This window comes from Pontibacterium granulatum, assembly GCF_029961155.1.
In the GTDB taxonomy this organism is placed as follows: Bacteria; Pseudomonadota; Gammaproteobacteria; order Pseudomonadales; family Balneatricaceae; genus Pontibacterium; species Pontibacterium granulatum.
Window position 1 is genome coordinate 1 of sequence record NZ_JASBRH010000020.1, and the last position, 57671, is coordinate 57671.

At 56.2% G+C, this 57671-nt stretch carries 53 protein-coding genes and 2 tRNA genes (1 of these 55 running past the window's edge); 30 read left to right on the forward strand and 25 right to left on the reverse strand.

The genetic code is table 11. The features are described from left to right. Positions 1–391: 391 nt before the first annotated feature. On the reverse strand, positions 392–1699 hold the full coding sequence (gene tyrS, locus QKW35_RS15970) for a tyrosine--tRNA ligase (protein WP_282354680.1): 1308 nt from the start codon (positions 1697–1699) through the stop codon (positions 392–394). Positions 1700–1891: 192 nt separating this feature from the next. Between tyrS and QKW35_RS15975 the strand changes: the two genes are divergently transcribed. After that, positions 1892–3310 (forward strand): OapA family protein, encoded by a 1419-nt coding sequence (locus tag QKW35_RS15975; RefSeq protein WP_282354682.1) that lies wholly within the window; start codon positions 1892–1894, stop codon positions 3308–3310. Continuing rightward, complete coding sequence (locus QKW35_RS15980) at positions 3307–4419, forward strand: anhydro-N-acetylmuramic acid kinase (protein WP_282354684.1); 1113 nt, start codon at positions 3307–3309, stop codon at positions 4417–4419. The genes QKW35_RS15975 and QKW35_RS15980 overlap by 4 nt, the downstream gene beginning before the upstream one ends. A 101-nt stretch (positions 4420–4520) precedes the next feature. Here the strand turns inward: QKW35_RS15980 and erpA are convergent, their stop codons facing one another. Next, positions 4521–4877 carry an iron-sulfur cluster insertion protein ErpA gene (gene erpA / locus QKW35_RS15985; protein WP_282354686.1) on the reverse strand — a complete coding sequence of 119 codons (357 nt, stop codon included), beginning with the start codon at positions 4875–4877 and terminating at the stop codon, positions 4521–4523. A gap of 78 nt (positions 4878–4955) precedes the next feature. After that, positions 4956–5990 (reverse strand): N-acetyl-gamma-glutamyl-phosphate reductase, encoded by a 1035-nt coding sequence (gene argC, locus QKW35_RS15990; RefSeq protein ID WP_282354689.1) that lies wholly within the window; start codon positions 5988–5990, stop codon positions 4956–4958. A 94-nt stretch (positions 5991–6084) separates the two neighbouring features. Here argC and QKW35_RS15995 point away from each other — a divergent pair, with 94 nt between their 5' ends. The 6 genes from QKW35_RS15995 to QKW35_RS16020 all read left to right on the forward strand — a co-directional run bounded on the left by QKW35_RS15995 (position 6085) and on the right by QKW35_RS16020 (position 11308). Next, entirely contained in the window at positions 6085–7803 is a 1719-nt protein-coding gene (locus tag QKW35_RS15995; protein WP_282354691.1) for a chloride channel protein, read from the forward strand. Beyond that, a complete protein-coding gene (gene thiE, locus QKW35_RS16000) occupies positions 7800–8438 on the forward strand; it encodes a thiamine phosphate synthase (RefSeq protein ID WP_282354692.1) in 639 nt (212 codons plus the stop codon). Before QKW35_RS15995 ends, thiE begins: the two co-directional genes overlap by 4 nt. Positions 8439–8452: 14 nt before the next feature. Then, positions 8453–9736 carry a glutamate-1-semialdehyde 2,1-aminomutase gene (gene hemL, locus QKW35_RS16005; RefSeq protein WP_282354695.1) on the forward strand — a complete coding sequence of 428 codons (1284 nt, stop codon included), beginning with the start codon at positions 8453–8455 and terminating at the stop codon, positions 9734–9736. Beyond that, positions 9733–10326 (forward strand): hypothetical protein, encoded by a 594-nt coding sequence (locus QKW35_RS16010; protein ID WP_282354696.1) that lies wholly within the window; start codon positions 9733–9735, stop codon positions 10324–10326. The genes hemL and QKW35_RS16010 overlap by 4 nt, the downstream gene beginning before the upstream one ends. 134 nt (positions 10327–10460) lie before the next feature. Beyond that, entirely contained in the window at positions 10461–11063 is a 603-nt protein-coding gene (locus QKW35_RS16015) for a cytochrome c oxidase subunit 3 family protein (protein WP_282354697.1), read from the forward strand. Continuing rightward, positions 11063–11308 (forward strand): cytochrome C oxidase subunit IV family protein, encoded by a 246-nt coding sequence (locus QKW35_RS16020; protein WP_282354698.1) that lies wholly within the window; start codon positions 11063–11065, stop codon positions 11306–11308. Before QKW35_RS16015 ends, QKW35_RS16020 begins: the two co-directional genes overlap by 1 nt. A 6-nt stretch (positions 11309–11314) precedes the next feature. Here the strand turns inward: QKW35_RS16020 and QKW35_RS16025 are convergent, their stop codons facing one another. Next, on the reverse strand, positions 11315–12025 hold the full coding sequence (locus QKW35_RS16025; RefSeq protein ID WP_282354699.1) for a Crp/Fnr family transcriptional regulator: 711 nt from the start codon (positions 12023–12025) through the stop codon (positions 11315–11317). Positions 12026–12235: 210 nt separating this feature from the next. Here QKW35_RS16025 and QKW35_RS16030 point away from each other — a divergent pair, with 210 nt between their 5' ends. The 4 genes from QKW35_RS16030 to QKW35_RS16045 are packed head-to-tail and all read left to right on the forward strand — an operon-like array spanning position 12236 to position 16845. Further along, positions 12236–12670, forward strand: coding sequence for a c-type cytochrome (locus QKW35_RS16030; protein WP_282354701.1), 435 nt, complete (start codon positions 12236–12238; stop codon positions 12668–12670). Between the two features lie 11 nt (positions 12671–12681). Beyond that, positions 12682–14112, forward strand: coding sequence for a cbb3-type cytochrome c oxidase subunit I (locus tag QKW35_RS16035; protein WP_282354703.1), 1431 nt, complete (start codon positions 12682–12684; stop codon positions 14110–14112). Positions 14113–14166: 54 nt separating this feature from the next. Then, positions 14167–14982, forward strand: coding sequence for a CbbQ/NirQ/NorQ/GpvN family protein (locus tag QKW35_RS16040; protein ID WP_282354705.1), 816 nt, complete (start codon positions 14167–14169; stop codon positions 14980–14982). Between the two features lie 21 nt (positions 14983–15003). After that, the gene (locus tag QKW35_RS16045; RefSeq protein ID WP_282354707.1) at positions 15004–16845 is read left to right on the forward strand and encodes a nitric oxide reductase activation protein NorD; all 1842 of its coding nucleotides are present in this window, start codon (positions 15004–15006) and stop codon (positions 16843–16845) included. A gap of 6 nt (positions 16846–16851) precedes the next feature. Here QKW35_RS16045 and QKW35_RS16050 read toward each other — a convergent pair whose 3' ends face one another. Together QKW35_RS16050 and mrcB are read right to left on the reverse strand one after the other, a co-directional pair. After that, entirely contained in the window at positions 16852–17454 is a 603-nt protein-coding gene (locus QKW35_RS16050) for a tetratricopeptide repeat protein (protein ID WP_282354709.1), read from the reverse strand. Between the two features lie 54 nt (positions 17455–17508). Then, on the reverse strand, positions 17509–19848 hold the full coding sequence (mrcB, locus tag QKW35_RS16055) for a penicillin-binding protein 1B (RefSeq protein ID WP_282354711.1): 2340 nt from the start codon (positions 19846–19848) through the stop codon (positions 17509–17511). A gap of 47 nt (positions 19849–19895) precedes the next feature. Here mrcB and QKW35_RS16060 point away from each other — a divergent pair, with 47 nt between their 5' ends. Further along, on the forward strand, positions 19896–21416 hold the full coding sequence (locus QKW35_RS16060) for a bifunctional aminoglycoside phosphotransferase/ATP-binding protein (RefSeq protein WP_282354713.1): 1521 nt from the start codon (positions 19896–19898) through the stop codon (positions 21414–21416). Here QKW35_RS16060 and QKW35_RS16065 read toward each other — a convergent pair. From QKW35_RS16065 to QKW35_RS16075, 3 genes are read right to left on the reverse strand one after another with little or no spacing between them, the layout of a single operon-like run. Then, positions 21390–22166 carry an ATP-binding cassette domain-containing protein gene (locus tag QKW35_RS16065; RefSeq protein WP_282354715.1) on the reverse strand — a complete coding sequence of 259 codons (777 nt, stop codon included), beginning with the start codon at positions 22164–22166 and terminating at the stop codon, positions 21390–21392. The two genes, QKW35_RS16060 and QKW35_RS16065, sit on opposite strands and share 27 nt — an antisense overlap. A gap of 1 nt (position 22167) precedes the next feature. After that, on the reverse strand, positions 22168–23169 hold the full coding sequence (locus QKW35_RS16070) for a FecCD family ABC transporter permease (protein WP_282354717.1): 1002 nt from the start codon (positions 23167–23169) through the stop codon (positions 22168–22170). After that, on the reverse strand, positions 23166–24053 hold the full coding sequence (locus QKW35_RS16075; RefSeq protein ID WP_282354718.1) for an energy transducer TonB: 888 nt from the start codon (positions 24051–24053) through the stop codon (positions 23166–23168). The genes QKW35_RS16070 and QKW35_RS16075 overlap by 4 nt, the downstream gene beginning before the upstream one ends. A 160-nt stretch (positions 24054–24213) precedes the next feature. On the opposite strand from QKW35_RS16075, the gene QKW35_RS16080 reads away from it, so the two are divergent. Continuing rightward, positions 24214–24567: a Rieske (2Fe-2S) protein gene (locus tag QKW35_RS16080; protein ID WP_282354719.1), complete on the forward strand. Its 354-nt coding sequence runs from the start codon at positions 24214–24216 to the stop codon at positions 24565–24567. A 13-nt stretch (positions 24568–24580) separates the two neighbouring features. Here the strand turns inward: QKW35_RS16080 and sfsA are convergent, their stop codons facing one another. Together sfsA and QKW35_RS16090 are read right to left on the reverse strand one after the other, a co-directional pair. Then, positions 24581–25282, reverse strand: a complete 702-nt coding sequence (gene sfsA / locus QKW35_RS16085) for a DNA/RNA nuclease SfsA (RefSeq protein ID WP_282354721.1) — start codon at positions 25280–25282, stop codon at positions 24581–24583. Then, a complete protein-coding gene (locus tag QKW35_RS16090; protein ID WP_282354725.1) occupies positions 25279–26445 on the reverse strand; it encodes a pyridoxal phosphate-dependent aminotransferase in 1167 nt (388 codons plus the stop codon). The genes sfsA and QKW35_RS16090 overlap by 4 nt, the downstream gene beginning before the upstream one ends. 375 nt (positions 26446–26820) lie before the next feature. On the opposite strand from QKW35_RS16090, the gene dksA reads away from it, so the two are divergent. The 13 genes from dksA (at position 26821) to QKW35_RS16155 (ending at position 41344) form a co-directional block, all read left to right on the forward strand. Further along, complete coding sequence (gene dksA, locus QKW35_RS16095; RefSeq protein ID WP_282354727.1) at positions 26821–27252, forward strand: RNA polymerase-binding protein DksA; 432 nt, start codon at positions 26821–26823, stop codon at positions 27250–27252. A 58-nt stretch (positions 27253–27310) separates the two neighbouring features. After that, positions 27311–28192: a tRNA glutamyl-Q(34) synthetase GluQRS gene (gluQRS, locus tag QKW35_RS16100; protein WP_282354729.1), complete on the forward strand. Its 882-nt coding sequence runs from the start codon at positions 27311–27313 to the stop codon at positions 28190–28192. 10 nt (positions 28193–28202) lie between these two features. After that, entirely contained in the window at positions 28203–28376 is a 174-nt protein-coding gene (locus QKW35_RS16105) for a hypothetical protein (protein ID WP_282354732.1), read from the forward strand. Beyond that, a complete protein-coding gene (locus QKW35_RS16110; RefSeq protein ID WP_282354734.1) occupies positions 28369–31320 on the forward strand; it encodes an ATP-binding protein in 2952 nt (983 codons plus the stop codon). The genes QKW35_RS16105 and QKW35_RS16110 overlap by 8 nt, the downstream gene beginning before the upstream one ends. A gap of 11 nt (positions 31321–31331) precedes the next feature. Beyond that, a complete protein-coding gene (locus QKW35_RS16115; RefSeq protein WP_282354737.1) occupies positions 31332–32717 on the forward strand; it encodes a sigma-54-dependent transcriptional regulator in 1386 nt (461 codons plus the stop codon). Positions 32718–33970: 1253 nt separating this feature from the next. After that, positions 33971–35377, forward strand: a complete 1407-nt coding sequence (pcnB, locus tag QKW35_RS16120; protein ID WP_282354740.1) for a polynucleotide adenylyltransferase PcnB — start codon at positions 33971–33973, stop codon at positions 35375–35377. Continuing rightward, on the forward strand, positions 35370–35855 hold the full coding sequence (gene folK, locus QKW35_RS16125) for a 2-amino-4-hydroxy-6-hydroxymethyldihydropteridine diphosphokinase (protein ID WP_282354742.1): 486 nt from the start codon (positions 35370–35372) through the stop codon (positions 35853–35855). Before pcnB ends, folK begins: the two co-directional genes overlap by 8 nt. A 42-nt stretch (positions 35856–35897) precedes the next feature. Beyond that, positions 35898–36692 carry a 3-methyl-2-oxobutanoate hydroxymethyltransferase gene (gene panB, locus QKW35_RS16130; RefSeq protein WP_282354743.1) on the forward strand — a complete coding sequence of 265 codons (795 nt, stop codon included), beginning with the start codon at positions 35898–35900 and terminating at the stop codon, positions 36690–36692. 1 nt (position 36693) lies between these two features. Further along, positions 36694–37542, forward strand: a complete 849-nt coding sequence (panC, locus tag QKW35_RS16135) for a pantoate--beta-alanine ligase (RefSeq protein ID WP_282354747.1) — start codon at positions 36694–36696, stop codon at positions 37540–37542. Positions 37543–37958: 416 nt separating this feature from the next. Next, positions 37959–39140 carry an acetyl-CoA C-acetyltransferase gene (locus QKW35_RS16140; RefSeq protein WP_282354751.1) on the forward strand — a complete coding sequence of 394 codons (1182 nt, stop codon included), beginning with the start codon at positions 37959–37961 and terminating at the stop codon, positions 39138–39140. Between the two features lie 270 nt (positions 39141–39410). After that, a complete protein-coding gene (locus tag QKW35_RS16145; protein ID WP_282354754.1) occupies positions 39411–40262 on the forward strand; it encodes a helix-turn-helix transcriptional regulator in 852 nt (283 codons plus the stop codon). A 45-nt stretch (positions 40263–40307) separates the two neighbouring features. Then, positions 40308–41042 (forward strand): AzlC family ABC transporter permease, encoded by a 735-nt coding sequence (locus QKW35_RS16150; protein WP_282354757.1) that lies wholly within the window; start codon positions 40308–40310, stop codon positions 41040–41042. Further along, positions 41039–41344: an AzlD domain-containing protein gene (locus QKW35_RS16155; protein ID WP_282354760.1), complete on the forward strand. Its 306-nt coding sequence runs from the start codon at positions 41039–41041 to the stop codon at positions 41342–41344. The genes QKW35_RS16150 and QKW35_RS16155 overlap by 4 nt, the downstream gene beginning before the upstream one ends. Positions 41345–41371: 27 nt before the next feature. Here the strand turns inward: QKW35_RS16155 and QKW35_RS16160 are convergent, their stop codons facing one another. Further along, positions 41372–42556, reverse strand: a complete 1185-nt coding sequence (locus tag QKW35_RS16160; protein ID WP_282354763.1) for a MerR family transcriptional regulator — start codon at positions 42554–42556, stop codon at positions 41372–41374. 266 nt (positions 42557–42822) lie between these two features. Beyond that, entirely contained in the window at positions 42823–43659 is an 837-nt protein-coding gene (locus QKW35_RS16165; protein ID WP_282354766.1) for a 6-carboxytetrahydropterin synthase, read from the reverse strand. Between the two features lie 110 nt (positions 43660–43769). Here QKW35_RS16165 and rsuA point away from each other — a divergent pair, with 110 nt between their 5' ends. The 3 genes from rsuA to QKW35_RS16180 all read left to right on the forward strand — a co-directional run bounded on the left by rsuA (position 43770) and on the right by QKW35_RS16180 (position 46730). Next, the gene (rsuA, locus tag QKW35_RS16170; protein WP_282354768.1) at positions 43770–44465 is read left to right on the forward strand and encodes a 16S rRNA pseudouridine(516) synthase RsuA; all 696 of its coding nucleotides are present in this window, start codon (positions 43770–43772) and stop codon (positions 44463–44465) included. Then, positions 44458–45501 carry a class I SAM-dependent methyltransferase gene (locus QKW35_RS16175; protein WP_282354770.1) on the forward strand — a complete coding sequence of 348 codons (1044 nt, stop codon included), beginning with the start codon at positions 44458–44460 and terminating at the stop codon, positions 45499–45501. The genes rsuA and QKW35_RS16175 overlap by 8 nt, the downstream gene beginning before the upstream one ends. A 500-nt stretch (positions 45502–46001) precedes the next feature. Further along, complete coding sequence (locus tag QKW35_RS16180; RefSeq protein ID WP_282354774.1) at positions 46002–46730, forward strand: YciC family protein; 729 nt, start codon at positions 46002–46004, stop codon at positions 46728–46730. A 130-nt stretch (positions 46731–46860) separates the two neighbouring features. Here QKW35_RS16180 and pnp read toward each other — a convergent pair whose 3' ends face one another. The 12 genes from pnp to glmM form a co-directional block, all read right to left on the reverse strand. Beyond that, positions 46861–48963: a polyribonucleotide nucleotidyltransferase gene (gene pnp, locus QKW35_RS16185; protein WP_282354777.1), complete on the reverse strand. Its 2103-nt coding sequence runs from the start codon at positions 48961–48963 to the stop codon at positions 46861–46863. A gap of 258 nt (positions 48964–49221) precedes the next feature. Further along, positions 49222–49491 (reverse strand): 30S ribosomal protein S15, encoded by a 270-nt coding sequence (rpsO, locus tag QKW35_RS16190; protein WP_282354780.1) that lies wholly within the window; start codon positions 49489–49491, stop codon positions 49222–49224. A gap of 147 nt (positions 49492–49638) precedes the next feature. Then, on the reverse strand, positions 49639–50595 hold the full coding sequence (gene truB, locus QKW35_RS16195) for a tRNA pseudouridine(55) synthase TruB (protein WP_282354783.1): 957 nt from the start codon (positions 50593–50595) through the stop codon (positions 49639–49641). Positions 50596–50598: 3 nt separating this feature from the next. Continuing rightward, the gene (gene rbfA / locus QKW35_RS16200; RefSeq protein ID WP_282354785.1) at positions 50599–50991 is read right to left on the reverse strand and encodes a 30S ribosome-binding factor RbfA; all 393 of its coding nucleotides are present in this window, start codon (positions 50989–50991) and stop codon (positions 50599–50601) included. 19 nt (positions 50992–51010) lie between these two features. After that, a complete protein-coding gene (infB, locus tag QKW35_RS16205; RefSeq protein WP_282354787.1) occupies positions 51011–53566 on the reverse strand; it encodes a translation initiation factor IF-2 in 2556 nt (851 codons plus the stop codon). Positions 53567–53594: 28 nt separating this feature from the next. Then, a complete protein-coding gene (gene nusA / locus QKW35_RS16210; protein WP_282354790.1) occupies positions 53595–55085 on the reverse strand; it encodes a transcription termination factor NusA in 1491 nt (496 codons plus the stop codon). A 33-nt stretch (positions 55086–55118) separates the two neighbouring features. Next, complete coding sequence (gene rimP, locus QKW35_RS16215) at positions 55119–55574, reverse strand: ribosome maturation factor RimP (RefSeq protein ID WP_282354793.1); 456 nt, start codon at positions 55572–55574, stop codon at positions 55119–55121. 203 nt (positions 55575–55777) lie between these two features. Beyond that, positions 55778–55854 (reverse strand) — tRNA-Met (locus QKW35_RS16220). Between the two features lie 50 nt (positions 55855–55904). Continuing rightward, positions 55905–55990: transfer RNA gene (locus QKW35_RS16225), tRNA-Leu, on the reverse strand. Between the two features lie 10 nt (positions 55991–56000). Next, positions 56001–56372 (reverse strand): preprotein translocase subunit SecG, encoded by a 372-nt coding sequence (gene secG / locus QKW35_RS16230; RefSeq protein WP_282354796.1) that lies wholly within the window; start codon positions 56370–56372, stop codon positions 56001–56003. A 15-nt stretch (positions 56373–56387) separates the two neighbouring features. Further along, positions 56388–57146, reverse strand: coding sequence for a triose-phosphate isomerase (gene tpiA / locus QKW35_RS16235; protein ID WP_282354798.1), 759 nt, complete (start codon positions 57144–57146; stop codon positions 56388–56390). A 39-nt stretch (positions 57147–57185) separates the two neighbouring features. Continuing rightward, positions 57186–57671 carry the 3' end of a phosphoglucosamine mutase gene (gene glmM, locus QKW35_RS16240; RefSeq protein WP_282354800.1) on the reverse strand. The gene runs 867 nt beyond the window's last position, so the window shows 486 of its 1353 coding nt (coding positions 868–1353); its start codon lies off the right edge, out of view; the stop codon is at positions 57186–57188.

Sequence of the window (57671 nt, forward strand, 5' to 3'; positions counted from 1 at the left end):
GCTGTCTCAAGCGAGGCGCATATTTTACTTCGCACCGTGTCGTTGTCAACCGTTTATTTGCAAGTTTTTCAAAAGTTTTTGAAGCTTGCCGGTGAAAACGACGGTTTAAATAGCCCGCTAATTCATCAAGTAAATCAACTACTTATTTAAACCCATCTCAGCGCTCATGGAGTGCTGCAGTGCAGCGTCGCTGTGATGTGGAGGCGCATTCTACAGACTTCAGAAATGCCGTCAACACCCTTTTTAAAAAAAACGTCAAAAAAGGTAAATAAATGACAAAACGGCTAAAAAACCACCAACTCCGACCCACTACCGGCCATAAAACAACCAACCCTGAACAACAGGCACAAAAAAGGCGCCTGTCGGCGCCTTTTTCAATAAAACTCAAAGATCAGATTGTCAGCAGACAATGCTTCTTCTTACCTACTTTAACCAGGAAGTAGCTGCCGAAACGTGCATTGGCTTCCGCGAAGATCTCTGCCGCCTTCATGTTGTCTTCCGCACCGTATGCCTGACCGTTAATAACCACGGCGTTACGCTGCAACGCATCCTTGATCTGCTTACCGGAGTTCGCCATACCCGCGTCCACCAGCAAAGTAGTCAGTGGTGTCTCAGCCAACGTATCACCATAAGCAGCCTTCACATCAGTAGAAGGCAGACCGTCCTGTGCCAACTGACGGTAGTCATCTTCACTCAGTGCTGCAGTATCACCGGAGAACAGCGCCTGGGTAATACGCTCGGCCGCTGCCAGACCTTCTTCACCGTGAACCAAACGGGTTACTTCACGCGCCAGTACACCCTGTGCTTCCGGACGCCCCTGACGCTGCGCGTCTTCTTCGTCAATACGGTCGATTTCAGCAACCGGCAGGAAGGTGAAGTAACGCAGGAAGCGGTATACGTCCGCATCCGCGGTACTCAGCCAGAATTGGTAGAACGCGTATGGTGAGGTCTTGCTGGAATCCAGCCAGATGGTACCGGACTCAGTTTTACCGAATTTGGTGCCGTCAGACTTGGTGATCAGCGGCAACGTCAAACCAAATACCTGATTACCGTTTTTACGACGGCTCAGTTCGATACCACCCGTGATGTTACCCCACTGGTCGGAACCACCGATCTGTAGGGTTACGCCGTGCTCAGCATTTAACTGCTGGAAATCGTAAGACTGCAGGATCATGTACGTGAACTCGGTAAAGGAGATACCTTCGCCTTCACGGTCGATACGCTGTTTAACGGACTCTTTAGCAATCATCTGGTTAACAGAGAAGTGCTTACCCACATCACGCAGGAATGCCAGGACATCAACGTTCTGGGTCCAGTCCAGGTTATTTACAACTTCAGCACTGTTTTCACCGCTGTCAAAGTTGACGAACTGGCTCACCTGCTTCTTCAGCTTTTCAACCCAACCAGCAACGGTCGCGTCATCGTTCAGCTTACGTTCCTGTGCTTTAAAGCTCGGGTCACCGATCAGACCGGTCGCACCACCTACCAGCGCAAACGGCTTGTGGCCGTATTCCTGGAAGCGCTTCAGGGTCAACAGAGGAACCAGGCTTCCGATGTGCAGGCTGTCAGCAGTAGGGTCGAAGCCACAATAGAGTGACACACTGCCTTCTGCCAGATGTTTTTCCAGTTCCTCTTCGCTGGTCATCTGCGCGACCAGGCCGCGTGCTTGAAGATCTTGTAGCAGAGTCATTTCACTCATGGGGCTTAATTACCTTACTTAACTGTTGTCTATGCCGATTTAGAAAGGCGCTTATTCTACGACAGCCTCGCGCACAAACAAACATTCAGCTGGATTTTGCTCAAGTTTTAAGCAACCGGACCGACATTTTGTAAAGAAACTGGCATAATTGCGCCAATTTGCTTTCTGAATTAGTTAATACTGGAGCCATGCGTGGTTAAAGAACAGCTCAAACGCTTCAAGGGGAAGTTTCCCACGATCCATTTGATAGCTGCCTGTTTGTGCGCTTCGATACTTGGTCTGACCCTGACGCTGCTGCCATCGGAAGAAGTTTCCGCAACGCGCTCCGAGGTGCCGCTTGCTCTTTCGAAGCAACAACGCTTACCCCAACCGCAGCCAGCGACACCTTCTGTCCACATCGCTAAAGCAATCACCAGCGCGCCGGTTGTCACTCAATCCGTACCTGTTAATAAGCAACCCGACACCGTACCGGCCCAGGAACCGGTCCAGCCTTCAATGCCTGAGATAGCGGAAAACTGGGTTGAATATAAGATTGGTTCCGGCGATACCCTCTCTGCCCTGTTTAAGAAAGCAGGCCTGACATCCCGCGACGTGTACCACGTGACCAACGCAGCACGTCACAACAAAGGGCTGTCCCGTATTTATCCAGGTCAGACCATCGCCTTTGTGATTGAAAACAGCGAGCTGAAAAAACTTCGTCTGACCCGATCCAAGCTGGTGAGCACTCTGGTTGAGAAAACCGATAACGGTTATGTTTCCCAGATCATCGAGCGCAAACCGGAGATACAGCACCGCTATGCCAGCGGCGTTATCAATAGCTCATTATTTCTGGATGGCGCTAAAGCGGGCCTCTCCAACCGCATGATCATGGAGCTGGCGGGTATCTTCGGCTGGGATGTGGACTTTGTTCTCGATATCCGCAAGGGCGACAGCTTCAGCCTGATCTACGAAGAGCGCTACCTCGACGGAAAGATGATCGGCGAAGGCGATATTGTTGCCGCGCAGTTTACCAACCAGGGACGCTTGGTAACTGCTCTGCGCTTTACCGACAACAAGGGCAACAGCAGCTACTACACACCAGAAGGCCAAAGTATGCGCAAGGCTTTCCTGCGCACACCGGTGGATTTCGCACGCATCAGCTCACGCTTTAGCCTGTCACGTAAACACCCGGTACTTAACCGTATCCGCGCCCACAAAGGTGTGGACTACGCCGCCCGCACCGGTACACCGATTAAGGCCTCGGGTGACGGCAAGATAATCTGGCGCGGCACCAAGGGAGGCTTCGGTCGAGCGGTTATCATCCAGCATGGCAGCGGTATCACTACACTCTACGCACACATGTCCAAGTACCGCAAAGGCCAGCGCCGTGGTAGTCGTGTAAAACAGGGTGACGTAATCGGTTACGTGGGACAGTCAGGCCTGGCCAGCGGCCCCCACCTTCATTACGAATTCCGCGTCAACGGGGTGCACAAGAATCCGATGAAAGTGAAATTCCCGAACGCTGCGCCAGTACCTAAAGGTGAACGCCAGGCATTCGATACAGTGGCAACCACGCTATTGACTCAGTTGGACAGCTATCGCTCCACCCAACTGGCGGCCCTGCAACAATGAGTGCCGAGGGTATCTATATCGGACTGATGTCCGGCACCAGCCTGGACGGCATCGATGCGGTTGCCGTCCGCTTCTTTCCTGAATTTGAATTGATCTGCAGCCATAGCCGCGAGCTGCCCGAAGAGGTGCGCAGCCAGATCCTTGCGATTTGCACACCGGGCGATAACGAAATCGACCGCATGGGGCTGCTCGACCAGACCCTGGCAATGCTGTTTGCCGATGCGGCCATCGAGCTGATCGAAAGATACAATCTGAATAAACAGCAGATCGTAGCGATCGGCAGCCACGGGCAAACCATACGCCACCGTCCGGAGTCGGCTTTCACGCTGCAGGTCGGCAATCCAAGCCTGATCGCAGAGCACACCGGCATCACCACCATCGCTGATTTCCGACCGCGTGATATGGCCGCAGGCGGTGAAGGCGCGCCGCTGGTGCCCGCATTTCACAAGGCACTTTTTAGCAGTACTGAGAAGCCTCGCATCATTCTGAATATCGGTGGCATGTCCAATATCACCTGGCTGCCCGCAGATCCAAACGAAAAGGTGCTGGGTTACGACACCGGCCCTGGTAATGTGTTGATGGACAGCTGGATTTCACGCCACCTGAACAGAAACTACGATGCCTGCGGCAACTGGGCAGCAACAGGTACGGCAGACGAGCTAATGGTGAGACAGTTGCTTTCCCTGCCCTATTTCGACCAGCCTGCACCCAAAAGCACCGGCCGCGAGCAGTTTAACATGCAGTGGCTGGACGCTGAGATCGCCCGCTGCAACAGCCCCATGTCCCACCAGGATATCCAGGCCACACTGCTTGAGCTGACCGCCCGGTCCATCGCAGATCAGATCCAGCAGTTCAATCGGGATCCATACCCTGAGGTGTATGTGTGCGGCGGCGGCAGCCACAACGACACATTGCTCAGCCGTCTTTGCGCACTGCTGCCAGACAACAGCGTCACCACAACCCAGGCACTGAACCTGCACCCGGATTGGGTTGAAGCCGCGGCATTCGGCTGGCTGGCAAAGCAAACCCTGAATAACCTACCTGGCAATCTGCCCGATGTAACCGGCGCCAAAGGCGAGCGCATCCTGGGCGCAATCTACCCGGCCTAATTCACGCACGACCGTATCGAAAAGAGATATGAGCTTTGGAATTTCACCCGAGGGGTGAAAGAGGAGCGGGACGGTCGACCGACCATCCCGTTATCTGGATATCAGATGGAGAAAGAGGAACCGCAACCACAGGTTGTAGTCGCGTTCGGATTGTTGATCACAAACTGCGATCCCGCCAGACCCTCTTTGTAGTCAACCTCAGCGCCGGCCAGGTACTGGAAGCTCATCGCATCCACGACCATCTCAATACCATCACGCTCAATGGTGGTGTCATCTTCAGCAACAGCTTCGTCAAACGTAAAGCCGTAAGAGAAGCCTGCACAACCACCGCCGGTGATGTACACCCGCAGCTTCAGGTTATTGTTCTCTTCCTCCTCAATCAGTGTACGCACCTTGTTGGCCGCAGCCTGGGTGAACACCATTGGAGCTTCTGCATTTGGATCTACTGTTTCAATCATCTTGCAATAACACCTGCTTAGTCAGGCCGACATTATCCGCTTAACCCAGCATTTCAGTCAAGTATTAAAGATGCCTAATTACGGCATCATACCAACCTGCTCCAGGCCCGCAGTCTCCGGCAGACCGAACATGATATTCATGTTCTGTACTGCCTGACCCGCCGCACCTTTAACCAGGTTGTCGATTACGGACAGCACCACCACCGTATCTTCATTACCCGGACGGTGGATGCTGATACGGCACTGGTTAGCGCCTTTCACGCTGCGTGTTTCCGGATGGCTGCCAGCAGGCATCACATCCACAAACGGCTCATTGGCGTAGCGCTCTTCGAACAGCTTCTGCAGATCGTGATCCACCGGATCCCGCAGGATGCCGTACAGTGTTGCGTGAATACCCCGGATCATCGGCGTCAGGTGCGGCACAAATGTCAGGCCCACCGGACGCTCGGCAGCAGCACTCAGACCCTGTTTGATCTCTGGCAGGTGGCGGTGACCCGGTACGGCGTACGCTTTCATGCTCTCACTGCTCTCACACAGCAGGGACCCCACGTTGGCACCACGGCCTGCACCGCTCACGCCGGACTTACAGTCGGCGATCAAGCGACGGTGGTCGATGAGCTTGTTTTCGATCAGCGGCAGGTAACCCAGCTGCGTTGCGGTTGGGTAACAGCCCGGACATGCGATCAGCTGCGCTTCGCGGATCTGCTCACGGTTTAGTTCCGGCAGACCGTATACTGCCGCAGCTGCAGCTTCCGGTGCGGTGTGCTCCATGCCGTACCACTGGGACCATACGTCCAGATCTTTGATGCGGAAGTCCGCGCCCAGGTCGATTACCTTCACTCCCTTGTCCACCAGCTCCGGCGCCATCTTCATCGCTACGCCGTGCGGGGTTGCAAAGAACACCACGTCACACTTCGCCAGGGTATCCACATCCGGTACGGTGAACTGCAGATCGTAGCGGCCACGCAGGTTCGGATACATGTCAGCGATGCGTACACCCTCTTCAGATCGGGATGTAATCACTTCCACCTTAGCTTCAGGGTGGCTCGCCAAAAGGCGCAACAATTCGACACCGGTATATCCGGTACCGCCTACGATACCTACTTTAACCACAACGACCTCTCATCCATCAGTACCTAAATTTGGGCGTTTATGATACAAAGCGTCAGTCATAATAGCTATAAAACTACGACCATAAGCCCACTCGATGATCAAAGATTTCTTCTCTCTGGAGCATTTTCGCCACCGGTTGGCGCACGTTGACGCCTTGCCACAGCTTGTCATTATCGGCCTGCTATCGGGTATCGCCACCGGATTAATGATCATCCTGTTTCGTTTGACCGTCGATCTGTCGCAGCAGTTTCTGCTGCCTAGCGGATTGCCCGAGGATTTTGAATCCCTGGCACTGAGTGACCGTTTTCTGCTGCCGGCCGCCGGCAGTCTGATTCTGTTTTTTATCCTCTTTGGCCTGAAGCCGGAGCAACGCCGTGTTGGCCCGGTACACGTCCTGGAGCGCATGGGTTACCACCAGGCACACCTGCCACTTTCCAACCTGCTGGTGCAGTTCTTTGCCGGCGCCACCTCGCTGATCAGCGGCCACTCGGTTGGTCGTGAAGGCCCTTCGATTCATCTGGGCGCGGGCTGCAGCAGCCTGCTGGGGCAGTGGCTGAAACTGCCCAACAACTCCCTGCGCATCCTGGTCGGCTGTGGAACCGCCGCCGCGATCGCCGCAGCCTTCAACACACCTCTGGCCGGAGTGGTCTTCGCCATGGAGGTGGTGATGCTCGAGTACACCGTGATCGGCTTTACTCCGGTGGTTGTGGCCGCTGTGGCTGCCGATATCATGGTGCGCTTCACCCTGGGCAGCGAGATCGATCTGTCAGTACCGAGCTTTCAGGTGGAAACCCTGAGCGAACTGCCGTACATCATGTTTGTCGGCTTTTGCATCGGCTGCCTCGCCGCGGTGTTCAACCGCATCATGGTCAAAACCCAGAGCTACGGCAAAAAGCCGCTGGCGTTGCGTCTGATGATCGCCACCCTGCTGATCGGGTGCGTGGCGCAGGTTTTCCCACAGCTGATGGGTGTGGGTTACGACACCCTGACCGCCGCCCTCAATGGTGAACTGGCCCTAGGCCTGCTGATCGGTTTGGCTGTAACCAAACTGGTAGTCACCCCGGTAACATTGGGACTAGGTATCCCTGGTGGCCTGATCGGCCCGAGCTTTATGGTCGGCGCACTGGCGGGAGGTGCCTTGGGCCTTATCGGCGCTCACATCGCCAACGAACCGGTGGCTCATGTGGGTTTCTACGCCATGCTGGGCATGGGCGCGATGATGGGCGCCCTGCTGAATGCTCCACTGGCGGCTTTGATCGCCCTGCTTGAACTGACCGGTAACCCGAACATTATCCTGCCGGGCATGATTGCCATCGTCGTCAGCAACCTGAGCGTGCGTTACCTGTTTGGCTTGCCATCGGTATTTGTCTCTTCGCTGCAAGCGCTGGGACTGGACTACCACTACCAGCCGATTACCCAGGCGATGTCGGGTATCGCGGTCAGTAGCCTGATCACCCGGGACTTCCTGTCGGTACCACAGGTGCTTGACCGGAATACCGCCAAAACCCTGCACCTTGAGGGTAAAAGCTGGCTATTGATTGATGGAGACAAGCGCTTCCTGCTTGATCCATCCGATCTACTGACCTATCTGACGCGTACGCCGAATCAGACCACCATCGACCTCGCCACCATACCGGCACAACACAGGGACCTACTGGAAATCAGCTACCGCTCGACGCTGAACGAAGCGTTGGACCTGATGAATGAAACCGAGCTTGATGCGGTGATTGTCACCGACCTGAATCAACGCGTGTTGGGCATCCTCACCCGCGATCAGATCGAGCAGTCCTACAGGAACAATCTGCGCCCATGAGTAACTTTACCCTTGAGGGCTTGTACGCTATCACCGACAGCGTACTGATGCCCAACGACAATGAACTGCTGGGTCGTATTGAAGCGGCCCTGCGGGGTGGAACCCGCATTGTGCAATACCGCGACAAGTCCGATGATGCGGAGAAACGCCTGCGCCAAGCCAAAGCCCTGATCGACCTGTGCAACCAGTTCGACGTGCCGCTGCTGATTAACGACGATGCGCAACTGGCGAAGATGTCCGACGCCGCCGGTGTCCACCTGGGCCAGAGCGACGGCTTGCTCACGGCAGCCCGCGACCTGCTGGGTCGGGACGCCATTATCGGCATCACCTGCCACGACAGCCTCGCCTTTGCGCTGGCGGGTCAGCACGCCGGTGCGGACTATGTCGCCTACGGCGCCTTCTACGCCTCCAAGACCAAACCCAATGCCAGCCCGGCGCCCCTGAGCCTTTTGGCGGAAAGCAAGGCACAGATCAAGCTGCCAACAGTGGCGATTGGCGGCATTACCGTGGATAATGCAGCCCAAACACTCGCTGCCGGTGCCGATATGCTGGCCGTTGTTCATTCCCTGCTGGCGGCAGAGGATGTTGAACAGCAGGCACGCCGGTTCAGCCAACTATTTTCATCTGATTCATAGAGAGAATTCCCACCATGTCTCGATCTGAACAACTCTTTCAGGACGCTCAGAAACACATCCCGGGCGGTGTAAACTCCCCGGTCCGCGCATTTAAAGGCGTGGGCGGTACGCCGATCTTCTTCAAAAGCGGTAAAGGCGCTTACCTGATCGACGAGGACGGCAAAGAGTACATCGACTACGTGGGTTCCTGGGGGCCGATGATTCTAGGTCACGCGCACGAAGGTGTCCTGAATGCAGTACGCGACTCCCTGGACAACGGCCTGGGCTTCGGCGCACCAACCTCCATCGAGATCGAGATGGCAGACAAAGTCTGCGACATCATGCCATCCATGGAACTGGTACGTATGGTGAGCTCCGGTACCGAGGCGACCATGAGCGCGATCCGTCTGGCACGTGGCTACACCGGTCGTGACAAGATCGTTAAGTTCGAAGGTTGCTACCACGGTCACTCCGACTCCCTGCTGGTAAAAGCGGGTTCCGGTATGCTGACCCTGGGTGAACCAAGCTCTCCGGGTGTACCCGCATCCCTGGCGGAACACACCATCACCCTGAACTACAACGACATCGACAGCGTACGCACCGCATTCGAAGAGGTGGGTGACCAGGTCGCCTGTATCATCGTTGAGCCGGTAGCGGGCAACATGAACTGCATCCCACCGGTACCGGGCTTCCTGGAAGGTTTGCGTGAAGTCTGCGACCAGTACGGTTCGGTGCTGATCCTGGACGAGGTGATGACCGGCTTCCGTGTTGCCCTGGGCGGCGCGCAGTCCGTGTACAACGTAAAACCTGACCTGACCACCCTGGGTAAAGTAATCGGCGGTGGTCTGCCGGTTGGTGCCTTCGGTGGCAAACGCGAGATCATGGAATGCATCGCGCCGCTGGGTGCGGTTTACCAGGCAGGCACCTTGTCCGGCAACCCACTGGCGATGGCAGCAGGTCTGACCATGCTGAACGAAATCTCCAAGCCGGGCTTCTACGAGCAACTGTCAGCCAAAGTCGAATTCCTGACCGAAGGCCTGCAGGCCGCGGCAATGGCCAACGGCGTTCCGTTCACCACCAGCCGTGTGGGCGGTATGTTCGGTCTGTTCTTCACCGAGCAGGAGAAGGTCACCAGCTTTGCGGAGTCCATGAAGTGTGACGCAGAGCGCTTCTCCAAGTTCTTCCACGGCATGCTGGAACAGGGTATCTACTTGGCACCGTCTGCATTCGAGGCGGGCTTCGTTTCTGCTGCACACAGCCAGGCGGACATCGAAGCCACTATCGCTGCCGCTGACCAGGTCTTCGCGTCTCTGAAATGAGCCCGTTGATCATCGGCAATATCGCTCTGCTGATCTGCGCCCTGTACCTTGCCGGGCGCAGCTACCGCTTGGGCAGCGAGCAGTACACGTCAGGCTTCACCATCAGCCTGTCAGCGGCTTTCCTGGCGGCCTCTGCCGTTGCCAGCATCCTGCTGACCGGAAATAACGATCAGGATCAGCAAACCCTGCTTCGCATACTCAATAACCTGGGTTACTACGCTGCGGTGCCGCTGATCGCCAGTGCTATGGTGGCCGATGCAATAGGCCAGAACTGGTCAAAGCCCGCCTGGGGACGTTGGTTGCTGGTGTTGCTGGCCCTGTTTGAGCTAGCCCGCCGCGCCCAGTACGGGCTGGAATACAGCCAGATGGTCGCGGTACTGGTAGCAGCCGCCATGTTGTTTGCGGCAGTCCGTTTCAGCAATGCCCTGGCACGGCTGGCTAGCCTTGTTGCGGCAGCCTCGATTGCTGCCGCTGCGCTGCTGTTCAGCCCGGTAACCCTGGTGCCGGAATACCAGAGCCCCCTGCTCTATCCCCTGGCCCTGGGCTTGATGCTGCTTGCCAGCAGCCAGGTACTGCCCAAGCAGGCGTGACACCAGGGAGGTTATGAACCTCCCTTCTCTCTGACTTCCCATTGTCCCGCATCTCTGGGCAAACTTAGCCAATATCAAGGCGACCATCCTCCGGCCCTCTAAGATCTCAGGTTCCAGCCTTAAGGATCAAACCGATGGAGACGGCTCTAACCGCCCCAGTTACCGCAGACACCAACCCGCATAAGACACCGCTACCGGGTGACCTGGCGATGTGGATGTTTATCGCCGCCGAGCTCTCGGTATTTGCGCTGCTGTTCCTGCTTTTCACCGTCTTGCGTGTCAGCAACGCCGACCTGTTTGCCGCCGGTCAGCAGACACTGCACCCGGAAGCCGGGCTGATCAATACTCTCGCCCTGCTGACCGCCAGCTGGTTCGTAGTGCAGGCAGTTATCCACAACCGGAGGGACAATTCCAAGACCGCGGCCCTGTGGATGTTCGCAGCGATACTTAGCGCCTCGGTGTATGTGGCCGTGAAATGCTGGGAATACTGGCAACTGGGCAGTGCCGGTTACGATCTGGACAGCAACGCGTTTTTCACCGGTTACTTTCTGATTACCGGCTTCCACCTGCTGCATGTATTGCTGGGCATGGTGATTTTGCTGTTTCTGGCGGTGAAATTGCTACAGGGAGGGTACCCGGCGGGGCAACGTGGCGGACTTGAGAGTGGTGCCTGCTACTGGCATATGGTGGATCTGGTCTGGGTCCTGTTGTTTCCACTGATCTATGTGATTCGCTGATGAAAAATCCCCACCTGATCTGGCTTGTGCTCATCATCACCACCCTGGCCAGTTTTGCCCTGGCAGAAGATTCAGCCCAGCCCTGGGTGATCGGCCTTATCCTGGCGCTGACCAGTTTCAAAGGCGCCCTGATTATCGACAGCTTTATGGAGCTGCACGGCGTCCATCATCTGGTGCGCCGCGCTATGCATCTTTATTGCCCGGTATTGGCGGTCATGATCTGGGGTATTTTGCAGTTCCAGTAACAGCCTTCAGTGACCAAACTCGCGTAAGCCCTGCACATCATGCACGTCGATATGTCCACCTTTCACACTGATCAGCCCCTGCTGCTTCATCTCCTTGATCAGGCGGGAGAAGGTTTCCGGCTGCATCGCCAGCTGTGACGCGATCAGCTGCTTGGCCATCGGCAATTCGATCGCGCCTGTGGTGGCCGCCGGATCCGGCAACAGACCAAACAGGTAGTTGGCCAGGCGGTGGCGGGTATTCTGCAGGGTCAGGATCTCGATCTCATTGATGCGACGGTGCAACTTCATCGCCATATTGCCCATCACGCCCAGAGCGCACTCCGGTGTCGCCAGGATCATCTCTTTATAGCGTTGACTCGGGATCGCGATTACCTCAGCTTTACCCATCGCTTCCGCATTGAGTGGGTAGGCTTTCTGCTGCAGGAACATCAAAGCTTCGGCAAAGGCCTCGCCCTGTCGGATCACCTCGATCACCTTGGTCAGACCATCCGGCGAAACCCGGAACAGCTTGATCGTACCGGACAGCACCAGATAAAACTGCTGCGCTTCCGCTCCCTGATGAAACAGCGGCGCTTCATTGTCCAGCCTCACCAGACGGCACATCTGCACCAACTGCTCCAGGTCGTGCTCCGGCAACGAACTGAATAGATGGTGTTTGCGTAATGCACTCTTCATCGGACTGCCACCGACCAATAGGTTGTTATCAACGGTGCTCATTGCATTTGCCTCCAGATCCCCCTGCACTCACTGTCTTTCAGTGTAGGTTTTAATTACCGGCAGGCACATTAGCATGCCCTCACAAAAGATGTATTAAAAATATTTCTTTTTATTCGAAATTGACTTTCCTCAAGTCTCCACCGGCATCTATTCCTGACAATATCCCTCGGTTATTCACTCATCTTGTGAGCCGGGATACGGAGCCAGACCATGAACGAAACTTTTACCAAATCCATGGCCCGAAACATCTTCTATGGAGGCAGTCTGTTCTTCATATTGGTGTTCATTGGCCTGACCTTCCATACGGAACGGGTCCTACCTGAGCGCGACCACCGGGAAAACATCACTCCGGAAGTTGTGCTGGGTAAAAAAGTCTGGGAAGAGAACAACTGCATCGGTTGTCATTCCCTTCTGGGTGAAGGTGCCTACTACGCACCTGAGCTGGGCAATGTCTACAAACGCTTTGGCAACAGCACCGAAGCAATCATCGGCTTTATCAAAAGCCGTCCTGCTGAGGGCATTCCAAACCGCCGCAGCATGCCGCAATTCAACCTTTCGGACGAAGAACTGAAAGCGGTTGCCGAGTTCCTGAAGTGGACCTCTGAAGTTAACACCAGCAACTGGCCGCCTAACATTCAGGGCTAAGGAGACCGATCATGAAATTCCAGTCTCAATCTGTAGCAATGCCCTACTTTATCGCGGCATTGGGTCTCTTCGTAGGCCAGATCATCTTTGGCCTGATCATGGGCCTGCAGTACGTCATGGGCGACTTCCTGTTTCCGGAGATCCCCTTTAATGTGGCGCGTATGGTGCACACCAACCTGCTGATCGTCTGGTTGCTGTTTGGTTTTATGGGGGCCGCCTATTATCTGGTGCCGGAAGAAGCGGAAACCGAGCTGCATAGTCCGAAACTGGCGCTGGCTCTGTTCTGGATCTTCCTGGTTGCCGGTGCCCTGACCATCGTAGGTTATTTGTCCGTGCCGTACGCCCGTCTGGCGGAACTGACCGGCAACGAGCTGCTGCCGACCATGGGTCGTGAGTTCCTCGAACAACCGACGATCACCAAAGCGGGTATTGTGGTCGTCGCACTGGGCTTCCTCTACAACTTAGGCATGACCGTCCTCAAGGGCCGTAAAACCGTCATCAACACCGTGTTGATGATCGGTTTGGTTGGCCTGGCGGTGATGTTCCTGTTCTCCTTCTACAATCCGGATAACCTGGTACGTGACAAGTTCTACTGGTGGTACGTGGTTCATCTCTGGGTAGAGGGTGTGTGGGAACTGATCCTGGGTGCGATCTTGGCCTTTGTGCTGATCAAGACCACCGGTGTCGACCGCGAAGTGATCGAGAAGTGGTTGTACATGATTATCGCCATGGCCCTGATTACCGGCATCCTGGGTACCGGCCACCATTTCTACTGGATCGGCACACCGGAATACTGGCAGTGGCTGGGTTCCATCTTCTCCGCCATGGAACCAGTGCCATTCTTTATGATGACCCTGTTCGCCTTCAACATGGTGAACAAGCGTCGCCGCGAACACCCGAACAAGGCCGCAGTCCTATGGGCGATGGGTACCGGTGTGATGGCGTTCCTCGGCGCCGGCGTATGGGGTTTCCTGCACACCCTGGCCCCCGTGAACTACTACACCCACGGCACCCAGATCACCGCATCCCACGGCCATATGGCGTTCTACGGTGCCTACGCGATGATCGTGATGAGCATCATCTCCTACGCGATGCCCCATTTGCGCGGCCGCGTGGCCAACAGCAACAAGGCACAGGTCACCGAGATGTGGGGCTTCTGGCTGATGACGGTCTCCATGGTGTTTATCACCCTGTTCCTGACCGGCGCCGGTATTCTGCAGGTATGGATGCAGCGCTACACCGATATGCCACTGCCATTTATGGTGGTTCAGGACAAGATCGCCATCTTCTACTGGCTGCGTGAAGTGGCCGGTGTGACCTTCATGGCTGGCCTGGTGGTCTACCTGTGCAGTTTCTTTGTCGGCAACGACCAGAATGCCACCGACGACTTTGCTAAAGCGATGAGCAAACAGCGCGAGCTGGAAACAGCCACCGCCGAGTAATGCCCTACCCACCTACCTCACGGTGGGTGGGTCCTCCCTTGGAGATCGAGCATCATGCAACAGAGCAACACCGTTTCTATCAACCCCGACGAGCAGCTACCGTTTTACGTGCCCCAGCACAAAGAAGTGGAGCTGTTCGAACACGCTTACAGCCACCAGCTACCGGTGCTGATTAAAGGCCCGACCGGCTGTGGCAAAACCCGCTTTGTCAGCCATATGGCCGAGAAACTGGGCTTACCCCTCTACACCGTCGCCTGTCACGACGACCTGACCGCCTCCGATCTGGTGGGGCGCTACCTGATCGGTGATGGCAGCACCCAGTGGCACGACGGCCCTCTCACCCGCGCCGTGCGCGAAGGGGGTATCTGCTACCTGGACGAAGTGGTGGAAGCGCGCAAAGATACCACTGTGGTGATCCACCCGCTGACCGACGACCGACGTATTCTGCCGCTGGACCGCACCGGCGAAGTCCTGCAGGCACCGAAAAACTTCATGTTGGTTGTCTCCTACAACCCGGGTTACCAGAACCTGATGAAAGGCCTGAAACCCAGCACCCGCCAGCGTTTTATCTCCATGAGCTTCAACTACCTGTCGCCGCAGGAGGAGCTGCAGGTGCTGCAGGCAGAAACCGGGCTCGACCCGCTGCTATGCCAGCGCCTGATCCGGCTCGCCAGCGGCCTGCGCAACCTCAAGGATATGGACCTGGAGGAAGGCGCCAGTACCCGTTTGCTGGTCTACACCGCCACCCTGATCAAAGCCGGCTTTGATCCGGTAGAAGCCTGCCGTGCTGGCCTGGTGGAATCCTTGACCGACGACGAAGACACCATCAGCGCATTGATGGAAGTCGTGCGCGCCAACTTCAACAGCTAACGCCAAGCCGGAGAGACACCGATGGAAGAACAGGTTGGCCAGTTCTGGGATCGCCTAATCACCCGCGTTGCCGATCCCCATCATCGCCACGAAGGCGCCAAGTTAAGCGATTTGCGCAAACCGCTGGCGGTGTTCTTCCGCACGTTGGGCGGTGAACCCGGCCTGTCCATCCGCGCCTCCAGCGAGACCCATAACCAGAGCCGTCGCAGCTGGCTGCAGCGGCTGGCCGGCAGCCACCAGCGCATAGCCCTGGCCTGGCGCGACGAGGATACCCTCTGCCTGCCGGAAGCGCTCAATGTTTATCCACAGGCTCAGCTCAACCGCGATCTGTACTACTGGCTCGCCGCCCTGGCCTGTGCTCCCGCATACAGCGAGGCCAACTGGATCCAGCGCAGCCAGCAACAGACCCTGTGGGTGCTGGAGCAGTATCCCGGCCTTAAGAGTCGCTACCTTACGCTGGTCGACGCGCTACTGCCGTTGCGGCCACAACCAAAGGGTAGCGAACGCGCAGCCGAAGCCCTAATCCAACAGGCACTGACCGATCCCGGCACGGTTGCAGATTTGCCAACAAGCCGCGCCGTACCCACTCCGGTACCACTTTGGCTACACCCCTGCCCTCCGGTTACGTCCGAGGCTGGCAACGTCGTCTCCATGCCGGAGGAGGAACAGTCCAACCGCGGCGGGCAGAGTGAAGACAGCAAGCAGCAGAAAAAACGCCGCGCCGAGCGCAGCGAAATGCCGGAGGACAAAGGCGGCCTGCTGGCCCTGCGTTACGAGACCAGCCTCTTCAGCTTGGCGGAAATGGTGAAGGTCAACCGGGAAACCGAGGATGAAGAGGACCTCAGTCAGGCCGATGCCAATGCCGACGACCTGGAAAAGCTGACCATCGCCCGCGACAACCAGACCATCGCCAAGCGCATCCGTTTCGATCTGGACCTGCCGTCCGAGGCGGCGGACGACCTGATTCTCGACGGCCCGATCCTGTTGCCGGAATACGACTACCGTAAGCAACAGCTGATAGACGATTACTGCCAGGTGATTCCGATGCAAACCCAGGACTATGAATCCTGTGAACTGCCGGACCACCTGCGTCACAGTGCACAGCGTCTGCGCCGCCAGTTCCAGTCCCTGCGCCCCCACAGCCAGTGGTTACGCCAGCAACCGGACGGTGCCGAGCTGGATCTGGAGGCCTACAGCCACTACCAGGCCCAGCGTGCGGCCGGACACCTGGTGGCTGAACCAAACTTATACGCAGACCTGCGACAGACCCACCGCGACCTGGCTTGCCTGCTGCTAGCCGACCTGTCGCTGTCAACCGATGCCTGGGTCGCCCAACAGGCGCGGGTGATCGACATCATCCGCGACAGCCTGATGCTGTTTGGCGAAACCCTGCAGCAGACCGGTGACCGGTTCGCCATCTGCGGTTTCTCCTCCCGCTATCGTAACCATGTGCGCTTCCACACCCTGAAGGGTTTTGACCAGACTTACGGTCGTAAGGTACGTGGCCAGCTCAACGCGATTAAACCGGGCTATTACACCCGTATGGGCGCCGCGATACGCAGAGCGACACAGGTACTCAGTGAACAGCCTAACCAGCAGAAACTGCTACTGATCCTGACGGATGGAAAACCCAACGATCTGGATAAGTATGAGGGACGTTACGGTATAGAGGATACGCGGGAAGCGATCCGGGAAGCCCGGCGTGCCGGACTGATCCCGTTCTGCATCACCATCGATAATGAGGGGGAGGATTACCTGCCCTATCTGTTCGGGCGCAGCCATTACACCCTGATCCGCCGCGCCACCGAGCTACCGGGAAAACTGCCCCAGCTCTACGCTCGCCTGACACGGCTTTCTTCATAAAGCGGTTTAGTAACGGCGGGCCTTGATGCGGGCGCGCTGGGCACCGGGCTGGTCACCGGCATCGTCACGGATATCCGCGATCAGCAGCCAGAGCTTATTCAGCATGGCATCAGAACCGGCGGAGAGTTGCACTCCTTTCAGGGCCAAGTGTTCCGCCTGACTCCAATCGCCGGACTTCAACCGTACCCGTGCCATCTCGTAGTAAACTTCAGGCTCGCGCGGTGCAATCCGCTGCGCACGTTCCAGTGTACTGGCTGCCGCACTGTACGAGCCGGAACGGGTCTGCTGCCGGGCATTGTCTAGCAGCGCCACCACCGCCGGGCTAACCTGGTGATCGCGGGTGGCCGCCTGTGCAGTCACCCAGGTTCCACCGCTGCTCTGCCCGGCACTGGCCGGTGCGACTTGCTGGATTGGCTGATCTTCAACCGCCGATACGGTTACCCCGGTATCTACAGGCGCCGTAATCACCGTGCCTGCCGCTGCCGGTTTTGGTTTCACCACCGGCGAACCTGCCGCCTGACTGCGGTCGACAACCGGTGCCACGTTCTGGGTTCCACCGACACACCCGGTCAGGACCAGTGCTGTTGCGAGTAATCCCAGTTTACGCATTTTTTTCACCCTAAACATTCAATTGCTATGGTCAGCGTAGCTAACCTGTTTGTGTTATTCCTGGCGGAACCACTGCTGGAACCAACGCAGGGATCGCTGGATCGGGTCTTTCTGGCCACAATCCACCTCCTGCTTGGGTTCGGTACCGACCAGGAACGGCACTTGCCGGGCACCGGCACAGAGCTCGTCCGACAGGTAGCCGGTCGCCTCGTCGATCCAGTGGTACTCCACCCCTTCTGGGTAGGCGGCCAAAAACGGTTCCGGCTGTTCACGCTTGATAAAGTCGGTCCAGGCCCGCAGTGCACCACCCGATCCGGTGAAAGGCAGCTTGGCATTATCGTCCAGCCCCATCCATACCACCGCCAGGCGGTTGCCGGCAAAGCCTGCGAACCAACTGTCGCGCTGGTCGTTACTGGTCCCGGTCTTGCCCGCCACATTCAGTGAGGCAGGCAACTGACTGTACACATATTTGGCCGTACCCTCACGTACCACTTCCTGCAGTGCGTACTGAATCAGGTGCACCTGGGCAGAGGAAACCTCCTGCTCCACCTCCAGCGGGTAACGGGACAGCTCCTCATTTTCCGCCGTGGTCACCAGACGTATCGCCCTCATCGGCATACGGAAGCCGTTGGAGGCGAGGGTCTGGTAAATTCCGGCCACTTCGAACGGTGTCATCGACTCCGCGCCCAACAGCAGCGAAGGATATAGCGTGGGATCCCGCTCCATCCCCAGGCGCTGCAGCATCTCACCCACGTTGTCCAGCCCGACACTCATACCCAGCTGGGCGGTACTGAGGTTGTAGGAGTTGGACAGTGCCCTGTGCAGCGGCACCTGGCCGTGGCTCTGTTTGTCGAAGTTACGCGGCTCCCAGATCTGGCCATCCGCCATTTCCACCCGGATCGGTGCGTCGTCCAGCAGGGATGACAAAGTATACCCCTGCTCCAGTGCCGCCAGATAAACCGCCGGTTTCACCAGCGAGCCGATCGGCCTGCGCGCATCCAGGGCCCGGTTAAAGCCCTGATAACGGGTATTGCGGCCACCTACCACCGCCAGCACTTCGGCGGTTTGAGGGTCAGTCACCACCATCCCCCCCTGCAGGTTTTCTACCCGCTTACCAAAGCGTTTCTGCAATCGGTTGACCGTTTTTACCAGCGCCTGTTCCGCGCGCTCCTGCACAATCGGGTTCAGGCTGGTAAACACCCGCAGGCCTTCGGAATTGAGCGCCTCTTCCGGGTACTCTTCACGCAACTGGCGTTTCACCAGATCCAGGTAGGCGGGGTATGCCCCCTTGCGCAGGCTCTTCTGCTGCACCACGCCCAGCGCTTGTTTCTGCGCCTGGATCATCTCCGCCTGGGTGATATCCCCCCCATCGGCCATCAACTGCAGGACCAGGTTACGACGTTTTGTAGCGCGTTCCGGGTTACGACGTGGATCATAGTAGGACGGCCCCTTCACCATGCCCACCAGCAGGGCGACCTGATGCAGCTGCAACTCTGAGACCGGACGGGCGAAGTAGTACTGGCTGGCCAGACCAAAGCCATGCACGGCACGGGCACCGGACTGTCCCAGGTACACCTCGTTCAGGTAGGCTTCAAGAATCTCATCCTTGCCGTAGTGCAGTTCCAGCAATACGGCCATCGGCAGCTCCAGCAGCTTACGCGCCAGCGTTCGCTCGGAGGTCAGATAGAAGTTTTTCACCAACTGCTGGGTCAGGGTACTGCCGCCCTGGGCAAACCGGCCACTGCGCAAGTTGACCCACATGGCACGGGCAATCCCCCGCAGGGAAACGCCCGCATGGTTGTAGAAATCACGGTCTTCCACCGCAATCAGAGCCTGCTTCAGGGCTTCCGGCGCCTGATCCAGGCGTATCAGATCCCGATCTTCGTTCTCCTTGGTATAGATCCCCCCGATCAGGATCGGCTCCAGACGGGCCAGCGGCAGGGAGTTACCGTCTCCGCCTTTGATTGAGCTGATCTGCTTACCGTTAAAACTGATCAGCATGCGCCGCTGAGGCTCATCCCCATCGGGAAATACAAAACCACGGGTCGCCACACGGATACGGGTACTGGCGATCTCCATGGTGCCCGGTTCGCTGACGCGCGAAACGGACCGGTAGCCCAACCCCCGCAGCTCGGCTTTCAGATCCTGAATGCTCAGTTGCTGACCCACATAGAGTTCCAGCGGACGGGCGTACACTTTCGCCGGCAACGCCCAGCGTTTGCCCTCGAACTTATCGCGCACCTGCGCATCCAGATAGATGAGTCCGATGCCAGCAATCACGGTCAGCACCAGCATCAGTTTCAGTAGGGTGCCACCAAAGCGGGAGAAGAAGGAGCGCTTACTGATGGGCTTGCCGCGGCGGCGGCGGGAATTAGATACTCTCTTTTTTGTCATCGGCTAAGTATAATGCCTTCCTAAACAAGGTGATACAGACACCCCAAATGACCCTAAGCGATATACTACGTCAGGCCGAAGCCTACCCGCATCCAGTCTCAGAGATTCAGGTGATTGAAACCCATATCTCCTGGCTGTTTCTAACGGGCGACTACGCCTACAAGGTGAAAAAGCCGGTCGATTTCGGGTTTCTGGATTTCACGACACTGGAAAAACGCAAACTCTTCTGTGAAGAGGAGCTGCGCCTTAACCAGCGCCTGGCACCGGACATCTACGAGTCGGTGGTGCCGATCTGCGGTACGCCCGAGCAGCCGGTCATCGACGGCGAAGGTGAACCCTTTGAATATGCGGTACGTATGCGCCAGTTCAACCCAGAGCAGCGCCTTGATCTGCTGCTGCAGGCAAAACGCTTTGAAGCAAGCTGGATCGATACCCTGGCCGAGCAGATCGCTGATTTTCACGAGCGCATTCCACGTGTCGCCCCCGACAGTCCCTGGGGTGAAGCGGAAACTATCTGGGAAGTGGTCTCAGACAACTTCCTGCATATCGGCGATACCCTGGAAGATCTCAGCGACTGGGGTGAACTGCAACACCTCTCCAACCATACGGCGCAGAGTTTCCGCGAACTGACCGACCTGATCAAGCAACGCAAGGCGCAGGGCCATGTACGTGAATGCCACGGTGACCTGCACCTGGCCAACATCACCCTGTACCACGATGAACTGCGCCTGTTCGATTGCATCGAATTTAACCTGCAGTTTCGCTGGATCGATACCATCTGCGATCTGGCATTCCTGCTCATGGACCTCGAAGCCAACGATCAGTTCCGCTGGGCCAACCGCTGCCTGAACCGCTACCTGGAACTCTGCGGCGATTATGACGGCGTGCAGTTGCTGAATTTTTACAAATCCTACCGCGCTATGGTGCGCGCCAAGGTCTCGGTGATCGGCGAACATAAGGACCTCGGCAGCCTGCGTCGCTACCTGGGCCTCACCGGCCACTACGCCCGAACGCCCCATCCGGTGCTTTATCTGATGCACGGTGTATCCGGCACCGGCAAGAGCCACTTCAGCCAGCAACTGCTGGACGAGATCGGCGCCATCCGTATCCGTTCGGATGTGGAGCGTAAGCGTCTCTACCGCGAGTTGTCCCTGAAAGGCGAGCGATTGGAGCTGTACAGTGCCGAGATGAACGCCCGTACCCTCAACCACCTGCAGGACATCACCCGCTCGCTGTTACGCGCCGGTTATTCGGTGATCGTAGACGCCACCCATATCCGCTACCGTACCCGCCAGAGCTACTTCGAAGTCAGCCAGCAGCTGCGCGTACCGATGCGTATTGTATCCTGCCAATGTGAACAGAAGCTGATCGAAGCACGCCTCAAACGTCGCGTACACGAGGGCATCGACGCCTCCGATGCAGACATCCGCGTGATGCGCCAGCAGCTGCAGCACGAGCAGAGGCTCAACGAGGACGAGCTGGATTACACCATCGTGGTGGATACGGACGATGACGACAGCATCAACTACGTGTTGGACCGCTTACGCGCCGAAGAGATTATCGACTGAGGTTTCCAGCCGTGGTTTACCGTTGCTGAGGGAGACCTGCAGCGGCAGATCGTACAGTGCGCTCAGGGTTTGGTTGTTCCAGACCGTCTCCAGACCACCTTCTGCCTGCAGCTGCCCGCCTTTTAACAGAATCAACTGATCTGCATACTGCGCGGCCAGGAGCGGATCGTGCAGCACGGCAACGACCCGTAAACCGTTCTGTGCCAACTTATGCAGGTAGTCTAGGGTCAGGTGCTGATGGCGCAGGTCCATCCCCGTCAGCGGTTCATCCAGCAACAACAGCTGTGATTCATCGCCCAGCTGCGCCAGCACGCGTGCCAGCTGTACCCGCTGCTTTTCGCCACCAGACAGGGTCAGGTAGTTGCGCGCCGCAAATTCCGGCAGCTCCATCACGCCCAGCAGCTCCTGCGCCCGCACTGAAGTTTCATCGTCGCTCAACCCCAATGGATGGCAGCCCATACGTACCACATCCAATACCGGGAACGGGAAATTGAGTGGGTGTTCCTGGGTCAGCATCGCCATCTGGCGTGCCCGCTTGTTCAGATCGATCTCGGTAATCAGATGATTACCCAATACCACCCGGCCCGCATCCGGCACGGCCTGCCCGGAGATCAACTTCAACAACGTAGACTTACCGGCACCGTTGGGGCCAAGAATAACGCTGAAACCACCACCGGCTAACTGAAGCTTGATCCCCTCAAGCAGTGTCCGACCGCTGCGTGTGTAACGCTCAACCTGTACATCCAGCATGTTACACACTCCGCCGACGGTAGATGATCATGGAGAGGAAGAACGGCCCGCCCACCAGTGCAGTCACAACCCCCAGCGGCATCTCGGCCGGGGCGATCAATACCCGCGCCACCACATCTGCCAGGGTCAGGAACAAGGCGCCTAACAGCGCCGCCAGTGGCAGCAGATAGCGATTATCAGGGCCGATCAGCAGACGCACCAGATGGGGCACCACCAGACCAACAAAACCGATCATGCCGCCCACCGCCACAACCGCACCCACACCCAGCGCACTGAGCAGAATCAGGAGTTGGTGACAGCGCTCAACGGACACGCCCAGCAACTGTGCCTGACGCTCCCCCAGCAGCAGGAGATTCAGAATACGCCCCTGACTGAACAGGCCGATCAGCACCGGCACCGCCACCAGCACCAGAGTCCAGACCGCCTGCCAGCCCTGATGCTGCAAGCCACCCATCAGCCAGAACACCACCTGACGCAGGGTAAAGGCATCCGAGAAATACTTCAGGGCGCTGATACCGGATGCGGCAATGGCATTGACAGCGATTCCCACCAGCAACATGGTGGTGACCGATACGCCGTCCAGCCCACGGCCGATACGGAATACCAACGCGGTGGCCAACACCCCACCGATAAAGGCGCTCAGCGGCAACACAACCGCGCCAAACTGTACCACCAGCGAGCCGCCCAATACCAGGGTAGCCACCGCCGCCAGTCCGGCACCCGCCGATACACCAATCAGGCTGGGATCCGCCAGCGGGTTGCGGAACATCGCCTGAATCGCCGCCCCGGTTACCCCCAACAACGCCCCGGCCAGCAGCGTCAGGCAGAGCCTGGGCAGGCGTAACTCCAGAAACACCTGGTGGGCAATGCCGGTTTCGCGCCAGATATCCTTTAACTGCAGCGACAGCTCTCCGGTCTGAAGCGCCAGCCACAGCACCAGCGGACTGGTGAGCAGCAGCATAATCAGCAAGGCGCGGGGGTGCAGCGAACCGGAGGGCATCATCGGGCGTTATCCAATTGAAATTTAACCGGTATCTTCACATAGGAGACCTGTGCCTGACCACCCTGCAATGCAGGCAGAAAGCGCCACGAGCGCACCGCCTTAAGCGCCGCCTTATCGAGAATTTCAAATCCGGAACTGCGATCGATCTCGATCGCCAGTACCCTACCAGAGGTATCCACCTCCACCCGCAACCAAACGGTGCCCTCCTGTCCCCGACGACGCGCCAGCCGCGGATAATTCGGTTTCGATTGCTTGCGCACCTGCGCAGACTGAAAGCTCGCCTGCTGCGTTTGAGCGCTTTCCGTCACGGTATCAGCGTGAGCGGTCTCATCCGTCGGAACGCTATCTGCACTCGAAGATACCGCTTCAAGCTGAGGGGGCTGCTCCTTTTTTACGGGCTCAGGCATACGCTGCACGGGCTTATCCATCTTGGCAACGGGCTGTTCGGGTGCTGCGGAGTCCTCAACCGTGGCGGGTTCCGGTTTTACAGCAGCAAGGTCTGGCTCAGGAACAGGATCCTTCACTTTCTCAGCGCTATGGTCAACCGGTGCAGGTTTGACCGGCACCACAGCCACCTGCGTTTTAGAGTGCTCTGCTGGCTGCACGGGCTGTTCTTTTGACGCCTTATCACCGGGCGTTGAAACGTCCGGGTTCGGCTGTGTGTTGTTCTCAACCGGCTCAGCCAATGCACGCGGGGCCTTGGTGTCTCCTGTTGCCGCCGGTTTCGAGGCCACGGAGACCTGAACCTGTAAACGCTGGCCCGGCAGCTTGGCGATGTCCGCGTCGCTGCTTCCCCACCACAACACGGCAGCATGGGCCAGGATTGACAGACCCAGCGTCAGCAGCAGTATCAGGGAAGATTGGGACAAACCGTTCGGGCGCAACGCGGGGCATCTCAGGTAGCGGAATCAAAGGTGCTGGTATTATAAGCGTGAAGAGCGCCCTGCGGTTGATATGCGTTCAGTTTGATATTAATTCGTTTCACGTTGTGGAACCGTTGCAGTATGGTGGGGCACCTGTCGCACAGCTATGAAGAGGACAACAATGACCGTACTTTGCCATACCGATCAACTGGAGCCGGGCCAGGCCAAGGGGTTTGAGGTCAACGGTATCAAGCTGGTGCTGATCAATCACCGCGACGAATTCTTCCTGTACCACAACAGCTGTCCCCATCGCAGCATTCCGCTGGAATGGATGCCCGACCAGTTCCTCGATTATGAAAAGCAGTATATCCAGTGTGCCACCCACGGCGCTCTGTTCCGAATCGACGACGGCGTCTGTGTGGCGGGCCCATGCGTGGAAGACCGCCTGGACGCGGTGCCGTTTGAAATTATCAACGGTGAGGTGGTGATCGACCTGCCCAAGCAACCCGACGTAATCGCCATCGGACAGGTCTAGATCCTGGAGACTGTTACAGCGAGACGGGCACCGGATGACTGATCCGCACTTCAGACGGAGAGAGACGTGCGCCGTAAGCGAGCACTTCCACACCTGCAGCTGCGGCTTCGCGCAATAGCTGACCGTATTTCGGGTCAATCTGGTCCGCCGGACGGGCCTTTTCGATCCCTTCGTGCGGCACGCAGAACAGCAACACCGCCCGATGCCCCTGCTCGACCATCGCCATCAGTTCCCGCAGATGCTTGGCACCGCGGGTGGTAACCGCGTCGGGAAAACTGCCCCAACCTTCATCTTCCAGCAGGGTCAGATTCTTGATCTCCACATAGGTCAGCGGTTTGCCTTCGCCCTCCAGCAACAGGTCGATACGGCTGTTTTCACCGTACTTCACTTCCGCACGGATACTGTCGTATCCCTGCAGCTCGCTGATCACCCCGTTCTCGATCCCTTCGCGGATCAAGTGGTTGGCACGTCCGGTGTTGATGCAGCACAGATATTGCTGATCCACTTCCACCAGCTCCCAGCCCAGCGGGTACTTGCGCTTTGGATTGCCTGAATCCTGCAGCCAGACGCGACTGCCAGGCTCGGCGCAGTGTTTCATGGAACCGGTATTCGGGCAATGCGCGGTCACCTGGCTACCATCGGCCAGCTCCACATCCGCCAGGAAGCGCTTATAGCGCTTGATCAGGCGGCCTTCGATCATATTGTCCAGCTTCATGCGTTCTGGATCCGCTTGTGCAGGCGGTTGAGCGCTTCCTCGATCCGGTCCAGTCCGGTGGTGTAGGAGAAACGGATAAATTCGTTGGCGCGGTAGCTGCCAAAATCCACACCCGGGGTGGTCGCAACCTTATCTTCTTCCAGCAGAGACCAGCAGAAGTCGTAGGTATTGTCGGTCAGGTGGGACGCACCGGCATAGACGTAGAATGCACCTTCCGGCGTAAACGGGATATCAAAGCCCAAATCACGCAGCCCGCTCACCAGCAAGTCGCGACGCTCCTGGAAGGCTTGGCGGCGTTGCTCAAAGATTGCCAGGCTCTCCGGCTCAAAAGCAGCCAGCGCAGCATACTGGGACACGGTCGGCGGTGAGATAAACAGGTTCTGGGCCAGTTTTTCCAACTCAGGTACCGCCTCTTCTGGCGCCACCATCCAGCCCAGGCGCCAGCCGGTCATGCCAAAGTACTTGGAGAAGCTGTTCAGGACAAAGGCATCCGGTTCCACCTCCAGCACGGAGTTGGCATCAAAGCCGTAGGTCAGACCATGGTAGAGCTCATCCACCACCAGGTTACCGCCCATCGCCTTCACGGTTTCGGCGATGTTGCGCAGCTCATCCTTATGCACCACCGAGCCGGTCGGATTGGCCGGCGATGCCAGCAACACACCTGCGGTTTCTGGCTTCCAGTGTTCGCGGATCGTTTCCGGCGTCAGCTGGAAATGATCTTCCACGCTACATGGCACCAGCTGGCCACGTGCTTCTATCAAACGCAGGAAACGCGGGTTACACGGGTACCCGGGATCGCTCATCATAAAGGTCTGGCCCGGCTCTGCCAGCAGGGAGAACACCATCAGCAAAGCCCCGGATGCACCTGGCGTAACAATGATCCGTTCCGGCGAGACGTCGAGGCCGTAGCGGGTCTGATACCACTGGGCAATCCGTGCACGCAGCTCCGGAATGCCCGCAGCGGGCGTGTACTGGGTCAAACCGCGATCGATTGCATCTTTAGCCGCAGCTGCGACCGGTGCGGCAGTGGCGAAATCCGGCTCACCGGCTACCATATGCACCACGTCATGACCTTCTGCATCCAGCTCTTTTGCCCGTTTCAGCAGATCCATCACCTTGAAGGAATCGATATCTGCAGCCCGCTGTGTCCATTGCTTGTTCATTGTCCGCTCTTCATCAGGTAAAAAACCGCCCCATTATACAAAGGAATGAATGAATTCTCCCGGATCAACAAGATAGAGAGCGGTTTCAAACACTCCAGATCAACAGCGCAGGTTTACAAGCTTCGTTCTGTGGACTAGACCTAACAGTTGTACGGTACTTCTGAACAATAGTTCAGGGTTTAACACCAACAGTTTGAGAAAAGCGGCGCAGACGACCTATACCGGCTAGCAAACTTTGTCTTAAAGGGGCTGGTTTAATATGAAAAGTTCTGATAACGTCTGCTGCCTTTCAGGTATAAGCCGCGCTGTTGCGGCCTATGATCAGTTAAGCTGATATCGCCCGGAGACGGCGATTGGAATAGGTGGGGCAGAGTTATGCCAAACAGCACTGAATCTCGTTTTTCGCACATCGACCCGTATCCACTGGATCGGGATGAAGAGTACATGTGCGATGCACAAAAAGATCACTTCCGCGCTATTTTGGACGAGTGGAAACGCCAGCTGATGGAAGAGGTGGACAGCACCATCCACCATCTGCAGGAAGAACAGTCCAACTTCGCTGATCCAAGCGACCGCGCCAGTCAGGAAGAGGAGTTCAGCCTTGAGCTGCGCACCCGTGACCGCGAACGTAAGCTGATCAGAAAGATTGAAGAAGCAGCCGAGCGTATCGAAGCCGACGATTACGGTTACTGCGACGCGTGTGGTATCGAAATCGGTATCCGTCGTCTGGAAGCACGCCCAACTGCGACCCTTTGTATCGACTGCAAAACCCTTGCAGAGATCAAAGAAAAACAGGTTGGCGGTTAATCTCGCCTGCTTACGTCTGACCGGTGGTGCCGGTCAGACTTGTCCCTTCTGATACGCCGTGGAATACGTCGGACGTTTTGCCCCGTCACCTACCGGTCTGCTGCACTTTGGTTCCCTCTTGGCAGCAGTGGCCAGTTACCTTGATGCCCGCGCCAACAACGGTCGCTGGTTACTCCGCATCGAAGATCTTGATCCGCCCCGCGAACAACCGGGGGCCAGCAACAGTTTTCCCGTGACTCTGGAAGCCTTTGGTCTGACCTGGGATGGCGAGCTGAGCCTGCAAAGCGAGCGCCACCATTACTATCAGGCTGCGCTGGATCGACTGTTGGATCTTGGGGATGCGTACCGCTGTAGCTGCTCGCGCAAACAAGTGCAGGAACGCAGTGGCGGCGTTATCTATGATGGTTTCTGCAAACTGGATGCGCCGGACGAAGAGGCTGACGCCGCCGTGCGCGTGCAATGCCCGACTGAACCCACCCGTTTCCTGGACCTGATCCAGGGGCCACAGAACTTCGACCTGGCGAACAGCTCCGGCGATTTTGTCGTGCTGCGTAAGGACGGCCTGTTCGCCTATCAACTGGCGGTTGTGGTCGATGACCACCTACAGGGGATCACCCATGTAGTGCGTGGCAGCGACCTGTTGCCGGAAACACCAAAACAGATCCATCTACAGGACCTGCTGGGTTACAATGCACCCCGTTATGCCCACATTCCTGTGGCCGTCAATCCCGAAGGCCAGAAGCTGAGCAAACAGACCTTTGCCACCGCGTTGGACCTGGAACACCCCGTACCCCAGCTCATTGAGGCATTGAATTTTCTCAACCAGGCCCCCGACCCGGCATTAATTGATGCCAGCGTCACTGAGCTGTTGAATTGGGCGGTGACACATTGGAAGATGGAGCAGGTTCCACCACTCCTGAAACAGCTCCGCCCCCAGTAAGGGACTGCTCATGTACTTTCATCGCCTGCTACTGCTGCTGCTACCGGCGGCTTATCTGCTTGCACCGCTGATCATCAACTGGTGGCAACAGCTTGATGGTCCCTGGTTCCGTCCCTTTCTGGTCTGGCTGGGTGTTGTGATTGCTGCCATCATTATTGAACAGAGACGCCGCCACCATGCTTGACCTGTCCCAGCTGTTTTTGATCGGGTTTGCCTATCTGGCGTTTCTATTTGGCACCGCGTACCTGACCGAGCGCGACCTACTGCCTACTCGCTGGGTACGACATCCGCTCACTCACGTCCTGTCGATCGGCATCTACGCCAGTGTGTGGACGTTTCACGGCGCCTTTGGTCTGGCCTCGGAGTCCGGCTACCTTTACCTGGCGTCCTACCTGGGCGCGGTGGGTGTCTTTATATTAGCCCCTGCGCTGCTTATCCCGATCCTGCGTATCACCCGCACCTATCAGCTCAGCTCGCTGGCTGACCTGTTTGCGTTCCGCTTCCGTAGCGGTGCGGTGGGCACCATCGCCACCATTCTGACGGTGCTGGCAACCATGCCGATGATCTCGATCCAGATCCAGGCAGTAGCCGACAGCCTCTACATCTTTAACCAGCAGTTTACGGTAAGCCAGTTCGCCTTTGGTTTCTGCTCAGTACTGGCACTGTTTTCGATCCTGTTTGGTGCACGCCATGCAGCCCTGCGCCATAAACACCCCGGCCTCGTTGTTGCGATGGCGGTCAGTTCACTGATCAAGCTAGGGGTTATCGTGGCCATCGGCCTCTATGCCTTTTTCTCGATCCTGGGCGGCCCGGTGGGCCTGGAGAGCTGGCTGATCGCCAATCCGGACCAGTTAGCCCTGCTGAATACCCAGTTTGACAGCGACATCTGGCGAACCCTGCTGATTGCGTTCTTCAGTGCGACGGTGGTGATGCCCCACATGTTCCACATGATGTTCACGGAGAACAGCTCGGACGAAACGCTCTACAAAGCCACCTGGGGAATGCCACTGTTCCTTTTCCTGATGGCGTTGACGGTACCACCGATCCTCTGGGCTGGTATGAGCCTGGGCGCCGGTGGCGATCCGGAGTTCCTGTTGCTGTACCTGGGTATGCATCTGGATTCCGAGTGGCTCACGGTGATGGCCTTTATCGGCGGTCTCTCTGCGGCCAGCGGCATCTCTATCGTGGGTACCGTGGCGATGGCATCCATGCTGCAGAACCACATTATCCTGCCGATGGTCCCCTTCCCGGATACCCACCGCTTCTACAGCTGGGTGCTGTGGCTGCGCCGCAGCCTGATCATTCTGATCCTGTTTGGCTGCTACTTCTTCTACGATAAGATCGGTAACTACTACGACCTGCACCAGCTCGGCATCATCGCCGTGGTGGCGTTCCTGCAGTTCCTGCCGGCACTGTTGGTTACCCTGTTCTGGCAACGCGCCAACCGCTGGGGTGTGATCGGTGGTTTGTTGGTGGGTATGGGCGTTTGGCTCTACACCATGCTGTTCCCACTGCTGGGTCCGATCGATCCGATGGTGGCCGACACCTTCACCGTGGAGGAATACGACCCGGATACGGCAGCCGTGCTGGCATTGGTGCTGAATGCCCTGACCCTGACGCTGATCTCATTGTTCACCGAGCAGAACGCCGACGAAGAGCACGCTGCCAGCGCTTGTCTGCTGAACGTACTGCAGCGCCATTCCACCACCAGCCTGACCGCTACCCGGGTGGAAGATTTTCAGGAACTGCTGTCACCCCGCCTCGGCCAGGATGCGGCCCGTCGCGAGATCCAGAGCGCCCTGGATCAGTTGGCACTCAAGCCGGGCATTTTGCGCCCGGTCGACCTGCTGCGCCTGCGCACCCAGCTGGAACACAACCTGACAGGCCTGCTGGGACCGGTAGAAGCAGCCACCCTGCTGAGCCCACTCGACCACAGTGCACCGGCGGCGGGCATCAGCTCTTTAGCCAGTGGTCGCAACGTACACCTGATGGAAAGCCAACTGGAGAACTACCAGGAACAGCTCACCGGCTTGGCCGCCGAGCTGGATGATCTGCGGCGTTATCACCGACTGATTCTGCAGCGACTGCCGGTAGGTGTATGTACGTTGGATAACACCGGCGAGATTTTGTTCTGGAACGCCGAAATGGAACAGGTCACAGGTATTACCGCGGCTGATTGCGCGGGCATTCCACTGAATCACCTGCCCTCGCCTTGGGGTACCCTGCTGGCGAATTTTGCCCAGTCGCCGCTGGCCCATGAGGTGGCAGAACCGATCCAGCTCAACAGCCAGCCCCACTGGTTTGCGCTGCATAAAGCCCGACTGAGTGAAGAGAGCGCCAGCGGTATGGTGTTGCTGCTGGAAGATGAAACCGAAACCCGTATGTTGCAGAACCGTCTCGCCCACAGCGAACGCCTCTCCTCCATCGGCCGCTTTGCCGCCGGGGTGGCCCATGAGATCGGCAACCCGGTCACCGGCATCGCCTGTCTGGCACAAAACCTGAAGCTGGAAACCGATAACGAGGAGATCCTGCTGACCGGTGATCAGATCGTCGATCAAACCAAGCGCATCAGCCGCATCGTTCAATCCCTGATGCGTTTTGCCAGTGGCGGACAGAGTGACAACCAGATCGCCCACGAATCCGTGAACCTGCGGGAGTGTTTCGACGAGGCGATCCACCTTGTATCCCTCGACAGCCGCGGTAAATACCAGCAGTATCTCAACAACGTTGCGCCGGACCTGCACGTCTGGGGCGACCCGCAGCAGTTGAGCCAGGTATTCGTTAACCTGCTCAACAACGCCTGCGACGCATCCGAAGACTACAACCACATCTGGATTGATGCCGACAGCAACGGAGAGACAATCTCCCTTGCCGTGACGGATGAAGGCACCGGTATCCCACCGGATTTACAGGACCGTTTATTCGAGCCTTTCTTTACCACAAAAGACCCAGGCAAGGGGACTGGACTTGGCTTACCTTTGGTCTACAACATAATAGAGGAACATTATGGTAGTATTGAGATTATTAGCCCAGCCAACAACAAGCAGAATAAAGGCACTCGCGTGGTAATCACATTGCCATTCCATAGCGGAGACGATTTCTCCGGCCATGGTAACGGTGTGGGATAAAGGTAGACCGAATGAGCCAAATTCTAATTGTTGAAGACGAATCCATTATCCGTTCTGCATTGCGCAGACTGCTCGAAAAGCACGATTACGACGTCCAGGACGCCGAATCCGTGGACGAAGCCACCAGCCGCTTCAACCTGAGCGATTTTAATCTGATCATCACCGACCTGCGCCTACCGGGTGCTCCGGGTACCGACCTGATCAAGCTGGCAGGGCCTGTTCCGGTTCTGATCATGACCAGCTATGCCAGCCTGCGCTCCGCCGTTGATGCCATGAAGATGGGCGCAGTGGATTACATCGCCAAGCCATTTGATCACGAAGAGATGCTGAACTCGGTGCACAACATTCTGGCGCACCGTCAGACACCCGCCTCCGTACAGGAGCTGTCCGAGGATCAGGATAACGGGCAAACCCACATTATCGGCTCCTGCAAACCGATGCAGGATCTGTTCAAGCGCATCAGCAAAGTGGCCAAGACCGACGCCACTGTTTTAGTGCAGGGCGAATCCGGCACCGGCAAAGAGCTGGCCGCCAGGGCCATTCACGAGCAAAGCGACCGTGCCAACGCACCAATGATCTGCGTGAACTGTGCCGCAATCCCGGAAACCCTGATCGAGTCCGAACTGTTTGGTCACGAGAAAGGAGCCTTTACCGGCGCCAACAGCCAACGCAACGGCCTGATCGAGGCGGCTGACGGCGGCACCCTGTTCCTGGACGAGATTGGTGAGCTACCGTTAGAAGCTCAGGCACGTCTGCTGCGTTTCCTGCAGGAGGGCGAAATCCGCCGCGTGGGCTCGGTGCAGTCCAAGAAGGTGAACGTGCGCCTGATTGCGGCAACCCACCGTAACCTGAAATCTCTGGCTAAAAGCGGCGATTTCCGAGAAGACCTGTATTACCGCCTCTATGTGATGGAGTTACGCATCCCGCCACTGCGAGAGCGGGGAGAGGATATCATCGAAATCGCTCAGCAAATGCTCGCCAGCACAGCCAAGCGTATGGGCGAAGGCGAACTGCACTTTAGCCACCACGCCCTCAAGACGATGCTGCGTTACCAGTGGCCCGGCAACGTGCGCGAGCTGGAAAATGCCATCGAGCGTGCGGTGATCCTCACCGACGACAGCGAGATTACCACCGAACTGCTGGGCCTGGACATCGACGGCCCGGACCTGGCGGCACTGGAACAGAACTATATCAGTCAGGCACCCACGTCCCGACAGGGAAGCAAAGACAACAGCGGTGCCGCCGGCCTGAGCCTGGATGACTACTTCCAGCGTTTTGTGCTGGAGAACCAGGACTCCATGAGCGAAACCGAGCTGGCCAAGAAGCTGGGGGTCAGCCGCAAGTGCTTGTGGGAGCGCCGCCAGAAACTGGGCATCCCCCGTAAGCCGAAGAAGTAGGCACACGGTATTAGCAAGATCATAAAGCCCGGGTTATCCCGGTTTTTTTGTCCCTCAACAACACGCAGTGGTAACAACCCGGTAACATGCCCTCATAAAAAGTGTTACCTCACTACCCATACAGTGTTACCCGTAACGGGAACAGGGGTAACAAACCACCCCCACAATACGTATCAAAAACACACAATAATTTTTATTTTTATTTAAATTCAATAACTTAAAAAACATGGCACACCAAATGCTAATATCTAGAGTGTAAAAACAACAACAATGCTTAACTTAGAAACCTGCACCAGCAATAAAAATAAAAACAGGTAGCACGTGGATAAGTACACCGCCTCGAATAAAAATAACAATGAGGCTTAATGCTGATCGTAGAGCAGTCCAACGGTCCCGAAAAAAGCACTCTTAGAAACAAAAACAACAAGCTAAGGCTAAACGTTTTATCTGAGATGCGATCAGCAACCACCTCCCTCTCTTACTTCTTCACTATCCGATTTCAACGCCCTAAATTTCTGTCTTAACGTCTGCTTGCGTTTCTACCCGCGACACATCATATTTTTCGTTCCGCATCACAAAAAATCACACGCGACTGATCGCATCAAAAAATGTTCAACCTACCCGATGCCTGTCGGCTGTTTCCGCTTACGAACACCTAAGCGCACCTGCCCACGGACAGCCCCCCCTGTCACTGTCGTTACCTCCTTGTTACCCCATAAAAAGTGTTACCCCTCTACCCACCAAGTGTTACCCGTAACGGGAAACTGGGTAACAAACACCTGCACGTACAGCGTCACTCTTTTAACAAAAAACACATTTTACTTATAAAACAATAAGTTAAAAAAACTGGCACACACACTGCTATTACTAAGACACAAAACAACAACAATGCTTACTTAGAAACCTGCACCAGCAATAAAAATAAAAACAGGTAGCAAGTGGATAGGTACCATCGCCTCGAATAAAAATAACAATGAGGCTTAATGCTGATCGTAGAGCAGCTCGACGGTCCCGAAAAAGTGCTCTTAGAAACAAAAACAACAAGCTAAGGCTAAACGTTTTGTCTGAGATGCGATCAGCAACCATCCCTCCCTCTTACTTCATGTAACACTATCTGTTATTCACACTTGCAGCAGAAAATACGTCAACCCGTAGCTGTATACGCGCCTTCATAGACCTCCATAACCTTATACTGCGGTCGCGTAAATGGTATGATGCGCCACTTTAGTTTTTAGGGTGAATTTTGGTGTTCCATGGCTAGAAGTCTGCTTAAACGCATCGGCTCTTTGTTCAGCAAAGGTAGTGCTGACCAGAATGAACAACCGGCTCCGGTTTTTGCTCCGGCGGAAACAGGCCGCAAGATCATTCCCGAATCAGAGCACCAGATCCCGCGTAAATACCTCGACGATAACGCCATGAAGGTAGTGTATCGCCTGATTGATGGCGGCTACGACGGTTACCTGGTGGGCGGCTGTATTCGCGACTTGCTGCAAGGCGAGAAACCAAAAGACTTCGATGTGGCCACCAGCGCCAGCCCGGAAGAGGCCCACGAGCTGTTCCGCCGCTCCCGTCTGATCGGTCGCCGCTTTAAGTTGCTGCACGTGCGTTTTGGCCGTGAAATTATCGAGGTGGCCACTTTCCGCGCCAGCCACGATTCCCATCCGGAAAACAGCAACGGTGAACATGGCCGCCAGAACGAATCCGGCATGATTACCCGCGATAACGTGTACGGCACCATTGAAGAAGATGCAGATCGTCGTGACTTTACTGTCAATGCACTTTACTACTGCGTCAAAGACCACAGCATCTACGACTTCGCCAACGGTTACCAGGATTTGAAAGACGGCGTCCTGCGCATGATCGGTGATCCGGTCGCCCGCTACCGTGAAGACCCGGTGCGGATGCTGCGTGCCGCCCGCTTTGCCGGCAAACTGGACTTCGAGATCGAAGCCAACACCGCCGCACCGATCCGTGAACTGGCGCCACTGCTGAAAGATATTGCACCTGCCCGTCTGTTTGACGAATCCCTCAAGCTGCTGCAATCCGGCTACGCCGAAGGTGCTTACAAACACCTGCAGCACTACGATCTGTTTGAGCCTCTGTTCCCACAAACCCAGCGGGCATTGCTGGGCGAGCGTGGCGAGCTGGTAGAAACCCTGCTGCTGAACGCACTGCGCAACACAGACCGCCGTCTGGCGCAGCGCAAAAGCGTCACCCCGGCGTTCCTGTTTGCCGCCCTACTCTGGTACCCAGTGCAGGATTTGATGCAGAAGCTGATGAAAGAGAACCGCATGCCACCGCTGCCGGCACTGCATGAAGCAGCCAACCAGGTGCTCGCCAAGCAGGTGAAATCCACAGCGATTCCACGCCGTTTCTCTACCCCGATCCGTGAGATTTGGGAGATGCAGATCCGCCTGCCACGCCGCGACGGAAAACGCGCAGAGCGCCTGATCGAGCAACCACGCTTCCGTGCCGCATACGATCTGCTGCTGCTACGCGAGAACAGCGGCGAAGACCTGGGTGGTTTGAGCCGTTGGTGGACGGAATATCAGTCTGCGCATCCGGAGAAACGTGAACAGATGAGCCGCGACTCTGGCAAAGGCCAGAAGCCACGCCGCCGTCGCCGTAAGAAACCGAACAACGCGACCCGAGATGAGTAAGACAATGCGCTGTTATATCGGTCTGGGTAGCAACCTGGAAAATCCCCGCCAGCAGGTAGAGGATGCGTTCCAGGAGCTGGCCGGTCTGACCCACTGTGAGCTGGTTGCCCGCTCCAGCATCTACCGCTCCGATCCGGTTGGCCCACAGGACCAGCCCGACTTCATCAACGCCGTAGCAGCGCTGGACACCACCCTCGAAGCACACGCCCTGCTCTACGAACTGCAACGTCTGGAGCAGCAACACCGCCGTGTACGCGAGCGTCACTGGGGACCACGCACCCTGGATCTGGACTTATTGTTGTACGGCGATCAGACCATCAACACCGAACGTCTGACCGTCCCACACGCATTTATGTGCGAACGCACATTTGTACTCTGGCCGCTAGCCGAAATCGCGCCAGAGTTGGAGCTGCCAGACGGCCAAAGTCTGAGCCAGCTTTTAGTCGCATACCCTATGGGCAGCCTAGAACGCTTGTAGGTATAATTTCGGCCGAACGAGACAACTGGATAAGAGTTTCTTATGAGCAACATTACCCTGCACACCCTCACAGCCCGTAAACAGGCGGGAGAGAAGTTTGCGGTACTGACTGCATACGATTCCTGTTTCGCCCATCTGGTGAGTGAAGCGGGCAACGAGATGATCCTCGTTGGCGACTCGCTGGGAATGGTCCTTCAGGGCAATGACAGCACTCTACCTGTTAGCGTGGAAGAGATGGCGTATCACACATCCTGTGTGGCACGCGGCAACCAGGGCAGCATGATCATGGCGGACCTGCCGTTCATGAGCTACGCCACCCCGGAACAGGCAATGGACAGTGCCGCAACGCTGATGGCGGCTGGTGCACACATTGTCAAAATCGAAGGTACAACGTGGCTGTCCGAAACCGTATCCATGTTGGCTGAACGCGGCATCCCTGTGTGTGCCCATCTGGGTCTGACACCACAGGCTGTGAACAAGCTGGGGGGCTTTAAAGTTCAGGGCCGTGATCGCGAAAGCGCACGTCAGATGATTGAAGATGCGGTACTACTGGAACAGTCCGGCGCCTCCATGCTGCTGCTGGAGTGCGTACCGTCCCTGCTGGCACGTGAAGTGACCGAAGCGGTGGACATCCCTGTAATCGGCATTGGCGCAGGCGCCGATACCGACGCCCAGGTACTGGTACTGCACGACATGCTGGGCCTGACACCGGGCCGCCGCCCGAAGTTCGTGAAGAACTTTATGGCGGAAGCCGGCTCCGTTCAGGACGCACTGAAAGCCTACGGCGACGCCGTACGCGCGGGCACCTTCCCGGGACCGGAACACGGGTTCGAATAATATGCAGACATTTTTTAGCATTGAAGAGCTGCGTGCGACGCTGAGTGAAGCGCGCGCGCAGGGCAAACGTATCGGTTTCGTACCGACCATGGGCAACCTGCACGAGGGCCACCTGGCTCTGGTGCGCCAGGCGGTAAGCTGCTGTGACATCGTGGTGGCCAGCATCTTCGTTAACCCGCTGCAGTTTGGCATCAACGAAGACCTGGACAACTACCCGCGCACCCTGCAGGCCGATCAGGAGAAACTGATCAGCGCCGGTTGCAATTACCTGTTCGCACCAAGCGACGAGGTAATGTATCCGAACGGTCGTGAAGAACAGACCCAGGTCGAAGTTCCACTGATCTCCAACATTCACTGCGGCGCCAGCCGTCCAGGCCACTTTCAGGGCGTAGCAACGGTCGTGTGCAAGCTGTTTGGTATCGTGCAGCCGGATGTAGCGGTCTTCGGTGAGAAGGACTACCAGCAGCTGATGGTAATCCGCCGCATGGTGGAACACCTTTATCTGCCGGTTGAAGTCCAGGGTTCGCCAATCGCCCGTAACGAAGACGGCCTGGCGCTGAGTTCCCGTAATGGTTACCTCAACGACGAACAGATGAAAGTTGCACCGACACTGTATCGCACCCTACAGGAAGCCAAAGCAGAGATCCTAGGCGGCCGTCGCGATTACAAGCAGCTGGAAGATGAAGCTTACGCCAAGCTGGAAGCCGTAGGCTTCAGCCGTGACTTCTTCAATATCTGTGACGCGCACACCCTGACACCGGCGACAGCTGAAACGCAGCAGCTAGTGATCCTGGCGGCAGCCCCCCTGGGTGGAGCCCGCCTGATCGACAACGTGGTGATTGAACTCTGATCACCTGTATAAACAGGCATGCGCCGCGTGCCTGTTTTTCTCCCTTCCTCTGATCTCCTCTGCGTAACACCTCCAACTCCACGTCTTTTGTATGCTGGTCACAGACGTCTCAGCCTGTTAGATTCTTAAAGCACCAAGAGAATGTAGTCCTTGGGCCGGTACAGACAACCGGATCACAGACAGCTGCATTTATTACGCAAGCGCAAAATCACCAGCTTGACAAAACATAGGCAGCTCGCACAGACTGTGCTTCGAGGCATGTTGCACTGCAACTAAAACTGTACTCAAAAATAATAAAAAGTAAGAGCTAACGGTGGGAAGGAGATGCGGCGCAAGCCACAACCCTTGCAACATAAGGGTCATTTCTCTGCCCTATCATCATTAAATCATTCTCGATTCTATAATGAGGCAAAGCTATGCGTGACGTAGTTATCGTTGCTGCCGGTCGTACCGCAATGGGTACGTTCAACGGCTCCCTGGCCAAAGTTTCCGCATCCGACCTGGGTGCAACTGTACTCAAATCCCTGCTTGAAAAGATCGATCTGGACCCTTCTCAGGTAGACGAAGTTATCCTTGGCCAGGTACTGACTGCCGGTGTCGGCCAGAACCCTGCGCGCCAGGCCCTGATCAACGCAGGCATCCCTAACGAAGTGCCGGCACTGACGATCAACAAAGTATGCGGTTCCGGTCTGAAAGCGGTACAGATGGCGACTCAGGCGATCCGTTGCGGCGACGCTGACATCATCATCGCAGGCGGCCAGGAAAACATGAGCCAGTCTCCACACGTCGTACCGAACTCCCGTAACGGTCAGCGCATGGGCGACTGGAAGATGGTCGATTCCATGATCAAAGACGGTCTGTGGGACGCGTTCAACGATTACCACATGGGTATTACTACCGAGAACATCGTTGAGAAATACGGTTTCACCCGTGAAGAGCAGGACGCTTTTGCCTCCAACTCTCAAAACAAAGCGGAAGCTGCGGTGACCTCCGGTCGCTTCAAGGACGAAATCATCCCAGTGGTGATCCCACAGCGTAAAGGCGATCCGGTTGTTTTCGACACCGACGAACAGCCTCGATTCGGCTGCACCCCTGAAGCACTGGCGAAACTGCGCCCTGCATTCAAGAAAGACGGTTCTGTAACTGCCGGTAACGCTTCCACCATCAACGACGGTGCAGCTGCAGTTATCGTATGTTCCGCCGAGAAAGCTGCCGAGCTGGGCCTGCCTGTTCTGGCACGCATCAAGTCTTACGCATCTTCCGGCGTATGCCCAACCATCATGGGTACCGGTCCAATCACTGCAACCCAGAAAGCGCTGGAAAAAGCAGAATGGTCCATCGACGACCTGGAACTGGTTGAAGCGAACGAAGCATTCGCAGCACAGGCAATGTCTGTAAACAAAGATCTGGGTTGGAACACCGACATCGTCAATGTAAACGGCGGTGCGATTGCACTGGGTCACCCAATCGGTGCATCCGGTTGCCGTATTCTGGTGTCCCTGATCCACGAAATGGAAAAGCGCGACGCGAAGAAAGGTCTGGCCACCCTGTGTATCGGTGGTGGTATGGGCACTGCGCTGGCGATCGAGCGCGACTAATCCTACCCGCTCCAAGAAAAACCGCAGCCCAAGCTGCGGTTTTTTTATGCCTGCAAACCAACAGGTACTGAGAGATCAATCTCTTCCAAAGCCTTCATTAAAGTCGTGTGTCAAAGAACAATTTTGTGCAACTCAGGTCTTTTCCCACAGATCCAACCCTCTCGATGCGCAATTTCGTACAAAAATCTGGGGGCTCCTTCGGGTAAAATAGCGGGCTGAAGTAAACCTGTGCCCTCCCCCTGGCACAGTACAGGTAAACGGGAGTCTTTGATGGCTAAATCAACAGAACATGCAGAGTATCGCTATGTGACCGAGCTGGGTGGCATAGAGACGCTTGACGCCCGTTACCAGCACCAGAACTTTGCCAACCACACCCACGAGGGTTACACCATCGGTGTGGTGGAGTCCGGTGCACAGCGTTTCTACCGCTCTGGTGGCGATCATATCGCGCCCAAAGAGAGCATTATTCTGGTGAACGCCGACGACGTACATAACGGCAGCTCCGCCGCCGAGGGTGGCTGGGCCTACAAGGCGCTTTATCCTCTGCCGGACCAGTTCGCCCAGATCCGCGACGAGCTGGAGCTAAAAGTAAACGGTGCACCCTACTTCCCCTCTCCGGTGGTACAGGATAAGCAGCTGTCGGAGGTGATCCGTATGACACTGCATACCCTGATGACCTCCGAGAACCGCCTGCTGCGTGAAAGCCTGCTGTACACCAGCATGGTGCAGCTGATGCTGCGTCACAGCAAGGTGCGCACCGAACTGAAGGAGCAAGCCCGTGCATATCCACAGCTGGAGCTCGTGAAAAGTTTCCTGGATGATCAACCCACCAGCGATGTGTCGTTGGAGGATATGGCTAACCTCTGCGGCCTGAGCCCCTTCTACTTGTTGCGCCAGTTCCAGGACCGCTTTGGTCTGCCACCGCACGCCTACCAGATCCAGGCACGCCTGCGCGTGGTGAAAAAATTGATCCGTCAGGGTATGCGACTGAGTGATGTCGCCCTGGAAGCCGGCTTCCACGACCAGAGCCACATGCACCGCCACTTCAAGAAAACCTTCGGCATTACACCGGGCCAATACGCCACGGGCGTAAACCGCAAAAGCGTACAAGCTATCCCATAACCCACACGGCTACCATAGACCCTCGAATTAATCGGAGGAGTCACAGTGAGCAGCCAGGTATTAGAACAGCAGGATTACCGTTTACGCGCCTTTATGGTGGGTTTGCGGGCAGCTCTGCCGCTGACACTGGCGATTGTTCCCTGGGGTTTGCTGGCAGGATCCTTTGCCCTGGAGGCAGGACTGAGCGGTATTGAAGGCCAGGCAATGTCGGTATTTGTCTTCGCGGGCGCCGTACAACTGGTTGTACTGGGCATGATCGGCACCAATGCAGGCCTCAGCGCGATCCTGATCACCACCTTCCTGATCACCTCACGCCACTTCCTCTACGGCATGAGCATGCGCAGTCATATGAGCCACCTGCCTCTGCATTGGCGTCTGGCGCTGGGCTTCCTGCTCACCGACGAACTGTTCGCCCTGACCGGCACCAAGCCACCGGAGCAATTTAACCGCTGGCACGCACTGGGCATTGGTCTGTGCCTGTATATGGGTTGGAACCTGGCTACCGCCGCCGGCATCATCGCCGGTCAGCAGATCCCGAATATGGAAGCGCTGGGTCTGGAGTTTGCCGTGGCAGCGACCTTTATCGCCCTAGTGGTACCGGGCGTGCGTAAGGTCTCCACCCTGTGCGCCGTGATCACCGCCCTGCTCACGTCGGTAGCCTGCGAACTGTATCAGGTGGAAACCGGCCTGCTGATCGCGTCCCTGCTGGGTATGACTGCGGGTACAGCGAGTTCTTATCTGCTGGGCGAACCGCTGGCGTCGCAGGAGGATGCAGCATGATCTGGCTGACCATCATCCTGATGACCGCGGTGGTGTTTGTAAGCCGCTACCTGTTTCTGGAACCGCGCCTGCCGCTGCGGCTGGGGCCACGCACCACCCGTTTTCTGAGTTACTCTGCGCCAGCGATCCTGACCGCGATCACTGCGCCCATTGTCTTTATGCCGGACGGAGACCTTGCTCTGGAGTTCTCCAACCCCTATCTGATCAGTGCAGCCCTTGCGGTAGCGCTGGCCTACCTTACACGTCACGTGCTGTTCACAACCGTGGTCAGCATGGGTGTGTTTTTTGTCATGCACGTTTAGGGTTCCCGTGCATCGGGAACCCAATTTTTAAACGCGCAGCAATAAACACAGATACCCAAACTCGTCGCCGAAGCGACGATACATATCGATCTCATGGCGGCAGTCGGTCAACGCCCGCTGCTCGCCATACTTCGCTTCCAGCTGGTCGATACGGTCCTGCATATCCGCATAAAAATGCTCCCAGGCGGCCTTAGGCAAACGTTGCTGGCTCACCACCTGATAACCCAGCGCTTGAGCCTTAGCGATTGCCTCAGATTCGGTCAGCATTGAGGGATAACCTGCCTGCCAGTACTCAACCGCCTCACCTGAACGCTGATCGGTAAACCAGCACATCTCAGATACAAACAGATACCCCTGTGCATTCAGCAACGGCTGCCAGCGTTTCAGCGCCGACTCAAAGCCCATCAGGTAGGCACTACCCTCTGACCAGATCAGGTCAAAACTGTGATCGGGAAATGGCGGCTCGAACATGGAGCCGTTGATCACGCTGACCCGGTCATCCAGACCTTCGCTCATAACTGTCGCATCCAGCCGATCCAGGAATAGCTGACAATTATCCAACGCTGATATCTGTGCATTACACAGGTGACTTATCAACAGGCTGGCGATGCCGGTACCGCATCCCATATCCAGAATTTTCTCAGGCCCTCTCCCGGTGCATACCTGCTGCATCACCGCTTGAGTTAGCTGCTCATCACCCGGCCCCTGTCGTTCCATCTCAACGAACAGCTCCAGAAAAAGGCGCATGTAATCTTGGTTTTCGTTCATATCTTTTGATAACCACTGTATCTGCAGTGTCTCTTGCTCGCTGAACCCCTGCTCACTCAACCAATGACGGTAGGCCCTTGGCGAACGCTGCAGGAACTCATCGTGCCAGACACGGGTTTGCTCGTTGCCATTCGCACCGGAAAAGGTATGTAACAGATCACGTGCTCTCAGTAACTCCCGCAAGCGGGTTTCCACTGCCGCCAGTCGCGCATCTAACGTCGCGGCGGGCAGCTGACCGGCCAGACATTGCTGACACTCCTGCCAGGACAAGCCTGCCGCCTTGAGCTGCAACAGAGCTGAAAGATGTTGCAGATCAACTTCGGAAAAACGCCGGTAGCCATTACCGGGATCGCGCATCGGTTTGATCAAGCCGATCCGTTCGTAATAAAGCAGCGTTGAACGACTCACACCCAGGCGAGTCGCCGCTTCAGTAATGCTGTACATAACAAAACAGTGCGTCTGGGATTCAGATATAGAACTTAAAGTATGAACCTGTAGACAGGTCAAGCCACTAATCGTCAGATTAATTGAATGGGGGGGGGGTGAGAACCTCACAATCAGGTTCCGAAAGAGTTAAACATCCAAGGTGCACACGCTGCCAACCGAGCAGTCGGGGGCTGGGTTTGTTTCTCGCTAAACAGGTGCCAGCGTTCCTTAAATGCCGATATTGGGCTTAGAAGGCGCTAATATTCAGCGCTGACACCTGAGAATCAGGCTTCGGCAATCGCACCTTTGCCCACCCCCTCAAACGCTTTCACCATCACGTTGTTGTCCGGGTAGGCCTTCTTGATCTCATCCGCCAGGTGGCGGGCGATCAGTTCAACGGTGGTTTCGGTATCGATCAGGTAGCACACATCCGCCGGCAGTTTCAGCTCGAACGCACCTTGCGGTGCTTCGTAAGCGTAGTGATGCATGCCACCGGCCTCGCTGACCAAGTGCTCACGGGTGCCGATATAGATATCGCGAAAACGCTCAGCCCACAGCACTTCCAGCTCTTCACTACGCTGGTCATCGATGTAGATCTCCAACGTCGAGCGGTGGCCGTGGGCGATGCGCTGACAGTTGCCGTCGTGCTGCTGCAGACCGTGGCTGTAGTGGTAGAACACACCGTCGATACGTTCCGGCTGGAAGCTGACACTGAGGCCTTTGACCTCTTCCGGGAACAGCTCCAGCAGCTTCTCAGTACACCAGTCTGCCAGCGTATGTGGGGTGATCTCCGGCACGCCTACCAGGGCGATCGCCTGCTCTGGAGAACGACAGTGGAATCTGCGTCCGTCGGCATAGAGCCAATCCACAGTGGTGTAACCGCCATCGTCCTGATGGCTTAGACGTGGCATACCGGTCGGTACAACCAAGGCGTGGTCGATGTAGGTATCAAACCACTGCTTTACTGCCTTCTTCACAATGCCAAAATCGCAGATCATCCCCTGTTCGTTCAGGCTGCCGTCCAGCACCAGCTGAACCAGCCAGGACTCACCCAGCAAGCCTCGCTGTGGGTGCAGGTAGGAAAAATCGATATTGGTCAGGTTATCAACGAAGAGTTTCACAGTATTTCCACGGCTAAATTTTGCAGGGGGCTATAGTAGCCTAATCAAGTGTCAGTTTCATTCAGGTATAATGTAGGGCTTTTACCACTCCTGATGACCATTGGATCACTATGCGCCTCGATAAATTCCTCGCCCAAAGCTCCGGCTTTTCCCGTAAAGATGTCCGCAAGATGATGCGGGCCGGAGAGATCACCGTAAATGGCGCAGAGGCCCGTGATCCGGCACTGCATATCAGCGACGACGACTATATCTGCCTGGACGGAATGCCCCTGGAAGCCCCCGGCGAGCAATACCTGATGCTGTATAAGCCGGAGGGCTGCGTGTGCTCCAACGATGACGCAACCCATCCAACCGTACTCGGTCTGCTGGACTTACCGCGCGCCGATGAGATGATCATCTGTGGCCGCCTGGATGTGGATACTACCGGCCTGGTGCTGATCACCACCGACGGCAAATGGGCACACCGGGTTACCTCCCCCAAACATAAAACCGGCAAGATCTACCATGTAGAAACCGCCGATCCGATTCCACAGGATGCAATCGAAAAGTTCGAGCAAGGACTGATGCTGCACAACGAGCCGTTCCGCACCAAACCGGCCAAACTGGAGATCATCAGTGACTACGAAGCGCATGTGACCCTCACCGAAGGCCGTTACCATCAGGTAAAGCGAATGTTTGCGGCGATCGGCAACAAGGTGGAAAGCCTGCACCGCGCCCAAGTGGGCGGCATCGTGCTGGATGAGTTTCTGGAACCGGGTGAATACCGCGACTTGACCGACGAGGAGGTTAACAGCATCTATGGCTGATACCGCTTTTGAGCTGCTGCTCCCCTCACTTCAGCGTGCAAGCGCCAAAACCCTGTGGGTTGCGGACGAAAACCTGATCGGCACCCGCCTAATGGCAAATCCGGCGGTCACGGTAATCGCCAACCGCTACGACCTGTTCACTCAGCTCAAGCAACACGACTGGAACGCCCGCTTCAGCGATTTTGATTTTAGCGAGTTTGCAGATGACAGCATCGACTGCCTGATCTACCGGGTTTCCAAGGAAAAGCCGGTGGTACACCACGTGATCAACCAGGCCCTGCGTATCCTGAAACCGGGTGGCCGCCTGCTGCTGGCTGGCGACAAGGGTGAAGGGGTCAAGACCTACATCGACAAGGCCAAGAAGCTGTTTGCCGGCGCCTGTGATGCGCAGAAAGCCAGTGGCGATGTCTGGTTGGCCGAGCTGACCTGCCCTGAAGCACCGGGCAGTAAACTGCTGGATGACAAGCAGTACACCACCCTGCGCCCGGAGGCCAAAGACCAGAACTTCGAGTACTGGAGCAAACCCGGCGTTTACGGCTGGAACAAAATCGATAAGGGTAGTGCGTACCTGATCGAACACCTGGACGCGTTCCTGATGACCATGCCGGAGCCGCCTCGAAACATGCTGGATCTGGGCTGCGGTTACGGTTACCTGTCTCTGAACGCCAGCCATCTGGACATCCCGATCACCGCAACCGATAACAATGCCGCAGCCATCGCCGCCTGCGAGCGTAACTTCGACCGCTATCCGATCAACGGCAAGGTAGTCACCGCTGACTGTGCTGACGGCATCAGTGGTAAGTTCGATCTGATCCTCTGCAATCCGCCGTTCCACGCCGGTTTTGGTGTTGAGGGCGACCTAACCGACCGCTTCCTGCAGGCGGCCCATGATCGCCTCAGCAATGTGGGTGTGGCCTGCTTTGTAACCAACCTGCACATTCCGCTGGAGCGCAAAGCACGTGACCTGTTCCACCAGGTGGAGGTGATCGCCTCCAGCAGCAACTTCAAGTTAACCCGCCTGACCCACCGTATGTAACACGCAGCAAATAGTACTGTGCCACACTGGCTACCCTGGCCCTGGGTAGCCAGCCGCCCCTCTCTTCGCCCTCACGACAACTGAACAGTAATAAAACAGCAGTCGACACGGTAAGCTTTTTATTTTACTGTATAGTTTTTGTGCGACTGCACAAAAAAACACATTCGAACATGGATCAAAGTGGAATGTTGAGATGAGACAGCTGCAGTGTCCCCGCCCCGATTGCGAGTCCTACGCCCTCTTGCGCATACGGCGCTCATTCTTTACCAAACTGCGTTTCCCCGCCAGCCGCCAATACCGCTGTGGCGAGTGTGCCAGCACTCTGATCGTCGACCCGCACGGCACCCCACTCAAGACCCGGATTAGCACGTCAAAATAAGCGATTTTGCAATTAAAAGGTGTTCCAATCGCTGCAATACGGTTACCCTTACGCCTTCGCGAGCACTGCTTGTGCTCTATGCTGTAAGTGTTAACCGATCCATCGCAGAGTTGTAATCCTGATGCCAGAACTGCCATTTGAGTACATTCGTCAGTCTCTCTATTTTTTCCGCAGCCACTTCATGATGATCATGCGGATTCAACTGCCTTTCCTGTTGCTGGAAGGTTTTTTTGCGATGATGATCCATGGCAGCCCTTCTGAAGAGGGTCCGGCTATGAACCAAGCAGCCTCCGCCCTGCTGAACCTGACGCTGATGCCGGTCTATGGCGCTGCCACCATCGTCTACCTGAAATCCGTGGTGGACAATCAGCCGCTGACGGCAGGACAGGCGATCATTCGAGGCCTCACCCGTTGGCGAGCACTGTTGTTGGTTTATCTGTTTGTAGGCTTCTTTATCATCAGCGGCCTCTCCTTCTTTATCATCCCGGGTCTGTTTATCCTTGCCCGTCTGGCCTTCGCTGACTATATCTGCGTCATTGAAGGCAAAGGGGTGTTCGAGTCAATCACCGAAAGCTGGCGCCGCACCGGCGACTACTTCTGGATTCTGCTCAACGGTTTGGTGATTCTGTTCGTTTGTATCAACGGTCCTAACTTCGCAATTCAGATGTCTCTGGCATCCGATGAGGGCAGCGCATTACTGCCAGTAGTGACCAGCATCATCTTCAGTCTGATCAGCGTGCTGATCACCGTGTACGGCTTCCGTATCTACTGTGTGCATCGCGAAGCAAACCAGCCGGCACCTCCGCCGCCACCGGAAGAGATTCCCGAAGACCGGGATCAGGACCCGTAAACAGAAGCCCCGCACTCGCGGGGCTTTTTATTGGTTGATTCGCCCCCTCAGCCGTCCGCCATCCCGTTATAAATTGCGGGCACAAAAAAGCCCCGCGAATGCGAGGCTTTTTAGATCAGACTGTCAGCACTTAGCTAACTGCATCATCCGCTTCCAGGTCACGCATGGACAGCTTGATACGGCCACGCTGGTCAACATCCAGGACTTTAACCTTCACGATGTCATCCAGTTTCACGTAGTCGGACACCTTGTCGATACGCTTGTCAGCTACCTGAGAGATGTGAACCAGGCCGTCTTTACCCGGCAGGATGTTTACGAATGCACCGAAGTCTTCAATACGAACAACCTTACCTTCGTAGACTTTACCGACTTCTGCTTCAGCAGTGATCGCAGTTACACGGTCGATCGCGTCTTTTGCGTTCTGCTTGTTGTCTGCGTAGATGCGTACGGTACCGTCGTCGTCGATGTCGATCATCGCGCCGGTCTCTTCGGTCAGGGCACGGATAGTCGCACCACCTTTACCGATCAGATCACGGATCTTCTCAGGGTTGATCTTCAGCTGAGTCATCGCTGGTGCGTTGTCCGGCAGTTCAGGACGTGCGTAGCCGATAACCTTAGCCATCTCACCCAGGATGTGCTTACGTGCGTGGTAAGCCTGTTCCAGCGCGATCTCCATGATCTCTTCGGTGATACCGGTGATCTTGATGTCCATCTGCAGCGCAGTTACACCGGATTCGGTACCCGCCACTTTGAAGTCCATGTCACCCAGGTGGTCTTCGTCACCCAGGATGTCGGTCAGGACAGCAAATCGCTCGTCTTCTTTCACCAGACCCATTGCGATACCCGCAACCGGTGCTTTCAGCGGAACACCTGCATCCATCATGGACAGGGAAGCACCACATACGGAAGCCATGGAGCTGGAACCGTTGGATTCAGTGATCTCGGAAACGATACGGATGGTGTATGGGAATTCGTCCTGAGAAGGCAGAACCGCTGCCACACCACGACGCGCCAGACGACCGTGACCGATCTCACGACGACCCGCACCCATCATACGACCACACTCACCTACAGAGTATGGAGGGAAGTTGTAGTGCAGCATAAATGCGTCTTTACGCTCGCCTTCCAGAGCGTCGATGATCTGCTGGTCACGGCTGGTACCCAGAGTACAGGTCGCGATCGCCTGAGTTTCACCACGGGTGAACAGGGCGGAACCGTGAGTACCCTGCAGTACGTCGATGTCTACGTTGATACCACGTACAGTCTTGTTGTCACGACCGTCGATACGCGGCGCGCCGTCCAGGATACGACCACGTACAGTGGCTTTCTCCAGGGCGCTAACAACACCTTCAACTTCTTTCGCAGATGGCTGGCCTTCTTCGTCGCCCGCCACTTCTGCAACTGCTTTTTCACGCAGTACTTTCAGAGCGTCCTGACGCTGCATTTTGTCAGCAACCTGGTACGCTTCTTCGATACCCGCACCTACCGCTGCAGTCACCTGCGCGATCAGGGCTTCGTTCTTCTCAGCTGGCTGCCAATCCCAAGTCGGTTTACCCGCTTCTGCTGCTAGCTCGTTAACAGCATCGATAACAACCTGCATTTCCTGGTGCGCAAACAGTACAGCACCCAGCATTTCGTCTTCGGTCAGTTCCTGTGCTTCGGACTCAACCATCAGAACAGCATCTTTGGTACCCGCAACAACCATGTCCAGCTCAGAGGAAGCCAGTGCTTCGTAAGTAGGGTTCAGCAGGTAACCTTCCTCTTCAGTGAAACCAACGCGGGCTGCACCGATAGGACCCTGGAAAGGGATACCGGAGATAGCCAGTGCCGCGGAGGTACCGATCATTGCAGCGATATCCGGATCGTTCACTTTATCCGCAGACATCACAGTACAAACAACCTGTACTTCGTTCATGAAGCCTTTCGGGAACAGTGGACGGATCGGACGGTCGATCAGACGGGAAGTCAGCGTTTCCTTTTCGGAAGGACGCGCTTCACGCTTGAAGAAACCACCTGGGATACGGCCTACAGCGTAGTATTTTTCCTGGTAGTGAACAGACAGCGGGAAGAAGTCCTGGCCTTCTTTCGCACTCTTAGCACCCACAACGGTACACAGAACCTGAACACCGCCCATAGTTACAACAACAGAACCGGTTGCCTGACGAGCGACGCGGCCTGTTTCCAGGGTCACTTCGTGCTGACCGAACTGGAAAGTCTTAGTAATTGCTTGCACGATCTCTATTCCTCAGTGCTTACATTTTTTGAAAATTTTCATCTGCATCCGTGCCGGGTAAGCCTTTACCTGAGACCCATCATGCCGTCAAAAGAGCCAGTACTCAGTTGTGCTCTTGTGTTGGTATCTTCACTAGTACCAAAAACACAATTGAGTACGGGCCGGATGGATGGAATCCCCTGGTGTCAGCCCTCGATCAACCCTTCCGTTGGGCTGATAAGACTGGGGCCATACAATGTATGGCCCCAGAGAAACATCTTAGCGACGCAGACCCAGACGCTTGATCAGCTCAAGGTAGCGATCAGCATCTTTCTTCTTCAGGTAGTCCAGCAGTTTACGACGCTGGTTTACCATACGGATCAGACCACGACGGGAGTGGTGGTCGTGTTTGTTCGCTTTGAAGTGACCCTGCAGGCCTTCGATGTTAGCAGACAGCAGTGCTACCTGAACTTCTGGGGAACCAGTGTCGCCTTCGCCGCGAGCGAAATCTGCAACGATTGCCGCTTTCTTTTCTGCACTCAGTGCCATGATGTTATCTCCAAATTCAATATGCAAACGACGTCAGTCGTTCTGATTAAAAGAAACGATGTACCGAGCATATTTCCAGTACAACGCCACAACTGCCGACCCGCAGCAAGCTGCCAATCAGCAATATCTATAGTGTACGCGCGTTCTCTACTGTTCCGAAGCGATCAGACGTTTAGGCCGCAAAATACCCTCGGCGTCGATCTCGGCAATCCCCAAAAACCGGGATTTATCGTCGTTAAACAGCAATACTTCCGCTGCCGGTTCAGCCTCTGTCAGCCGGATACGCTGACCGTGACTGATCCGTTCAGACTGCTCGGGCGTGAGCGCCAGTTCCGGCGCGCCCACCAGGGCGGTCCAAGGCGGTAATAATACCTGATCCAAACGGGCTTGTATGCTTTTTATCTCCTCGTCACCGGCGCGTGGTTCGGCCAGAGATTCCAGCTGTTCCATGGTGTACATATCCGGCGACTTATACGGGCCGGCATCGAGACGATGCAGCATCTGCACGTGCGCGCCACAGCCCAGCACCAACCCCAGGTCTTCGACGATGGAGCGGATATACGTGCCCTTGGAACAGTGCACTTCCAGATCCACCTCATCACCACGGAATCCGGTCATTTTGATCTCATAGATCGTGACACGGCGTGGTTTGACCTCGACCTGCACACCCTGACGTGCCAGCTTGTAGAGCGGCTGCCCGTTGAACTTCAGTGCCGAGAACATGGATGGCACCTGCTCGATCTCACCGCTGAAGTTTTCCTCCAACAGCGCCTGAATACGTTCCTCGGTAACATCCTCACCTACGGGCGCGGTCGCGACAACTTCACCGTCAGCATCACTGGAATCGGTACGGATACCCAGCTTGGCGGTTGTGATGTAACGCTTATCGGAGTCCAGCAGGTAGTGGGAAAACTTGGTCGCTTCTCCCAGACAGACGGGCAACATACCGGTTGCCAGAGGATCAAGCGCGCCGGTATGCCCCGCTTTTGCTGCACCGTAGATACGCTTTACGCGTTGCAACGCTGCATTGGAGGACATACCTGCAGGCTTGTTGAGCAGAAAGATCCCATCGATCGCGCGACCACGATTACGTCTTCGCGCCACGAGTTACTCCTCGTCCTGATCTTTGGAATTTTCCAGGCGCACGGCACTTTCGATCAGGCCGTGCAGATGACGTCCACGCTCAACGGTTTCATCGAAGTGAAAACGCAGCGCAGGCATAACGCGCAGCTTGATGCCACGCGCCAGCTCACCGCGCAGGAAACCCGCAGCATTGTTCAACACTGCCAGGGATTCCTTGATTGCGGTTGCTTCATCCTGATCACCCAGTGGCAGTACGGTCACGTACACATCGGCGTAGCCAAGATCTTTGGCGATCTTAACGTGGCTGATAGTAACCATACCCATACGGGGATCTTTGATTTCAAACTGGATCAGCTGGGCCAGGTCACGCTGTACCTGGTCCGCGATCCGTTGTGTACGACTAAATTCTCGAGCCATATTTTCCTGTGATACTTAATTACAGCGTACGCTGAACTTCGACGGTGTCGAAGACCTCGATCTGGTCGCCGACTTTAACGTCATTGTAGTTCTTCACGCCGATACCACATTCCATGCCCTGACGGACTTCGCCCACGGCATCCTTGAAGCGACGCAGGGATTCCAGTTCGCCTTCATAGATAACCACGTTGTCACGCAGTACACGGATACGTTTATTACGGTAAACGGTACCCTCAGTCACCATACAGCCTGCTACCAGACCGATCTTAGGTGCTTTAAATACGTCACGTACTTCGGCAATACCCACGATCTCTTCACGGTATTCAGGAGAGAGCAGACCGCCCATCGCCTGTTTAACGTCATCGATGATGTCGTAGATTACGCTGTAGTAACGCAGTTCGATACCTTCACGCTCAACCACGGATTTCGCCTGTGCATCCGCACGTACGTTAAAGCCGATGATCAGAGCAGAGGATGCTACCGCCAGGTTGGCGTCGGTTTCGGCGATACCACCCACACCGCTGGACACGATGTTCACTTTTACTTCGTCGGTAGACAGATCTTCCAGCGCGTTGGACAGTGCTTCCAGGGAACCACGTACGTCGGCTTTCAGAACGATGTTCAGAGACTTCACATCGCCTGCCTGCATGTTCGCGAACAGGTTCTCCAGCTTGGATGCCTGCTGACGAGCCAGCTTAACTTCACGGTATTTGCCCTGACGGAACAGTGCAACTTCACGTGCTTTCTTCTCGCTGGTCACCATAGTGAACTCGTCACCCGCATCCGGCGTACCGTCCAGACCCAGAATCTCAACCGGGATCGCAGGACCTGCTTCTTCGATCGGCTTACCGTTCTCATCCAGCATCGCACGAACACGACCGTAATGCAGACCCGCCAGAACGATGTCGCCCTTACGCAGGGTACCGTTCTGTACCAGCAGAGTCGCTACCGGACCACGTCCTTTATCCAAGCGGGATTCAACGACCACACCCTGTGCCGGCGCAGCCGGAGATGCAGTCAGTTCCAGTACTTCTGCCTGCAGCAGTACGGATTCGATCAGCTCATCAATACCCTGACCGGACTTAGCCGATACGTTAACGAACATCACGTCGCCACCCCACTCTTCTGGGATAACATCGCGCTGCGCCAACTCGTTCTTCACACGATCCGGATCAGCTTCTTCTTTATCGATCTTGTTGACCGCAACCACCAGAGGTACACCTGCCGCTTTCGCGTGCTGCACCGCCTCTTCGGTCTGTGGCATTACACCGTCATCCGCTGCAACTACCAGGATTACGATATCGGTCAGCTTGGCACCACGTGCACGCATTGCCGTAAACGCTGCGTGTCCCGGTGTATCCAGGAAGGTTACCATGCCGTTATCAGTTTCTACGTGGTAGGCACCGATGTGCTGGGTAATACCACCGGATTCACCTGCAGCAACACGGGTTGCACGAATGTAGTCCAGCAGGGAGGTTTTACCGTGGTCAACGTGACCCATTACGGTAACAACCGGCGCACGGCCTTCCTGCTCACCCTGTGCCTGCTGAATGCTCTCCATCAGCGCCTCTTCCACTGCGTTTTCCTGCATTGGCTTCGGCGTGTGCCCCATCTCTTCAACCACCAGTACAGCAGTATCCTGATCGATCACCTGGTTGATGGTTGCCATCGCACCCATCTTGAACATCACCTTGATCACTTCCGCAGCCTTGACGTTCATCTTCTTCGCCAGGTCTGCAACGGTCAGGCTCTCAGGGATGTTGACTTCCATCACCTTAGGTGCGGTCGGCTCGGTAAAGCCGTGTGCGTTTGGCTGACCGCCGGAACGTGCTGCACCACCGCGGGCGTTTTTGTTACGGCTGATCTTACCGCCACGGCGCTGGCCGCCTTTATCATCAGAACGACCACCGCGTTTATCACCACCGCGGGCATTTTTCTTGCCACCGCGACGGTCATCATCGCTGCCGCCACCACGCTGTTCGCGGGTGCGCTGACGTTCAGCTTCAGTTTTCTTGGCCGCTTCGCGAACCGCTTCCTGCTGCTTACGCAGAACCTCTTCCTCCGCAGCGCGACGTTTAGCTTCCGCTTCTTCCGCCGCCTTGGCAGCCGCTTCCTGCTCCTGCTGCGCTTTTGCTTCCTGCTCTGCCTTCAGGCGAACTTCTTCAGCCTGACGCGTTTCTTCAGCCTGGCGAGCTTCCGCTTCTGCCTGTGCAGCCGCGTCCACAGCAACCTGCTGTTCCTGCTCTGCCGCCTGCTCATCTTCCAGCGTGTCACGCTTCACATAGGTGCGTTTCTTACGCACTTCTACGTTAACGGTTTTTTTCTTGCCTGAAGCACCTGCCACTTTCAGGGTAGAAGTGGTCTTACGTTTCAGGGTGATCTTCTTCGGTTCACCCTCTTCAGCGTTTTCACCGTGGCTGCGTTTCAGGAAGGCCAGCAAAGACTGGCGCTCACTTTCTGAAACGCCGGAGGTTTCAGTTTTTCCATTAATGCCCGCTTCCTGCATCTGCGTCAGCAAACGATCAACGGAAACACCAACCACATCGGCAAGTTGTTTTACTGTTACTTCTGCCATCTTGGTTCTCCTATTCCGCCGGCCCGTGTTAGTCCTGGTCCTCAAACCAAGGCGCACGCGCTGTCATAATTAATTCCGCAGCTTTCTCTTCGTCCAGGCCTTCCACATCCAGCAGATCTTCAACCGCCTGTTCAGCCAGGTCTTCCATGGTTACGATGCCACGAGCGGCCAGCACGAACGCCAGGTGACGGTCCATACCGTCCATCTCCAGCAAGTCTTCGGCAGGCTCTGCTTTGTCCAACTGCTCTTCGCTTGCAATCGCCAGGTTCAGCAGCGCATCTTTGGCACGTGTGCGCAACTCTTCAACGATATCTTCGTCGAAGCCGTCAATTTCAAGCATCTCTTCCACTGGAACGTAGGCAACTTCTTCCAGTGTGGTAAAACCTTCTTCCAGCAGTACTTCTGCCACGTCTTCATCAACGTCCAGATGCTCGATAAAGGTTTCCAGAACGGATCCGGTTTCGCTCTGCTGCTTCTCAGCAACTTCTTCTTCGGTCATCACGTTCAACTGCCAGCCAGTCAGTTCAGCTGCCAGGCGTACGTTCTGGCCGCTACGACCGATCGCCATCGCCAGTGCTTCTTCCGCAACCGCAACGTCCATAGAGTGGGTTTCTTCATCGATGATGATGGAAGCCACATCCGCAGGTGCCATTGCGTTGATCACCAGCTGTGCCGGGTTGTCGTCCCACAGCACGATGTCTACACGCTCACCACCCAGCTCGGTGGATACCGCCTGTACACGGGCACCACGCATACCTACACATGCACCAACAGGATCGATACGGCCGTCGTTGGTTTTCACCGCGATCTTCGCGCGGGAACCAGGATCACGTGCCGCTGCACGAATCTCGATCACCTCTTCGGAGATCTCAGGCACTTCGATGCGGAACAGCTCGATCAGCATCTCGTTGCAGGTACGGCTCAGCACCAGCTGTGGACCACGACCTTCAGCACGTACTTCAGACAGGATTGCGCGCACACGGTCACCCATGCGGAACGCTTCACGCTGAATCAGCTGATCACGCGGCAGCAGTGCTTCCGCGTTGTTGCCTAGGTCAACAATAATGTTATCGCGAGTCACTTTTTTGACACTGCCGGAGATCAGCTCACCGACACGGTCACGGTACAACTCAACGATTTTTGCACGCTCGGCTTCACGTACTTTCTGCACGATAACCTGCTTAGCGGTCTGTGCAGCGATACGGCCGAACTTGACGGATTCAACCTGCTCTTCGTAAGTGTCACCAGGCTGCAGGCTGGTATCCAGCTCTTCCGCTTCTTCCATAGTCAGCTCGGTACCTAGTGCAGGTACTTCTTCGTTGCTTACTACTTTCCATGTACGGAAGGTGTCGTAGTCGCCGCTCACACGATCGATCTCTACACGAATATCCGCTTCTTCGTCGTAACGCTTTTTCGTCGCAGCTGCCAGGGCGAACTCGATCGCCTCAAAGATCACCTCTTTAGGTACATCTTTTTCGTTAGATACAGCTTCTGCTACCAACAGAATCTCTTTATTCATTCCTCTGCCTCGCCTGATACCCCAAAACCACTCTTAGAACTGAGGGATTACGTTCGCCCGATCGATATAGTCGATCGGCAACAGATATTCTTCGTTATCCACAACCACAAGAACGTCGTCACCTTCCACACCGTTCAGCAGCCCCTTGAACTTGCGGCGCCCTTCAAAAGCGACACGCAGGCGCACCTGCACCTGACTACCGGCATAGGCAGCAAATTGCTCAAGAGTAAACAGCGGGCGGTCCATACCCGGCGACGATACTTCCAGCGTGTATTGGCCGGTAATCGGGTCTTCCACGTCCAGCACACCGCTGACCTGGTGACTTACCCGGGCACAATCATCCACATCAACACCATTTTCGGAGTCGATGTAGATACGCAGGGTGTTGTGACGCCCCTGCGAAATGTATTCAATTCCCCAGAGTTCAACGCCCAGTGCAACCACACCCGGTTCGATCAACTCCTGTAGTTGTTTCAGCTTTGCTGACACTGAATAACCTCACTTACGGCACAAACAAAAAATGGGTCAACAGACCCATCTCCAACACACAGTACCGTGACTATGGTTCGCGTATAAAAAAAGGCCCTGCTAGGCCCCTTTCAAACGAATAAGGTTGGTGACGGGGCCGGAATCGACCTACTCAAACAGACCGATGAAAGCCTGCCGAACTACCGTTACCGTGTCTTTTGAATTGGTAGCGGGGGCCGGATTTGAACCAACGACCTTCGGGTTATGAGCCCGACGAGCTACCAGACTGCTCCACCCCGCATCAAAAAACTGGGCATATTCTACATACACCCGGGACCTTTTTCAAGATCATGGTGCCCAAGGCCGGACTCGAACCGGCACGACCGTAGGTCACTACCCCCTCAAGATAGCGTGTCTACCAATTCCACCACTTGGGCAAACTAGGTATCAGTCAGCTGTTGGGATGTCAGACTCCGGCGCAGGTGCTTTTTCAGCTTCCAGCGCTGGCAGTTCTGGCTCCTGAGCCTCAGCTGCACTGCTTTCGATCAGTTCCGCGGCAGGAATGCCTGCATCGCTAACTGCATTTGCTTTATCTTTAGCCACCATGGCCAACATAAAGCTGGTGACAAACAAACCGGTTGCCAGCAGACCGGTGATGCGCGCCAGGAAAGACGTGCTACCGCTACTACCAAACACAGTCTGAGATGCGCCCGCACCGAACGATGCGCCGGCTTCTGCACCCTTACCCTGCTGCAGCAATACCAGAGCGATAATACCGGCAGCCAGCAAGACATGAACAATCAGTACCAGTGTTTCCATCTATCAACCGTTTCGTTACGCTTGTGCCGCAGCGCGACAGATTGCGATAAAGTCATTTGCCTTTAAGGATGCGCCGCCTACCAGGCCACCATCCACGTCGGCGTTAGCAAACAGCTCAGCGGCATTCGCTGCGTTTACACTTCCGCCGTACAGAATTCTTACACCCGCAGCGATCTCTGCGTCGTATTCAGCAACAATGGCACGCACAGCCCGATGTACTTCCTGTGCCTGCTCGGGGGTTGCCGTCTTTCCGGTTCCAATTGCCCAAACCGGTTCGTACGCGATCACCGCCTTAGCAAAAGATCCAACACCACATGCATCCAGCACAGCTTTCAGCTGACTACCTACTACGTTCATGGTGTTACCGGATTCACGCTCTTCCAGAGTTTCACCGACGCACAAAATTGGCGTCAGGCCTGCTTCAATCGCTGCGGCAAATTTCGCTGCGATCTCTGCATCTTTCTCTCCGAAGATTGCGCGTCGTTCCGAGTGACCCAGAATGACGTACTGACACCCCAGATCTACCAGCATGCCCGGCGCATTTTCACCGGTATATGCGCCACTTTCGAATTGACTGGCATTCTGTGCGCCCAGCGCAACAGATGCGTTACCAATCAGGCTTTTTACCTGTGACAGGTACACAGCCGGGGGACATACCAGTGTCTCAACTGCATCAAGCCCCTGAAGGTTATCAACCAGTGCACCCATCAGCTCATTGATGGACTCACTGTTACCGTTCATTTTCCAGTTTCCGGCGACAATGGCTGTACGCATCGAGACCCCCTATCGAAAGAGGCGCAAATAGTAACTGCGTTACTCTGAAGTTTCAAGCGCCTGCAATGCATTTTCTACTTCTGCAGCCAGAGCCTGGCAGAGTTCTTTGACCTCGGCGGCATCCTCGCCCTCAATCATCACACGCACCACCGGCTCGGTACCGGATGGACGCAGCAACACACGACCGCGGGAGCCCAGGGTCGCCTCGGTTGCCGCCACCGCTTCACGCACCGCTTCCACACCCGTCACATCCGCTTTTTTCTGCATGCGAACATTAATCATGGTCTGCGGCATTTTGCTCATACCCAGCTTCAACTCGTGCAGGCTCTTTCCGCTATCAGCCATCGCACGCAGCACCTGCAGGGCTGATACCGTTCCGTCGCCGGTGGTTGTCAGGTGGCGGCATACAAGATGACCTGAAGACTCGCCTCCCAGCAACCAATCGTGTGCAGCCAGCTGTTCCATCACATAGCGGTCACCCACTTTGGCACGCACAAACGGGATATCCGCACGCTTGAAGGCTTG

What these genes read in the sequence shown, in the direction of transcription:
- tyrS (WP_282354680.1), bottom strand. Translation starts at nt 1,699, where the DNA reads ATGAGTGAAATGACTCTGCTACAAGATCTTCAAGCACGCGGCCTGGTC.
- QKW35_RS15980 (WP_282354684.1), top strand. Translation starts at nt 3,307, where the DNA reads ATGAGTGCCGAGGGTATCTATATCGGACTGATGTCCGGCACCAGCCTG.
- erpA (WP_282354686.1), bottom strand. Translation starts at nt 4,877, where the DNA reads ATGATTGAAACAGTAGATCCAAATGCAGAAGCTCCAATGGTGTTCACC.
- QKW35_RS15995 (WP_282354691.1), top strand. Translation starts at nt 6,085, where the DNA reads ATGATCAAAGATTTCTTCTCTCTGGAGCATTTTCGCCACCGGTTGGCG.
- thiE (WP_282354692.1), top strand. Translation starts at nt 7,800, where the DNA reads ATGAGTAACTTTACCCTTGAGGGCTTGTACGCTATCACCGACAGCGTA.
- hemL (WP_282354695.1), top strand. Translation starts at nt 8,453, where the DNA reads ATGTCTCGATCTGAACAACTCTTTCAGGACGCTCAGAAACACATCCCG.
- QKW35_RS16010 (WP_282354696.1), top strand. Translation starts at nt 9,733, where the DNA reads ATGAGCCCGTTGATCATCGGCAATATCGCTCTGCTGATCTGCGCCCTG.
- QKW35_RS16015 (WP_282354697.1), top strand. Translation starts at nt 10,461, where the DNA reads ATGGAGACGGCTCTAACCGCCCCAGTTACCGCAGACACCAACCCGCAT.
- QKW35_RS16020 (WP_282354698.1), top strand. Translation starts at nt 11,063, where the DNA reads ATGAAAAATCCCCACCTGATCTGGCTTGTGCTCATCATCACCACCCTG.
- QKW35_RS16025 (WP_282354699.1), bottom strand. Translation starts at nt 12,025, where the DNA reads ATGAGCACCGTTGATAACAACCTATTGGTCGGTGGCAGTCCGATGAAG.
- QKW35_RS16030 (WP_282354701.1), top strand. Translation starts at nt 12,236, where the DNA reads ATGAACGAAACTTTTACCAAATCCATGGCCCGAAACATCTTCTATGGA.
- QKW35_RS16035 (WP_282354703.1), top strand. Translation starts at nt 12,682, where the DNA reads ATGAAATTCCAGTCTCAATCTGTAGCAATGCCCTACTTTATCGCGGCA.
- QKW35_RS16040 (WP_282354705.1), top strand. Translation starts at nt 14,167, where the DNA reads ATGCAACAGAGCAACACCGTTTCTATCAACCCCGACGAGCAGCTACCG.
- QKW35_RS16045 (WP_282354707.1), top strand. Translation starts at nt 15,004, where the DNA reads ATGGAAGAACAGGTTGGCCAGTTCTGGGATCGCCTAATCACCCGCGTT.
- QKW35_RS16050 (WP_282354709.1), bottom strand. Translation starts at nt 17,454, where the DNA reads ATGCGTAAACTGGGATTACTCGCAACAGCACTGGTCCTGACCGGGTGT.
- mrcB (WP_282354711.1), bottom strand. Translation starts at nt 19,848, where the DNA reads ATGACAAAAAAGAGAGTATCTAATTCCCGCCGCCGCCGCGGCAAGCCC.
- QKW35_RS16060 (WP_282354713.1), top strand. Translation starts at nt 19,896, where the DNA reads ATGACCCTAAGCGATATACTACGTCAGGCCGAAGCCTACCCGCATCCA.
- QKW35_RS16065 (WP_282354715.1), bottom strand. Translation starts at nt 22,166, where the DNA reads ATGCTGGATGTACAGGTTGAGCGTTACACACGCAGCGGTCGGACACTG.
- QKW35_RS16070 (WP_282354717.1), bottom strand. Translation starts at nt 23,169, where the DNA reads ATGATGCCCTCCGGTTCGCTGCACCCCCGCGCCTTGCTGATTATGCTG.
- QKW35_RS16080 (WP_282354719.1), top strand. Translation starts at nt 24,214, where the DNA reads ATGACCGTACTTTGCCATACCGATCAACTGGAGCCGGGCCAGGCCAAG.
- sfsA (WP_282354721.1), bottom strand. Translation starts at nt 25,282, where the DNA reads ATGAAGCTGGACAATATGATCGAAGGCCGCCTGATCAAGCGCTATAAG.
- QKW35_RS16090 (WP_282354725.1), bottom strand. Translation starts at nt 26,445, where the DNA reads ATGAACAAGCAATGGACACAGCGGGCTGCAGATATCGATTCCTTCAAG.
- dksA (WP_282354727.1), top strand. Translation starts at nt 26,821, where the DNA reads ATGCCAAACAGCACTGAATCTCGTTTTTCGCACATCGACCCGTATCCA.
- QKW35_RS16105 (WP_282354732.1), top strand. Translation starts at nt 28,203, where the DNA reads ATGTACTTTCATCGCCTGCTACTGCTGCTGCTACCGGCGGCTTATCTG.
- QKW35_RS16110 (WP_282354734.1), top strand. Translation starts at nt 28,369, where the DNA reads ATGCTTGACCTGTCCCAGCTGTTTTTGATCGGGTTTGCCTATCTGGCG.
- QKW35_RS16115 (WP_282354737.1), top strand. Translation starts at nt 31,332, where the DNA reads ATGAGCCAAATTCTAATTGTTGAAGACGAATCCATTATCCGTTCTGCA.
- pcnB (WP_282354740.1), top strand. Translation starts at nt 33,971, where the DNA reads ATGGCTAGAAGTCTGCTTAAACGCATCGGCTCTTTGTTCAGCAAAGGT.
- folK (WP_282354742.1), top strand. Translation starts at nt 35,370, where the DNA reads ATGAGTAAGACAATGCGCTGTTATATCGGTCTGGGTAGCAACCTGGAA.
- panB (WP_282354743.1), top strand. Translation starts at nt 35,898, where the DNA reads ATGAGCAACATTACCCTGCACACCCTCACAGCCCGTAAACAGGCGGGA.
- panC (WP_282354747.1), top strand. Translation starts at nt 36,694, where the DNA reads ATGCAGACATTTTTTAGCATTGAAGAGCTGCGTGCGACGCTGAGTGAA.
- QKW35_RS16140 (WP_282354751.1), top strand. Translation starts at nt 37,959, where the DNA reads ATGCGTGACGTAGTTATCGTTGCTGCCGGTCGTACCGCAATGGGTACG.
- QKW35_RS16145 (WP_282354754.1), top strand. Translation starts at nt 39,411, where the DNA reads ATGGCTAAATCAACAGAACATGCAGAGTATCGCTATGTGACCGAGCTG.
- QKW35_RS16155 (WP_282354760.1), top strand. Translation starts at nt 41,039, where the DNA reads ATGATCTGGCTGACCATCATCCTGATGACCGCGGTGGTGTTTGTAAGC.
- QKW35_RS16160 (WP_282354763.1), bottom strand. Translation starts at nt 42,556, where the DNA reads ATGTACAGCATTACTGAAGCGGCGACTCGCCTGGGTGTGAGTCGTTCA.
- rsuA (WP_282354768.1), top strand. Translation starts at nt 43,770, where the DNA reads ATGCGCCTCGATAAATTCCTCGCCCAAAGCTCCGGCTTTTCCCGTAAA.
- QKW35_RS16175 (WP_282354770.1), top strand. Translation starts at nt 44,458, where the DNA reads ATGGCTGATACCGCTTTTGAGCTGCTGCTCCCCTCACTTCAGCGTGCA.
- QKW35_RS16180 (WP_282354774.1), top strand. Translation starts at nt 46,002, where the DNA reads ATGCCAGAACTGCCATTTGAGTACATTCGTCAGTCTCTCTATTTTTTC.
- rpsO (WP_282354780.1), bottom strand. Translation starts at nt 49,491, where the DNA reads ATGGCACTGAGTGCAGAAAAGAAAGCGGCAATCGTTGCAGATTTCGCT.
- rbfA (WP_282354785.1), bottom strand. Translation starts at nt 50,991, where the DNA reads ATGGCTCGAGAATTTAGTCGTACACAACGGATCGCGGACCAGGTACAG.
- infB (WP_282354787.1), bottom strand. Translation starts at nt 53,566, where the DNA reads ATGGCAGAAGTAACAGTAAAACAACTTGCCGATGTGGTTGGTGTTTCC.
- nusA (WP_282354790.1), bottom strand. Translation starts at nt 55,085, where the DNA reads ATGAATAAAGAGATTCTGTTGGTAGCAGAAGCTGTATCTAACGAAAAA.
- secG (WP_282354796.1), bottom strand. Translation starts at nt 56,372, where the DNA reads ATGGAAACACTGGTACTGATTGTTCATGTCTTGCTGGCTGCCGGTATT.
- tpiA (WP_282354798.1), bottom strand. Translation starts at nt 57,146, where the DNA reads ATGCGTACAGCCATTGTCGCCGGAAACTGGAAAATGAACGGTAACAGT.